The following is a 57,671-nucleotide window of genomic DNA, read 5'->3' as shown; positions in this document are numbered from 1 at the left end:
ACCCGGATTCAAACGGACCCGGGAAAACCAGTGCCAGCCATCGGATTTCTTCCCCCATCTTTGCATTTGACACCCGTCCTAAAAGATCGTATCAACCATGTATTACTACTCCCCTTCTGGGGGATTCTTTCGAAAGGATATATCAATATGTATAAAATCGCGGTGTTACCCGGGGATGGCATTGGACCTGAGGTCATGAAAGAGGCTGTCAAGGTTCTGAATGCGGTTCAGACAAAATTTTCCATCGGGCTTGAATATGAATTTGCAGATGTCGGCGGTGCTGCCATTGATAATTTCGGATATGCACTGCCCGACCATACCCTGAAACTTTGCGAAGCCGGCGATGCGATTTTGTTTGGATCGATCGGGGGCCCGAAGTGGGAAAAACTGCCGGCGGATCAGCAGCCGGAACGGGCCGCGCTTCTTCCCCTCCGAAAGCATTTTGAATTTTTCTGCAACCTGAGGCCTGCTAAAGTTTTCAAATCTCTGGTCGGAGCCAGCCCGCTGCATCCGAATATCGTGGGCGACGGCTTTGAGATGCTGGTGGTTCGCGAGCTGACCGGAGGCATTTATTTCGGGCAGCCCAAGGGACGCTCCGGTTCGGGGCCGGAGGAAACCGCTTTTGACACCATGATCTATACCCGCAGAGAAATTGATCGTATCGCCCGTGCGGCGTTTGATGCAGCCGGAAAACGGAAAAAAAAAGTCACCTCCATCGACAAGGCAAATGTGCTGACCACCATGGTATTCTGGAGAGAGGTGGTCATGGAAGTTGCCGCAGACTATCCGGATATTGAACTTGATCATCTGTATATCGACAATGCCATCATGCAGGTGATGCGTAATCCCCAACGGTTTGACGTATTGCTGGCAGGTAATCTGTTCGGCGATATTCTGTCGGACCAGTGCGGGATGCTGACCGGATCTCTGGGACTTCTGGCTTCAGCCAGCATAAATGAAAGCAAGTTCGGCCTGTATGAACCGGCCGGTGGGTCTGCCCCGGATATTGCCGGAAAAGGCATTGCCAATCCCATTGCCCAGATTTTATCTGCCGCCATGATGCTCCGGTACAGCCTGGATGAGGCTGAAGCGGCCGATGCGATTGAAACCGCCGTAGCCGATATCCTGGAAAACGGCATCCACACTCCGGATATTGCCATTGATAAGCGCAAAACCGTGGGAACCATTGGGATGGGAGATGCAATAGCCGAAAAGATTCTGAGCGCGTGAGGTAGTCAGAGGATAGCGGATAGTTACAGTAAGCAGTAGGCAGTAAGTAGTAGGCAGAGGACAGAGATCAGGGTGTGAGGGGGGATGAAAATCCTTCGTTTTCGAGATGAACCGGGAGGAACAAAGAAAAAAACAGTAGAAGAGGCTTCCAGCCGCTTAAAAAAGCGACAGGATGGCTCTTCTACTTTAGGTCAGAGCATAATTCGGTTTACGAACCGGAAAACCAATAATTGATCACTTTTTACTGCTTGCTCCCTCCGCTGACCGCTTCAAAGCCTGATATAATATCCAGCAGTTCGGAGGTAATGATATTCTGTCGGGTTTCTCTGAATTTTCCCTGGAGGGTTTCTCCCAGTTCACGGATATTTTTTTCCGCAGCCTGCATGGATCTGAGGCGGGCTGCGTTTTCGCTGGCCATGGACTGGGCAAATGCCTTGTAGAGAGAAACGAAAAGGTATTGGCGGAACAGGTGCCGGAAGAGATCTTCGCGGTCTGTGCCCAGAAGCGGGATGCAGTGATCCGGCCATTTTTTCTCCCGGTACTGATCAACCCACTGGCTGTCCAGGGGGAGCAATCTGGAGCTGACCGGTTCGTAGCCCCCTCCTTTGACCAGCTGATTATAGATTACTTCCAGAGTTTCAAAGCCACGACTCTGCCGCCACTGTTCAAATGTCTCGATTACCTGCCGGACCAGCTCGACAATACCGGTCAGGCTGCCCGGGAGGATAAAATGCTCGCCAAAAGGCGCCTGAAGATCCTCCAACCCGGAGCGCACCCTTTCTCCTGATGTCCAGAACGTGATCTCCCGGCCGTTTGTCTGTTCGGTCTGCCGGCGGTCAGCAGCCCGGTTCACAATCACTTCATTGAACTGGCCGCACATCCCCTGATGCGATCCGATCACCAGAAACAGCACCTGCCGGTCATCACCTGCCGGCAGCATGCGAAGCGGCGTCTGAAACAGCGCCTGCCAGCCGATGTCCACCACCTGGCTGTAGTGCTCGAGCGAAACCACCGCCCCTTCATATTGCCGGATATTCACCGCCGCAAGGGATTTCATGGTCCGGACGACGGACAGGAGATCCTTTGTGGTTTTGATTTTCTTTTTCAGGGTTTCGAGTGATAGCATAAAAAAAGGGTTAAAGGGCTAAGGGTTAAGGGTTGGCTACCAGTCTATCAGACCCGGTGAAATTCCAGGGGTTGTCGGCTTACGATTTGCGGACTGAGGGCCGCTATCGCTTGAGGCAAAAGATAAGAAAACAAGCCCCTGTCATCTGTCTTCTGTCATTATTTCTTTCAACATCGTCAGCAGCGTATCCCAGATATCATCATCCGGCATGGCTTTTAAGATATCTTTCTGCAGTTCGGGCCGGGAGCGGACCATTTCTATTATGGCGGATTCGGTTTTTCCTATGGTTTCCAGCGGGATCTCATCTAACATGCCGGTTACCGTGGCCAGCAGAATCACGATCTGCTCGGCTGAGGTCAGGGCGGAAAACTGGTTCTGTTTGAGGATTTCCCGAACCCGTCTTCCGTGCTCCAGGGTCTGCCTGGTGCGCTCATCCAGACGGGTACCAAAACGGGCAAAGGCTTCAAGCTCATGAAACTGGGAATAGGACAGGCGCAGATCGCCGGCCACTTTGCGGTATGCGGGAAACTGTGCCTTGCCCCCGACCCGGGATACGGATTGCCCGACATCGACCGCCGGAAGTTCGCCTTTCTGGAACAGGTCCGGTGATAGATATATCTGACCGTCGGTAATCGAAATCAGGTTGGTGGGAATATAGGCGGACATGTTCTGTGCTTCGGTTTCAATAATGGGCAACGCGGTCAGGGAACCGCCCCCGGATTCAGGTTTCAGATGCGTGGACCGCTCCAGAAGTTTGGAATGGATATAGAAGATATCACCGGGAAATGCCTCACGTCCCGGGGGCCGCCGCAGAAGAAGGGAAAGCTGGCGGTAGGCCAGCGCATGACGGGTGAGATCGTCATACACGATCAGAACATCTCGGCCCCTGGCCATGAAAAACTCCGCGATGGACGTGGCGGCGTAGGGCGCAAGATACTGGAGACCGGGGGCATCATCGCCTTCGACCACCACAACGATGCTGTAATCCATGGCCCCGTGAAATTTGAGGTCATGAATCACTTTGGCAATGCTGGAGCTTCGCTGCCCGATGGCGCAATACACGCACAGGATATTCTTGTCTTTCTGGTTGATGATGGCATCCAGTGCAATGGCGGTTTTTCCGGTCTGGCGGTCTCCGAGAATCAGTTCCCGCTGGCCGCATCCGATGGGAATCAGTGCGTCAATCACCTTGAGTCCGGTCTGGAGCGGTTTTTCAACAGGAGACCGGTTGATGATTTCCGGGGCATCTCTCATCACCGGCCAATGTTCACTGGCATTAACCATGCCCAGTTCATCCAGCGGCCGGCCCAGAGGGTCCACCACCCGTCCGATCAGGGCCTCTCCGACAGGAACATCCAGAATTCTGCCGCTTCGGGTCACCTCATCACCGGCTTTCAGCGAGGCCTGGCTTTCGAGAAGGGCGATTCCGATCAGATCCGGCAAAATATCCAGCACCAGTCCCATGACACCTTTACCCAGCACGACCAGTTCTTCGGATTTTACGTTTCCAAGGCCTGTGACCTGAACGATGCCTTCCGCGATCGACTGTATCCGGCCGACCTCTTCGACCTCAAGCGACGGAGAAAATCCGTCAACTGTCTGCTCGACAGACTGCCCGATATCATCCAGAAGCGACATCAGATCCGAGCGGCTCATGGGGTCGCCCCGCAGGCTGAAGCAAGAGATGCAAGGACTTCTTCTTCCATTTTCCCGAGATACACGGCCAGGTTCCATGACACTTTCCAGTCGCCGGCGATCAGTTCGATTCCGAACCCGATATTGCGGTCAATATCAAACCCGGTGGCATGCGCCTGCGGGAAAAATCCGTTAAGGGTCTGGGTGATCTGCTGCTGCTGTGTCTGATCCATTTCAAAACCCGAGCGTACCGAAATCTGATCCCCGATGCCGGATATGAGGTGTTTATTTTCCTCGATGGCACTACGGATTTTTTCGGTAAACCGTTGGACCGCAAGGCGCTCCAGGTCTTCTCCGGCCAGATCGCACAGCGCTTTTCTGGATATCTTCAGGGTCTGGCAGATCACCTTCTGCTTCAGCTGCTGGATAAAGGCCTGTTTCTCACTTTCAACCGTATCGACCCATGCCTGCCGCTGCTGACTGATCTGCTCCCGGATCTGCCCGACTTCATTTTCCTTCCAGGTAGCCACTTCTTTCTTTGCCTCGTCCAGGATCTGCTCTTTTTCCTCATCCAGTTTTACCCTTTGCCGATCCAGGTCCTGGGATCGCATCAGGGCTTCTTTTCGCGCCTTTTCGGCCGACTGCATCTTCAGCGCCACCTTTTTCTCCCGCTCCTGCATGGCACGGATGATCGGCCCGTACAAAAACCGCTTGAGCAGATAGACCAGAATCAGGAAATTGACAATTTGTGCAAACACTGTGAACCAGTTGATCAGCACCGCCCTACCCTCCTGCCTTGCTCAGAAAATAATTCCAGAACGGATTGGCAAAAATCAGGATCATCGCCACCACAAAACAGTAAATAGCCGTGGACTCGACCATGGCCAGCCCGACAAACAGTGTCCGGGTGATGACCGTGGTCTCATCGGGCTGCTGGGCAATGGAACTTAAGGCCTGAGCCAGCGCCCTCCCTTCCCCGAGCGCCGGGCCAATGGCACCGATTCCGATACACAGGCCGGCAGTAGCTATGGAGATGACCGCCACAAGGCCTAAATTATCCATCTTATCCGTCTCCTTTCGATGCATCTTTTTTATGCGTTGTCTGGACCTCCATCCCGGCGGCAAGATACACCGCTGCGAGGATGGAAAAAATATACGCCTGAACCAGTCCGGTCAGCAGACCGAACAGCTGCATGATAATCGGCAGAAAAAGCGGCGCTACTGACAATAAAATTGCAGCGATCATGCTGCCGCTCATGATATTTCCGAACAGCCGGACTGCCAGTGCCAGGGTCCGGCTGATTTCCCCCATGAGGTTAAAGGGGAGCATAAACGCACTCGGCCGGATATAATTTTTCAGATATTGGGTTAAACTGCTTTGCGAAATACCATACACCGGCACCATGACAAACACGCACAGGGACAGGGCTGCCGTGGTGGACAATGACCCGGTAGGCGTCTGAAACCCGGGCACGACCGAAAGCAGATTGGATATCGCAACAAACAGAAACAGGGTGCCGAGAAACGGCAGCAGTTCGACCGGCTTATGCCGGCTCACTTCCCGGATCTGCCTGACCATCCCAAGAACAATGATCTCCAGCAGGTTCTGCCCCCGTGAAATCGTCACATCCGAAGACAGCTTCCGGGTCACAATCCATGACCCAACCACCAGAAACCCCATCACGATCCAGGTAAATACGATCGTCCCGTTCAGGGCTATGCTTCCGTGCTGCCAGTAAATGATATTGTCGGGGCTTATGTGCATGAGGCCTCGGAATGGTTGAAAAAATGGTTAAGGGTGTACAGTTTAAGGCATACTGGATTCCCGCTTTCGCGGGAATGACGGAAAATGCCGCTCCGGGACTTTTTTTGAATTGGCGAAGCGTTGATTCACGACTGTTTTTGACTCTCGACCCACGACTCTTTCTGCCTCCCGACTGTTTTTGAAATCACAACCCGGGCAACCATCACGCTGATAAATGCAATGCCAAAGGCAATCATATCTTGCCGGAGCACCAGCCACAGGCCTGAGAGCAAGACGATCAGGCGAAGCATGAAGCTGGCTATCCATAAAGTCTTCGGTTTCCTCGATACCGGTAATTTTCGAACGGTCAGCCACAGGCCGCCAAAATAAAATACGCCCAGAAATAGTCCCCAGAAAAGGGCAGCTGCCCGGATATAGAGTTCAACAGGTTGATTCATTAATTCCTGGCAGCCTCTCCGTCGTTTTTTTCATCATTTCAAGTCCTCATCCGATTCCCGGTCACTGAAAATATTCCTTTGTTCACGCTTTATCCAGAACCAGGCATTGATACAGCCGACCACAATACCCACGAACAGCAGCATCAATGTCCACGAATACGGGCTTTTCCATGTCACATCGATCCAGACGCCGACAAAGATCGCGATCAGCGTGGGAATCGCCACTGACCATCCGACCACGCCGAACATGCCCAGACCGAACCAGACATTCCGGTTTTCCTCTTTGCGGGAGCGGATTTTTCGCTGTTCCCGGATGCGCACATCTTCTGAAAAACGCTGTTGCGACGAGGGGTTATCTTTTTCAGACTTTTCCAATTTTCCCAAACTCCATGAACCGTCTGATGAAATCGGCCTCCAGCCGGGCTACCGAACTTCGGGTTTTGCGCTGCTTTTCATCTGCGTCGGAAATCATCCGCTCCACCTGCTGCCTGAGTTCTCCCAGCTCTCCTTTGACCACCCACCCGGCAGCCACCTGGACCTGATCCGCCAGTTTGACCAGAATTCCGCCATCAACCCCCAGAAAGCGCTCTTCATTTGTCGGAGTCAGGCAAGACAAAATCCCCGGAACCAGCGCCGTTACATAATCAATATGACGGGGCAGCAGGCAGAAGCTTCCGGCCGGACTTTCCCCGACCACACTGGTGACCTCCTGGTCGAGAAAAATATCTGCCGGTGTATAGATCTTGAGTCTCAACGGGATTTGACCTCTTTAACCGTACCGATCATATACAGGTCACTTTCGGATGCCTTGGAAAATTCGTCATTTAATATGCGCTCGCACCCGTCGATCGTATCTGCCAGATCCACCATCCTGCCTTCATAACCTGTAAACTGTTTGGTGGTAAAAAACGGCTGGGTCATGAAACGCTCCAGACGCCTGGCCTGTTCGACGGTTTTCCGATCCTCCCGGGACAGTTCTTCAATACCGAGCATGGCAATGATATCCTTGAGTTCCTCATAGGTTGCCAGTGTTTTCCTGACTGCCTGGGCTACCTGATAGTGTTTAACCCCGACGACTTTAGGCGTCAGCATCATGGAACGGGATTCCAGGGGATCGATGGCCGGGTAAAACCCCTCGCCGGCTCTTTTCCGGGAAAGTACAATGGTAGCGGAAAGATGCGAGAAGGTATGAACCGCTGACGGATCGGTCAGGTCATCTGCCGGCACATACACGGCCTGTATGGAGGTAATGGCCGCTTTTTTTGAACTCGAGATTCTTTCTTCAAGTTCGGCAAGCTCCGTGCCCATGGTCGGCTGATACCCGAGACGGGAGGGGAGTCTTCCCAGCAGGCCGGACAGCTCCATGCCGGCCTGGATAAAACGGAAAATATTATCGATCAGGAGCAGAACGTCTTTTCCCTCATCATCTCGGAAATATTCGGCCATGGTCAGCGCCACATGCCCCACACGGAACCGCGCCCCGGGAGATTCATTCATCTGGCCGAACACCATGGCCGTATTTTTCAGCACTCCGGCCTCATCCATTTCACGGTAAAGTTCTTCACCTTCCCGGCAGCGTTCACCGATTCCGCAGAAAATGCTCACCCCTTTATGCTTTCCGACCATGTTATGGATCAATTCTGTAATCAGAACGGTTTTTCCCACCCCCGCTCCGCCGAACAGGCCGGCCTTTCCCCCCTGTTCCAGCGGAATGAGAAGATCGATGGCCTTGATGCCGGTGACAAAAATCTCCTCACTGGTCTCCCGCCGGGCCAGCGCCATGGGTGGCTGATGAATGGATTTGAGGGTAACGTTATCCGGCGCCGGTTTGTTGTCTACCGGCTGGCCGAACACGTTAAACATCCTCCCCAGCAGCTGAGGGCCGATCGGCGCCTGAAGCGGAAGGCCGTCCGTGCGGACCACATCCCCTCTTCCCAGCCCCGCCGATGAGGTCAGGGCAATACCGCGCACGCATTCGGGATCGGGATGATCCACCACTTCAATAATGATGCGGTCCTGCGGCCCGGTCTTCAGGATCGAGTACATGGGGGGAAGGCCTTCGGGAAACACGGCATCCACCACACTGCCGCGCACCGCGCTGATCCGGCCGGTATAGAGGGAAATTGGGTTCATTTTTTTTGATCCAGTCATTTCAACAGGTTCCGGATTCCCGCCTACACGGGAATGACGGATGCGGGTACTTTACGAGACCATCAGAATTAATCCAAAGAGGTGATCTGAATCTTATCCATTAACGTTTCCACATCGCTTCGGTGGCACAGTTCGGTTCCCGGGGTCTGGGCGGTGGCGGTACCGGCGGCGCAGGCGAATTTGAGGCATCGGGCCAGATCCATCCCCCTGAAATGCGCCAGGACAAATCCGGCGACTGCTGAATCTCCGGCACCGACGGTGCTGTCGGCTTCAATCGGAGGTGAAACGGCTTTCAGTCTGACTTTTTCCGTGAACAGGATCATCCCATTTTTGCCACGTGACACCAGAATATACCCTATTCCGTATTGGCGAAGCTGCTCGCAGGCTGCCAGAATTTCAGACTCGGTTTCAACCGGGCGTCCGACCAGCCGGGAAAGTTCATGCTGATTGGGTTTGATACAGGTCGGCTGATATTCGATGGACTCTTTCAGAGCGGCCCCATCGGTATCCAGTACAATAAATGCACCCTTTTTCCGGGCTTCCAGAATCAGCTGCCCATAGAGATTTGAGCTGACTCCCCTGGGAAGACTGCCGCTCATCACCAGATAGGTCATATCGGAAATCTGCCTGAAATTCTGATAAAACAACCCGATTTCCGCGGCGGTTACCTGTGGGCCTGCCGCACTGATGACAAACTGGCGGCTGTTTTGTCGTTCTTTCAGAATAATGTTGATCCGGGTTTCACCGGAAATCCGGGTAAACTGGGTCAGAATACCGGCATTGATCAAAAGCCCCTCCAGGTTCAGCCCGTCGTAACCGCCTACAAACCCCAGCGTGACACTCTGACCGTTCAGCTCCTTGATCACGCGTGAGACATCAATCCCCTTTCCGGCAGCAAAAACGGTTTCGGAAATTGCCCGGACCGTATCGTCCGTGGTAAGCGCCTCTACCACCATGCCCCGATCCAGCGCCGGATTCAATGTTACTGTGTAAATCATAACGGTATAATGGTTAACGGTTAAGGGTATAGGGTGTATGAATTAAGGGCTAAGAGGGATACTGCCAAAACAAGCTCCTTGCTGCTCACCTTCCAAGCTCGGCCTCAAAAAAAACGTACAAAACGGAAAATTTCACCACTGACAGAAAGGATAGGGATGTAACCATTTTTAAAAAAAATCTGATTACCATTCTTTCTCAGCTGTTGTTAACAGGCATTATAACAATTTTTCGAAATTTTTGTCGAGAAAGAAGCGAAAAAATACATTTTTTGGAGCCCCATGAAAATATTTTGTTCAATATCGCATTCAACCCTCTGTTTTAACATATAAAATTTTTGATTCGGCATTTTGTAATTTTAGCTGAAAACAAGTGGTAATCAAAAAAAATGTATGGCTTTTTTTTCGGAAATTTCTGAATTAAGGACTGAGCAATAAACCCCGTAAAACCGACGAGTTTTTGCGACTAATTAGATGGTTGGGCGTTTTGTATATCCCAGATGATAGTGTCAGAACTAAAATCCTGTTCATTGGGTCATATAATGCCATGATGGGCAGGACGAACGAGACGAAAATAAGATTTATTTTCAAGCTCCTTGAAATTAGTTACTTCAAGTAAAATATAAGATAAGCACTCTTAACCCTTCTAAAGCATATAAAATATTCGCTTAAAACATTCCCGTTCAGAGCCCTGGGACGAGAAAAAAATCTGCGTAATCTGCGGATATTTTTTTTAACCATCTCAAAAAATAAAATCCGTGGACAGAAAATTGGACTTATGCTCTCTGACAATCCGTGTCAGAATGTGCTGATTGAGTGCCACGTCCTTTGCGGCAACGAGGGTCCGGATGGAAAATGCGCGAAGGGCATCGGATACGGACAGAGTTCCCTCGGCGGAATCTTTCCTGCCGGTGAACGGAAATGTATCCGGTCCTCTCTGGCACTGGCAGTTGATGTTGAGGCGGCACACCTGATTGACCAAGGGATCGACCAGCGCGGCTATCCGGTTCGGATCGGTCCCGAAAATGCTCAGCTGCTGACCATAATCGGATTTCACCACATAGCTGATGGGCGCTTCAATATCATCAAACTCACATACGGGAATGACCGGACCGAACTGCTCCTCATGATATACCCGCATCCGGTCATTGACCGGAAACAGAATTGCCGGATAGAAAAAACTGTGATACACCGCCCCGCCATTCGGATTGATGACCTCAGCCCCATGCTGTCCGGCATCGGTGATCAGATCCGTGAGGTACTGCGGCTTATCCGGCTCCGGCAGGGGGGTAATAAACACGTTGTCTTTCCATGGCACGCCGACTTCAAGCCGGCTGACAGCCTCTGAAAAACGGCTCAAAAATTCATATCTTACCTTTGAATGAACAAAAAGAATCTTCAGCGCCGTGCAGCGCTGGCCGTTAAATGACAGGCAGCCCATCACGCATTCCCTGACCGTCAGGTCAAGGTCGGCATCCGGGAGGATGATGGCGGCATTTTTGGCTTCAAGCCCCAGCACACACCTGAGCCGATGCGGTTTCGGGTGCTGCCAGCGCAATGCATCGGCCGCACGGCTTGATCCGATCAGCGCCAGCACATTCACACTTCCGGTTGCCATCAGGGCGGGAATGATCTCTCTTCCCCGGCCGTAGAGCACGTTGATGACGCCTTCGGGAAACACCTCCTGAAACGCGGCCAACAGCGGACCGTACAGCAGGGCGCCGTGTTTGGGCGGCTTTAAAATCACGGTATTTCCCATGATCAGTGCCGGAATCAGGGTGGTAAAGGTTTCATTGAGCGGGTAGTTATACGGGCCCATGCAGAGAACCACCCCAAGCGGCGCGCGACGGATCTGGCCGATAATGCCCTGTTCGATCACAAACCGGCTGGAGACGCGATCCAGATCTTTTACGGCATCCACCGTGCCCTGGATATAATCCACGGTCCGGTCGAATTCCTTTTCGGAGTCGGCCCGGGATTTTCCGATTTCCCACATCAGGAGATTGACCACCTGCTGTTTCTGCTCCTTCATGCGGCAGACAAATTCCTGAACGATGCTGATCCGGCCGGCTACCGACATGGTGGGCCAGAGTCCTCTTCCGCTGCTGTATGCCTTGACCGCTGCCGCCAATGCGTCCATCGCCTCGACTTGCGTCACCAGAGGGTAGTATCCGATACATTTACGCTCCACGCCTGCGGCCGTTTTCACGCATACCGGTGATGCCACCGTGTGAATGGGTCCCTTCCAGTAACGCAGCTGGCCGTCAGACAGATAAAAATCCTGGGAGAACGGCTCCCGAAGCGCAAATTGCTCCGGAATCTCTGCCTCATCCGGAAATAGGGATTGAAAATGTTCTGGTGGGTTCATGGTGGGTTACCTGTGATCTGTAAAGGGTTAAGGGTTAAGGGTTAATCTGACTTCTGTCCTCTGTCTGCTGTCCAGTACCATCCGATAGGCGGACACGGGGGGCCGCCCCTACCCTTTCGAGTTGCTATCCTTTTTTTTACCCAGTCCTCAACACTCAGTCCTGCTCACTTAATTCACCGCCATCATGGCCCTGGCATAAAATTTTTCGATATACTCTTTGACCATGCGTCGTGATGAAAACTGCGGGGCGCAGCTTTTGATGGATTCTTTCATGACCCGGACCCATTCGTGGCGTATCCCCTTTTCAGAGACCTTGTAATACATGGGGATGATCCGGTTTTCCAGCAGGTCGTAGAGGGCTTCGGCGTCCGCCTTGTCTCTGTCTTTATCATCACTTTTCGACCCGAAGGACCAGCCGTTTTTGCCGTTGTAGCCTTCCATCCACCACCCGTCACAAATGCTCAGATGCGGTACCCCGTTGAGCGCCGCCTTCATTCCGCTGGTTCCGCTTGCCTCCATCGGGGGGATGGGATTGTTCAGCCACACATCCACGCCATGAACCATATATTGGGCGAACTGCTCGCCGTAATTTTCCACAAATGCAATGCGCCCGCCCATCTCCGGATCACGGGCGGCATTGAATATCCGCTGCAGAATTCGTTTTCCCGGGTCATCGGCCGGATGGGCCTTTCCAGCAAATATGATCTGAATGGGTTTCCAGCGGTCGTTGAGCATTTTTTTCAACCGATTCGTGTCATAAAAAATCAGATCCGCCCGCTTGTACGTGGCAAATCGCCGGCCGAAACCGATGGTAAGCACCGATGGATCCAGAAATGTTCCCCCGGGTACCAGCATGGACGGACTGACATGATCCCTGGCCCAGCGCTGACGGGTCTGATCCCGGATGGCATCGATGAGTTTAATTTTCAGCCAGTAATGAGTCCGCCACAGTTCATCATCCGGTATTTCCTCGATCAGTTCCCAGATATACTGGCTGTCATGATCATCTATCCAGTCCTGACCGAAATATTTATTAAACAGTAAATGCATTTTGGGCTCAATCCATTTGGGCAAATGAACCCCGTTGGTGACATAATCGATGGGAATGGCCTCTTCAGACACCTGAGGCCACATACACTGCCACATCCGACGTGTCACCTGCTGGTGTTTTTTACTGACACAGTTTCTAAAACCCGACATCCTCAATGCAAACGCCGTCATATTAAACCCTGCTGTCGGATTTTCAGGATGGATTCCCAGCTTCATGAACTTATCGTGATCCAGCCCCAGAGAGGGCCAGTAGGAACTGAAATACTTTTCGAGAAGATGAAACGGGAACACGTCATGGCCGGCCGGAACCGGCGTATGGGTCGTAAACACGGTCGTCTGCCGAACATTTTCCGCCGCTTCTTCAAAACTCATGCCTTCGAGAATCCGATCCCTGATCCGTTCCAGAATTGCAAACGCCGGGTGGCCTTCGTTCAGATGAAGAATGGAATGTTTGATTCCCAGCTTTTCGAGCACCTCTGATCCGCCGATCCCGAGAACGATTTCCTGGCGAAGCCGCTGCTCAAGATCACCGGTATAAAGGCGGGATGAAATGCCATGGTTCCAGGGGTCATTGATTTCAATATCCGTATCCATCAGATACAGGCACACCCGGCCCACTGAAATTTTCCATACCGCCACATACACCTCCGGCTGGATCAAAGGCACCTTGACCAAAAGCTGCTTGCCGTTTTCGTCCAGTACCCGATAAATGGAAGCTGCATCCCGGTCCAGAATCTGATCAAAATTCTCCTGCCATCCATCTTCCCGAATCCGCTGATACAGATATCCTTCCGGATACATGAATCCAATGGCCGTCAGGGGCAATCTCAGATCGCTGCTTTCCTTGATAAAATCCCCGGCGAGAAATCCCAGTCCACCGGCATAAAACGGCAGGGAATGATGCAGGCCGTATTCCGCGGAAAAATAGGCGATTCTGTGGGTTTCGATATCCACAGGTTTGTCGCGGATACTGCATTTCTGTTCCAGAATTTCCCTGCGGAATTTATCAATTACCACGTCATAATGACGAAGGTATTCCAGGTCATTTGCAAATATATTCAGTGTTTCTGCCGAAAGCTCGCTGAGCATTTTTACCGGATTGTGCATGTTTTTTTTCCAGGTCTGCCGGTCAATTTTTTTAAACAGCATACGGGCTTCCGGATGCCAGCTCCACCACAGATTCGCAGCGATTTCCCCGAGTCCGCTGAGACGGGGAGGCAGATTGGTAAAAATATTCTGAGTAATATCCATAACCAGTTTCCCTTTCATTAAAAACGCAAAAATCCATCCCTGACGATTCAAGACGCTTGCGACTCAATAGCCTCGACTCTTGTAACTCACGCCTGCTGGGCCTCACGGCTGTTCCGGCTTGCGACCCACGACTGTTTTTAACTCACGACTCACGACTGCTTTTGGCTCACGACTGTTTTAGCTGCCCGGCGACTTTCTCAGTAGCTTTTCTGACACGTTCCGGATCTCCCAGATAATAATGCGTGATCGGAGACAGATGCTGCTGATCCAGTTCATAAACCAGCGGAATGCCGGTGGGAATGTTCAGCCCGGAGATGTCCTGTTCCGAGATATTATCAAGATGTTTGACCAGTGCCCTGATACTGTTGCCGTGGGCGGATATGATGATTCGACGTCCCTTTTTCAAAGCCGGCGCTATGGCCTGGTGCCAGTAAGGAAGCACCCGGTTCAGTGTGTCTTTGAGGGACTCGGTTGCTGGCAGAACCTTGAAATCCAGTCCGGCATATCGCGGATCGAATCCGGGATGCCTTGGGTCCTGAGCATCCAGTGCTCCCGGCGATATATCATAACTTCTTCGCCATGTATGCACCTGCTCCATTCCGTATTTTTCGGCTGTTTCCCTTTTGTTCAGCCCCTGGAGTACGCCATAATGACGTTCATTCAACCGCCATGAAACGTGAACCGGAATCCACATCAGATCCATATCATCCATCACAATCCACAGCGTTCGAATCGCACGCTTTAACACCGAGGTATAGGCTTGATCAAACACATATCCAGCGGTTTTGAGAGCCTCCGCCGCATAATGGGCCTCTTCGATACCAAGATCGGTCAGATCCACATCGGTCCATCCCGTAAATTTATTTTCCAGATTCCAGGTGCTCTGCCCGTGGCGTAAGAATACAAGTTTGATCATTTCAAAAATCCTTCAAGAAAGTGACCGTTTGACAGACAGGACATATGCGTGTTTATGGGAATAAATGGTAAAATAACTGATACCATCATTTTCATCGAGAACGTTCGAGATGTCAATCCGTATTTGGTGTCAGAATGAAGTCAGGCAGCATTGAGACACCCATTTCACATCCATCCGGGTAAGCGCGGCTTTACCCCTGACGGTCATATCACTGATAAAGCGGAACTGATCCCTTCCGTCCACCGGATAGGCTTTCAACCGATAATGCGTCCCCCATGGCTTTTCTGAAACCATCACGACGACCGGCTTTTCCAGCATGGTGTACGGACTGGTCAATGCCACATCATACAATTTCTGTCTGACCTTACCGGCATCATGGGCAGGATGAAGATAAAAATCGGCGATACATTGGAGATCCCTGTGTCCGGAATTGGCATTAAAAATGTTGGTATTCCATATTTTCGTGTGTGGAATGATGACCACGGTATCATCAGGCGTCACCATTTTCAGTGTTCTCAACCCGATGGATTTTACCTCTCCATATGCCCCGTCAATTTTCACCCAGTCGCCGGGGCGGTAAGGCTGTTCATAAATGGTTACAATTCCTGCAATCAGACTGCTGACATAGTCTTTGAAAGCAAAACCGAGTGCCAGCCCTGCGACGCCGAATATCGCCACAAGATTCTGCAAGGTGGGCTTGATCACAATCGGAATGATCAGCCCAACGGCCAGTATCATGACAAGCAGCCTTAAAAACGGCACCGAGGAGAGAATCAGGAGCCGTTTTCGTCCGGGAACTTTCTCCGCAAACCAGGGAATGAGCCGCTCCATAAGAAAAATAATCAGCCAGGCTGAACCGATAATGAACAAAACCGTAAAAATGTTGACCATATTAAATTCAGCAAGCAATTCAAGCAGCGTGGTGTTATTTTCCATAGCGATCCTCACTTATCGAAGCTACGAAATGTCGCCCGTTCCATCCTTTTGGCCTCTGACCGCTTTCCCCTAAATCGAGTCCACCAGGTATCCCTCATTACTCAGAAACCGCCGTACCGCCGGATATCCGATTGCCGTTGCATACCATCGGTTTTTATTCTGATAAATCAATCCTTTTGATCGCAGATACATGATCGCCTGCATCACATCGCTGTCAGACATCGGCAGCAAATTCGCCAGCAGCCGGGCATCGAGCTCCCCGTGAATCATCAGACAGTGAAGCACAAGCAACTCATCATGCGTTACGCCATCTGAAACTGCCGGCAAGGTGAGCTGGGACCATGGGTCCACCCATATGGTTTGTTTAAACAAACTGTCGGTTTCCAGATCGGTCCGTTCTTCATCCGGACCATATCTCAGGCTGTATCGCCAGATATCCCATGCGATGCCGGCAATCCCGCGGCTGTATGCTGCCAGGTGAATCAGAAAATTGCTTGATTCTGTAGGGGAAGCATGATCGGCTGATTCTTCTTGCTGATGCTCCGCTTTAAGGGGGAGAACATAGTTTCCATTATTCGATTGTCTAAAGACGAGGCGATCGCCCCCGGCACCGCAGGCAAGCCTGCAAAACCACTGTTGAAGTTTTTCCTGATCAAATGCTTCAAGGACAAAAGGTACAGGAAAAAGCCTGTCCACACCCAACGCTTTGGACAGGTAAGCCCAGGCCCAGCTGTCGCAGCCGATGAGGCAGGGGCAGGAACAGGATAAAACGCTGTCAATCAGCTGCCGGATCATTGACAGGCCGTTGAAATGGCGAAGAAAAAACCGTTCAAGGCAGGGAATCACCAACAGATTCCCTGAATTATCAATCTGTCCGGAAACATCATATCCCTTGCCGTGTATTAACTGCTCCGGCACCGGCGCTTCGATGATTCGAAAATTGCTTTGCTTTGCCCAGATGACAAGCGCCTGTGTGAGTCCACTGTATGGGACTTTCAAAAAAACCCGGAGGAGAGTTTCGCTCTGCCGGTTCTGAAGCCACTCGTCCAACGACGAATTCAAGGAGGTTGCGCATTCAGTCCAGTCCGGTTCCGGGGCGGCTTTATCTTTAAGGCGGGACGGGGCCGATCTGAGATGCTGTTCCAATTTAAAAGGTTCTTCTTTGACAGGTTTTCGGTGGATTTGTTCCACAAATTTAGAAAACCTGCCTCGCACGGCTTGCGCCGCCGGTTCCGGTGGCTTCTTATACTGATCCAAACGGATAAAGTTCCAGAGCTGAGAAGGCGGATTGTCTGTAATGGGAACCTCCCTCATATCTGAAGAATGGGTTAGCGGATTAGCGCCCTTGCGGGCGGACTGAGGAGCGCTATCGCTTGAGGAGTACTTCGCTTGAGGCAAAAGATAAAAAACAAGAAGCTTTTATCTTATAACATCCTCAAACAAGGGCGCAAAGCTCCCACCCCTCAGGCACTCAGTCCTTTTTTCCGGACTCGCTCATAACTTCGGCCATAGTGCCGGAGTGTAGCCGCAGAGTCCCGCCCGTTCCCGGCGTACGACATTGCGCGAGCCGGGGAAAAGATGCCATGAATGAGCGGGACGGAGTACTCGCCAACGTGGTCGAATTTATGATCGAACCCTGAAGTTAGAGCCAGGTTTTTTTTTTGAAAAACAGAAGCATCACCAGGATAATGGCCGACATTACCAGCCATACCGAGAGATATCCCCACCGCCATTCAAGCTCGGGCATGTATTTAAAATTCATTCCGTAGACTCCGGCCACAAACGTGATGGGGATGAATATGGTGGCGATGATGGTCAGAACCTTCATGACCTCATTCATTTTGTTACTCAAGGTAGAAAGATAGATATCGAGCATTCCGGAAAGAATATCCCGATAGGACTCGATGGTATCGATAATCTGGATCGTATGGTCATAAACATCGCGAAGATAAACATGGGTGGTGTCATCCACCAGATCCGTATCCGCTCTGGCAAGGTTATTGACCATCTCTCTCATGGGCCAGATCTGTTTTCTCATCAATATCATCTCCCGTTTTAATTCATGAATGTTTTCTATTGTACCGGCAGCGGGAGCAAAAATAATCTCTTCTTCCAGGCATTCAATTTTTTCGCCGATCACCTCCAGAATGGTAAAATACTGATCCACAACGGCGTCTATCAGACAATACGCCAGATAATCCGTTCCGGCATTCCGAATCCGGCCCTTTCCTTTTCGAATCCGGTCCCGGACACTGGAAAATACATCCTTTTCAACCTCCTGAAAGGACAGGATATAATCCTTTCCAAAAACCAGGCTCACCTGTTCTGCAATCACCTCGTTTTCTGTTTCGTCAAAATACAGCATCTTGAACACGACATACAGATAGTCATCAAAATCCTCTGTCTTGGGCCTTTGTCCGCTGTTCATCACATCCTCGAGGGTCAGCGGATGGATATGAAACAACTGACCGATGCGGTCGATGATCCGGGCATCATCAATCCCGTTTACATTGATCCATTTTGTGCCAGATTCGGATTGGACCGGCAGATAATCATCAATCCTTTCGAGAACTTTTTCTTCAATCTGGCCTTCGCCATAACGAATCAGAGATATCTGGGCATGTTCGGTTTTTTTTTCGCCGACATGGACAAGTGCTCCCGGTGCAAGCCCTCTTTTTTTCGATATTTTATTAATAATTCTCGTCATGGGCTGTTTCTCCCGGCTTGTGAAATTGGGTTGGTTGACGGGCCCCTTTACCCGACGGGCGGACACGGGGGGCCACCCCTACACCCGCACAAGTTGGTGCTTTTTTTATTCAGTCCTCAGTCCTCTGACTTCTGACTTCTGACTTCTGACCCCTCACCCTTAATCAGTTTCAGCTTCAGCTGCCGTTTATCATCGTTTGCCGCATAAACGGTACTGGATGGGAAAGCAAACTCAATGCCCTCGGCATTGAACTGTTTCAGAATTTCAAGGCAGGTTCGTTGCAGCCATTCCTGATAATCCCACCAGTTCGGGGGATGGTACCATGCGATGACAAAAATATTCAGGCTCCAGTCATTGAACCCGTTAAAATAAACCTTCGGCGGCAACGCCTCGTTCATGCCTTCATGATGATCCAGAAGATTGCGGATAATTTCAACGGCTCTTTCCACTTTCTCCGGCGGGGTGTCATAGGTGATGGTTATGTTGGTCATCCAGCGCAGGTTCGGTCTTTTTCCGATATTTTCTAGCGCGGAGTTCACTATCTTTTCATTGGGGATGGTAACCAGGCTACCGGTCATGTTCCTGATTTTGGTGCTTCGGAAACCGACATATTCCACGGTGCCGTCAAAGCTGTCGATAACGACGCGTTCACCGACCTGAAACGGCTTGTCAAACAGGATCGTCAGAGTACCGAAAAAATTGGCAATGGAATCCTTGGCTGCCAGAGCAACCGCCAGGCCACCAATCCCGAGAGAGGCCAGCAGCGGGCCGATCTGTACCCCGGTCAGGTTTTGAGCAATCAGGATAGCGCCAATCACTATAATAAATACTCTCAGGGTCTTTCCCACAATCGGGATCAGCATCTCATCGACATTGCTGCCGGTCCTGAACGACCACTTTTTCAGCTGGACATCAATAATATTGACCAGTCGGAGTATAAACCAGAAGATGGCTATAATACCGCCTATATCCGCCGCCTTTTGAACCACTGTCAAGAGGATATTGGCACCCTGTCCCGTTTTAAAATGGACAATCAGGGGAGATATTGCACCATAAATACCGTAGACCCATATAAACAGAGAAAGCGGCCCGGCCATCGCATCGAGAATCAGTTTTTTCCACGACACCTGATCTTCTTCCTCAACGATTGCCTTCAGAATTCTTCGTATCATGAAGCGGAAAATACGGTCGATCAGAATCACAATAAATAAAAGGATAAAGCAAACTATCAGGTTCAGTCCCGTAATACCGTAAATTAACTCGGCATTGATCCACTTGCCAAACCGGGATGATGCTTTTGATCCGATCTGTTCTATGCCCCTGCCGATGGTTTCACCGGCTTTATCCAGCTGCTTGCGCTGCCCGGAAATAACCTCATCCAGTGACGGGACCGCAGGTTTTCCCTTTTCCACGGTTACCGCTGTCTGCCCCTGTCCCGGATTCTGAGCCGCAGCAGTAAAGGGCAGATGGATGCAAAATACGATTGCAGTAGCAATGAAAAATGCCGTCAATTTCTTCTTCGATACTCTCATAAGGAGCGCTCTCCTAACTTACTGAAATAGCTGGTGATTGCAGATATTGAGAAAACCGGTCCCTGATTATCCAATATGAAAACTGTAGCCACGGTGTTATACGTTTGTCAAACGGTATCTATTTTTTGTTTAGTGTTGGACAATCGAGACGTTATTGTTTATAACAACCGCATCCGGCAAATCGGATTTAGTTAGTATATGAACAAATCCAATGCATTATTGATTGTACATAATAATTATTCAGATATGAGATCTCAACATACCGGCATGCAAATCTGCCAGTGCGTTTCGTATCAATGAAATAAGGAGTTATACATGGGAGGATTATTCGGGGTTGTTTCAAAAGAAAACTGTATAATGGATCTGTTTTACGGAACGGATTATCATTCCCATCTGGGAACGAAGAGAGGCGGGATAGCGGTATATAATGCCAACGAATTTTCCAGATCGATTCATAATATTGAAAACGATTATTTCAGGTCCAAATTTGAATCCGATCTGCCCGGCCTGAACGGCAATATGGGCATCGGCGTCATCAGTGATTACAAATCGCAGCCCCTGATCATCGGATCCCACCTGGGACCGTTCGCCATTGTCACCGTCGATAAAATCAATAACATCGAAGCGCTGGCCCGTGAACTGAGCAATCGGAAAATGCATTTTTCCGAAATTTCCAAAGGGCAGATCAATCCGACCGAGATGGTGGCCATGCTGATCTGCAGCGAAGATTCATTTGAAAGCGGCATTCAAAAAGCACAGGAATTGATTAAAGGTTCCTGCTCGATCCTGCTGTTGACGAAAGATGGAATGTATGCCGCCAGAGACAGGCTCGGCAGAACGCCGATTATCATCGGAAAAAAGAACGGTTCCTTTGCCGCATCATCAGAGTCCTGCGCGTTTTCCAACCTGGAGTATGATATTGACCGGTTCCTTGGTCCCGGAGAAATCGGTTTTCTTACCGCAGACGGCTATGAACAGAGAAAAAAGCCGGGTGACAAAATGCAGATTTGCTCTTTTCTCTGGGTCTATTACGGCTATCCGGCGTCGATCTATGAAGATATCAATGTTGAAGCGGTAAGATACCGATGCGGCTGTGCGCTGGCAAAAAATGACGATATTGACATTGACTATGTGGCAGGCATACCGGATTCAGGCATAGGCCATGCCATCGGGTACGCCAACGCAAGGCATATCCCCTACATGAGGCCCTTTGTAAAATATACCCCGACATGGCCCAGAAGTTTTATGCCACAGAACCAGAACCGACGGAATCTGGTTGCAAAAATGAAGCTGATCCCGATCAGGCACCTGATCGAGGGCAAAAAGATTCTGTTCTGTGAAGATTCCATTGTCAGGGGCACCCAGCTCAAAGACAACGTCCAGAAATTATACGATCTCGGCGCCCGTGAAGTTCACATGCGCCCGGCCTGCCCTGCCCTGATATACCCATGTAAATTTTTGAATTTTTCCGCTTCGCGCTCCACCCTTGATCTGGCGGGGCGAAAGGTTATTCTGGAACTTGAAGGCCGTGAGGACAACCATCTGAAAGAATACGCAGATCCGGATTCAGAAAAAAACCATGCCATGTCGGCCCGAATCCAGGAAATGCTTAAACTGACGTCGTTGAAATATCAGAGGCTCGATGATTTGATTCAGGCCATAGGCCTCCCGAAGGAAAAACTATGTACCCATTGCTGGGACGGGTCCAGTTATTTCTAAGACTCACGGCTGAAGGCAGTATGACACGCGAAAACGGTTTTAAAATCTGACCGGCTGCCATGTTACGGAAAGGGCCTTTCTTCTACCCGCTTACTTGACGTACTGTTTAATCATGGAAAAAAGTTTTCCCGTATCCGCAAACGTTCCAAAATGGGTATATTCAATCAATCCGTTATTTCTGACGATCATCGTAAACGGGGTTTTTGGCTCACCCAGCATTTTATGATTTTCATACCTGGGATCTTCAATGACAGGATATTGAATATTTGCCTGTTTTTTCAGATAAGCCGTTTCCATGGGCGTTGCTCCGGCTGCGATAGCAAACATTTTCACGGCGGCGCCCAGCTTTTCATTTTGTTGAATCATTTTAAACAGCTTGTTATTCCTTGGAAACTGGATATGACATTGGGGACAATACACCCCGACGACCTCTATGAGCATGATGCTGCTTTTGACCTGGTCGATGGTAAAGGTATCCGCATTGCCAATACCCAGATAAGTACGCTCTTGTTCAGATGCCGGTGATGTAAGTGTCAAATTCGGGAAAACATACCCCTTGGCGGGAATATTTTCTGAAAACGCGGGCGCTGCAAAGGTATTCAGCAAAATAACGCCGATACAAATCAACTGTAAACCAAATGAAATAATATTTTTTAACATGGGCCATCTCTCCGCATCATCAAAATGAAATTCATATTGTGCATCCATCGCAGTCAGTACAACTGTAAACATAAGCAGTTTACCATATTTAATGAAATGGGCAAATCAATAATTTTGTTTAAAAAGGCACCTCAACTATCGGAAGTTATTCATGGTCCAGCGAAATTTGTGAATGGTTTTTAACCGCCGCACGCAAACAGCGTACCTGTTTTTTTTCCATCTTCATTCGGCCAGCTCCCTTCCGATACCTGAATAATCTTCAACTCCCCGTTATTGCAATATTTTTAACCGATTTAAATATGATGAACCCGTAAAAAGTACCCACACCCCCTCGTTCCCGCGACGGCGGGAATTCAGAACGTTTTGAAATGACTGGATTTTTTATTTCAGGTGAATGATAAATGAGGGCTGAATATGACTTTTTTCAAGGCCGTCAAATATAAAATACCAATTTTGACCCGGTAATAACCAGTCAATTTTTTAGCATATTTATATTGATTTTGTCATACGATCACGATAACTTTATCTGTTTAAAAACTGCTCGATTATCGAGCGGATGGTTTTTCAGACAGTCCGCATAATAAATCGGAATCAATTGAAGGGCCCCGGCAAGACTGCGTTGTTTGCCGCGAGCCTAACCAGATGATTCACTAACTGACGAGGAGTACTATGCCAAAACGAGACGACATCAACAAGGTACTTATCATCGGATCAGGTCCTATTATCATCGGTCAGGCCTGTGAATTCGATTATTCCGGCACCCAGGCCTGCAAAGCGCTTCGGTCGCTCGGATATGAAATCGTTCTGGTAAATTCAAATCCTGCCACCATCATGACAGATCCGAGCATAGCCGATGTAACCTATATAGAACCACTGAATGTCAAGTCATTGACCCGGATTATTGAAAAAGAACGTCCGGACGCGCTGCTTCCCAATCTGGGAGGGCAGTCGGCCCTGAATCTGTCTTCGGAACTGGCAAAAACAGGGGTACTCGACCAGTACGGCGTCAAGGTGATCGGGGTAAACATCGACGCCATTGAACGCGGAGAAGATCGAACCGCCTTTAAAAATACCATGGCGCGACTCGGCATTGAAATGCCTGAAAGCACTGCGGTCAACACTGTGGAAGACGCTGAAAAGGTGGCTGATGAGCTCGGATATCCGGTTGTCATCCGCCCGGCCTACACCATGGGCGGTACCGGCGGCGGCCTTGTCTATAATGTCGAAGAGCTCCGGACCATCGCCGCAAGAGGCATAGCCGAAAGCATGGTGCATCAGATTCTGGTCGAAGAATCGGTACTGGGCTGGGAAGAGCTGGAACTGGAAGTGGTTCGTGATGCCAAAAACCAGATGATCACAGTTTGTTTTATTGAAAATGTCGATGCCATGGGGATTCATACCGGAGATTCATTCTGCACCGCCCCGATGCTGACCATCGATGAGGCGCTTCAGAAAAAGCTTCAGAAATATGCCTATGACATTGTCGAAGCCATCGAGGTGATCGGTGGGACCAACGTCCAGTTCGCGCATGACCCCGAAACAGGCCGGGTGGTCATCATTGAAATCAATCCCAGAACGTCCCGGTCATCCGCACTGGCCTCAAAGGCTACGGGATTTCCGATAGCCATGGTATCATCCCTTCTGGCAGGCGGTCTGACCATGGATGAAATTCCGTACTGGCGAGACGGATCACTGGAAAAATATACGCCGTCCGGAGATTATGTGGTCGTAAAATTTGCCCGTTGGGCATTTGAGAAATTCAACGGGGTCAAAGACCATCTCGGTACCCAGATGCGTGCGGTAGGCGAAGTGATGAGTATCGGCAAAACCTATAAGGAAGCGTTTCAGAAAGCGATCCGATCGCTTGAAATCGGCCGAAGCGGACTTGGATTTGCCAAAAATTTTCATAAAAAATCTCTCAGCGAATTAATGGGGATGCTCAATATCCCTTCCAGCGAACGGCAGTTCATCCTTTATGAAGCCCTGAGAAAAGGCGCTGACATTCAGGCGCTTTATAAAAAAATCCATATTAAGCCCTGGTTCCTGCAGCAGATGAAGGAGCTGGTGGAACTGGAAGAAAAAATTATCGCCTTCAAGGGGCAATTTCCTCCGGATGATCTGTTGATTCAGGCAAAAAAAGACGGATTTGCAGACAAGTATCTGTCCCAACTGCTGGGTATCGCGGAAAAAGACATCCGTGAAAAACGCAAATCACTCGGGGTTGAAGAAGCCTGGGAGCCGGTTCCGGTCAGTGGGGTTGAAAACGCGGCCTATTATTATTCCACCTACAATGCCCCTGACAGAGTTGAGGTCAGTGACCGCAAAAAAGTCATGGTGCTTGGAGGCGGCCCCAACCGGATCGGTCAGGGCATAGAATTTGACTACTGCTGCGTGCATGCCGCCCTTGCCATCCGGAACGCCGGTCTGGAATCCATCATGGTCAACTGCAACCCGGAAACCGTCTCCACCGATTATGACACATCAGACAAACTGTATTTTGAGCCACTGACCGTTGAAGATGTGCTCAGCATTTATGAAAAAGAAAAGCCCGACGGGGTCATTGTCCAGTTCGGCGGACAGACACCGCTCAACCTGGCCGCGGAACTGTCAAAGGCCGGGGTCCATATTCTGGGAACGACACCCGAAACCATCGATATGGCTGAAGACCGGGAACAGTTCAACACAATCATGAAAAAACTGGGCATCCCGCAGCCGGATTCCGGAATGGCCAGCACCCTGGAAGAGGCCGTTGCCATTGCCGACCGGATTGAATACCCGGTGCTGGTCAGGCCCTCTTATGTGCTGGGCGGACGGGCCATGGAAATCGTTCACGATGAAGAGATGCTCAAACATTACATGTCTGTCGCTGTGGATGTATCTCCGGATCGGCCCATTCTGATCGACCAGTTTCTGGATAACGCCATCGAGGCTGAGGCCGACGCCATTTCGGATGGAACAGATGCCTTTATCCCGGCGGTCATGGAGCATATCGAACTTGCCGGTATCCATTCAGGAGATTCGGCCTGTGTCATTCCTCCGATCAGCATCCCTTTGAAGCACATTGAAACCATCTGCGATTATACCCGGAAAATTGCTGTTGCAATGAATGTCGTGGGACTGATGAATATTCAGTATGCGATTTACAACGACCGGGTTTATATTCTGGAGGCTAACCCAAGGGCGTCAAGGACCGTACCGCTGGTATCCAAAATCTGCAATATTCCCATGGCGCGCCTGGCCACCCAGATCATGCTCGGAAAAAAGCTCTCCGATCTTAACCTTGAAAACAAGCCAATTCCTCATTTCGGAGTCAAAGAAGCCGTTTTTCCGTTTAATATGTTCCCTGAGGTTGATCCGATCCTCGGACCCGAAATGCGATCTACCGGCGAAGTGCTCGGGATGGCGGATTCATTCGGCCTTGCCTATTACAAATCCCAGGAAGCCACGCAAACCCAGCTGCCCCTGGAAGGATCGGTCCTGTTTACCATTGCCGAACGAGATAAAGACCGAGCCGTTGTTCCGGCTCAGCTTTTCAAGGATCTGGGATTCAGGATACTGGCGACAAAAGGAACCCACAGTTTCCTGACTGAACATGGAATCGAAGCGGAACTGATTCATAAGGTGGGGTATGGACGCCCGGATCTGGTCGATGCCATCAAAAACGGAGATATCAATCTGGTTGTCAATACGCCCAGCGGCAGGCAGAGCAAAACCGACAGTTCCTATATCCGAAAAACCGCAATCAAATACAAAATCCTCTATATCACGACCACCTCGGCAGCTCACGCGGCGGCAAAGGGAATTGCCACCAGACAAAAAGGCCTGGAAACGTTAAAATCCCTGCAACAGTATCACGCCGGGATAAAATAGAGAATTGAGGACTGAGGGCTGAGTAAAAAGGATGAAAAACTCGTTGGTGCAGGGGCGGCTCCCTGTGTGGCCGCCCATCGGGTAAGTAGAAGAGGCTTTCAGGTTCTTGAAAAAGAGCCGGGATGGCTCTTCTGCTTTATTCTGAAGACCTCTGCGCCCTGACGACTCATCAATTTCCCGGCTGCCGATTCCCGACTCATGGCTGAGTGCTTTGGACTACGGATGGGGAATCCGTTTCAACCGGATAACGGATCTTCCCGCATCGAGAAACGGAAGGCTGTAGGTCTGGATATCAACGGAAAAGATATCGTCCGCAAAGGTAATATTTTCACCGGCCGTGATGTCCATTTCCATCTCCATCCCTTTGAGTGCGATTATGGTTCCCTCCCCTGCCAGCATGGGGATTGCCATGGCAACAAAATCATCCAGCCGGGTAAGTGCCCGGCAGACGATCAGATCAAACGCCGGGGCGCTGCCGGGAGCTTTCGCAAGCTCCTCTGCCCGGATGTGACGGGCTTCTATTCCTTTCAGATCAAGGAGGCGGATGATGTGCTTTAAAAAATTCACTTTTTTTCGGGAAGCATCGATCAGCGTAACAGACAGGGACGGGATCATTATTTTAAAAGGTATTCCCGGAAAACCGGCACCGGAGCCGATATCCAGCAACGAGGCTTCAGATGGAAGAAACCGGGTGGGAATGATTGAATCCAGAAAATGTTTAACGGCGATTTCCGTTGGTTCCGTAATCGCCGTTAAATTTTTTTTCCGGTTCCAGGTAATCAGTTCCCGGGCATAAACATCAAATTGCGCTGCCTGAGAGGGGCTGATATCAATATGAAAGTCTTTTGCGCCGTCTGCAATGAGACGTTTCCATGTGTCTGATCCGATTAACATTTACCTGCTTTGCTTCTCCTCCGCGGCGGAAGATCCGGAATCCTCGAAATTCATCGTAATCACAAGCTCACTGCCTGCATTCATAGACATTTTGGCATTGGGGTATCGTTTTTTGAACACATGAATCATGGCAAAGTTTTCCCGCAATACCGTGGCAACAAAACCTTTGTAATCATTTTCCCTGGCGATAATTTCCAGCTTTTCCAACAGATAGGAGCCGATACCCATCCCCTGGTAATCTTCCCGGATAACAAAGGCCGCCTCCGCATAATCATCATTATCCCGGGCATATGAACCCAGGGCGACAATTTCCTTATAACCTTTCGCCTGAACAATACCGATGATCGACATGTTTTTGCGGTAGTCCACGCTGGCCCACTGCTGCTGAACCACCTCGTGAGAAAAAATTTTCATTTTGTAAAAAAACCGGTAATAAACCGTTTTTTCTTCGAGCGAATAAAAGAAATTACGGTATTCCAGCTCATCAGACGGAAACAAAGGACGAAATTCGACCACGGTTCCATCTTTGAGTTCGAAAGTGCTTTTATATCCTTCGATAAAGATCAGATCATCCTGAGACGGCGGAAGCTGATCAGCAAAGATATACCTCCGTTTTTTGGCAAACTCGATCAGGTCTTCACGGAATTTCGGATGCGCCACCTGAGCCAGTTCCATAACCCGCTGATAGATCCCTTTGCCCTGAAGTTCTGCAATTCCGTATTCGGTCACGACAAAATTGATATCACCACGGGTAGTGGCCACACCGGCCCCTTCGCTTAAATGAGATACGATACGTGACACTTCACCGTTTTGCGCCGTGGAAGGAAGGGCGATTATGGAAAATCCGCCTTTTGACATGGCACTGCCGCGGATAAAATCAACCTGATCACCAATACCGCTGTAAAACAGATATCCCATGGAATCGGAACAGACCTGACCGGTCAGATCCACTTCGAGGGCCGAACTGATGGAGATCAGATTATCATTTCGTGCAATCACCGTTGGATCATTTACAAACTCGGATGACCGAAAATAAAACATCGGATTATGATCCAGATACCGGTACAGTTTCTGGGAGCCCATAGCCAGTGAGGCAACCGCTCTGCCGGGAAGCAATGATTTTTTTTTGTTGGTGATCACCTTTTTTTCAAACAGGGGAAGAAATGAATCCGTAATCAGCTGGGTGTGAATCCCGAGATCCTTTTTTTTATCCAGATATTGCAAAATAGCATTGGGAAGATGGCCAAAGCCGATCTGAAGCGTAGCGCCGTCAAAAACCAGCTGGGACACATAGTGACCGATTCTTCGGGCCACTTCGTTTTCCTTGATAGTCGGCAGCACCTCAACAAGCGCTTCCTGATGAAATACAAAATAATCGATATCGTCTACATGGACATATCCTTCTCCGGATGTTCTCGGCACTCTGGGATTGACCTGCGCAATGACCATTTCGGCATTTTCCATACCGGATTGCGTAATATCCACGGAAACCCCCAGACTGCAGTATCCGAAACGGTCCGGAGGGCTGACCTGTATCAACGCCACATCCAGCCCGATGTTCTTTGTGGAAAACAGTCTGGGGATTTGAGACAGGTATACAGGTACATAATCGATCTTTCCCTCAAAAGCCGCTTTCCGCATGGAGTTGCTGATGAAAAACAGTTTTATGTTAAAACGCCTGAGAAAAGACGGATCATCCACAAACTGAGCCAGCGTTGAAGACAGCATCTGAAAAATCATGATATCCTGAAGATTTTTATCCCGAACCATGGCCCTGATCAAATGCTGAGGCTCCCCGCACCCGGTTCCGATAAACACCCGGCTGCCTCTCCGGATCTTCGACACGGCCTTTTCGGCAGACACCACTTTACGAGGGCAATATTCAAGTAAATCCATACGGTTTTTTTCTCCAAACCCGTCAAGGCTGATGGCAAAAAAATAAAGACAGGAATGCTCGGTATTTTCTCTCAGTTACAAAGTGACGGCGAAACGCATCTTACAGGAGCGCCCCCCACTGACCACTGACTTCTGGCAAAACTATTTTTTGAAAAACACATATACTGACAAAATGAACAAAATCAACGCAAAAATTTTTTTAAAATACGCTATCGGAACATATTGAACCAGGTGCGCACCCACCTGTGCTCCGGCAATTCCTCCGAGTCCCAGTAACAGTCCCGCCCGGTAATCCACATTGGCCAGTTTATTGTGTGCAATCAACGCAGATACCGATAGGATCACAATTGCCAGAAAAGACGTCCCCACTGTTTTCTGTGCGGAAAATCCCATATACAGCAGCAGCGGAACCATCAAAAAACCACCGCCAAGCCCTGAAAAAGAGGCACAAAGCCCCACTCCGACCCCGCTGGCGACAAGCACCAGCATGTTTGGATTTATAGCCATCAATCGATCCTTTTTCACATATTCAAATCATATCCTTTGCTTTTAATCCGGCAAGGATGGATCCCAATAACATCTTCAGATAATTCCAGATTCAGACAACACATAATTCACTGTCAATTTACCAATATTGGCAGGGATTGTAAAGGACTGGTGTTACTATTCGGCAATTGAATAGATTATTGCTATCCTTGATGAAAAATTGTATCTTCCGCCGAACAGAGATGGTTTAAAATAAACCTGCAAGTTGTTTCATGTCCTGTCAACATTAACGATCTCCCGGGAGATAGCCGTGAAAAAAAACCGGCTGAAACAAAAAACAGCAATGACAAGGGCGCTGTGGCTGATGTTCTTCAGGCTTGCCGTCGTGTCATTTATCCTCGGCATTTCGGCCTTTACTCAGTTCAAAATGCCCGGGACCCTCGCAGCATCATCCCTCCGTTTGATTTATATCTTAATATCTGTAACATATCTTTTCTCAATTTTGAACCTCTCCCTGTTGAAGACAATCAAAACCGTTTCCATAAATGTGTATTTTCAGAGTACGTTTGACATTCTGCTGGTTACAGCGCTTATCTATGTCACGGGAGGTATAGAAAGTGTTTATTCCACACTGTACCCTCTGATTATTATATATTCCGTGCTGTTTCTGGGAAAAAATGGCGGCATGTTTGTTGCTTCCGCCAGCGGAATACTGTACGGATTATTGGTAGATTTTGAATTTTATGGTGTTATCCACCCGATATACAGTGAAACATACGCGTACAGCACCGAGCCTGGATATGTTTTTTTAAAAATATGCATCCACATTGTCTCCTTTTATGCAGTGGCCCTGCTGGCGAGTTTTGTGGTGGATATGGAAAAAAAAACAAAGACGCTCCTTTTGGAAAAGGAAACCGCCTTTGATCAGCTGGATATACTTCATAAGAGCATCATAGAATCCGTCGGTTCCGGTATCATGACAGTGGATCTGGAGGGCAAAATCAAGTCGTTTAACAGAGCGGCTGAGAAAATTACCGGCATGCTGCCCCGCGATGTCGCAAACAGAGCCGTTAACGATATCTTTCCTGATCTTTCCGAAACGATGCGAACAGAAAAAGATAAAAATCCATCGATGAGACGTTTCGAGATCGCATTATCATCTACAAGTGGACAATCCATACTGGGATTTTCAATATACCCCCTCATTGATCCGAAAGGATACAGTATAGGGAAAATCCTCATATTTCAGGATCTGACCGCTTTTAAAAAAATGGAATCTGAAATTGAAAAAAGCAGGAAACTTGCCTTTATGGGGGAAATATCAGCGGTTCTGGCGCATGAACTCAGAAGCCCGCTGGTATCGATCAGCGGCTCCATTAGACTGTTGATGGAAGACCTCAAGCTTGAAGGGTCGAACAAAAAGCTCATGCAAATCATTCTCAGGGGAAAAGATCAGCTGGAAAACCTCGTCAGAGATTTTCTCCTGCTTGCCAGACCGGATACCCACAATCGGGGCAAAACAGATATCAAGAGCATTATAGACGAAGTCATTGAATCTGCCCGTTTTACCCCCGGCTGGAACGGAACCGTTGAAATCATGAAAAACCTGTGCGATCAGAATGAGATATACGGAAACAGAACTGAGTTACGGCAGGTTTTGTGGAATCTCGTGTTGAATTCACTTCAGGCAATGCCGGATGAAGGGATTCTGGAGATCGAAACGAAACACAATGAGGATGATGACAACCATGAATTTCTCGAAATATCAGTCAAAGACACCGGCTGCGGCATAGAAGAAAAGCATTTGAACAATGTTCGGGACCCTTTCTATACAACAAAGGAAACCGGCACAGGACTGGGACTTGCGATAGCCAGTAGAATAATTGAAAGCCACAACGGCAAGTTCAGTATTGAAAGTGAACCCCACAAGGGGACAAAATGCTCGATGCTCCTGCCAGTTGCACCCCTTGTCAGAAAGGATGATTAGGATGGCCTTAATTCTTGTTGTCGACGATGATCAGGGAATGAGGGACTACCTTGAGATCATGCTCTCCAGAGAGGGGTATGATGTACGGACCGCTCCGGGCGGAAAACAGGCCCTGGCCGTCTGCCAGAAACGCAAGGTCGATCTGGTGATTACCGACCTGAAGATGTCCGGCATGAATGGCGTCGAATTGCTCAAATCCCTGAAAGATATATCACCGGAGACCATGACCATCCTGATCACAGGCTATGCCTCTGGTGAAACCGCCCTGGCGGCGATGGAGGAAGGCGCATATGATTACCTTGAAAAAAATTTCGAGCCGGACGATCTGAAAATCCTTGTCGAAAACGCCCTCCGCAACAAAGGCGCCAGTGAAGAAGACGCCCGATTTATACGAGATGTGAAACGTTCCGACTCCTTCTCAAAGATGATGGGACGGAGTAAAGGAATGCTGAAGGTATACACCCTGATCAAAAAAATGGCGGATACGCTTGCCAATGTGCTTATCCTCGGCGAAAGCGGGACGGGAAAAGAACTGGTTGCCAGGGCCATACATGAAAACAGCGCCCGGAAAAACGGACCCTTTATCGTTATCAATTGCGGGGGCATCCCGGAAAATCTCCTCGAAAGCGAGCTATTCGGTTACATGAGAGGCTCATTCAGCGGCGCGTATGCGGACAAGGCAGGGCTTTTTGAGATGGCGGACAAGGGAACCATTTTTCTCGACGAAATTGGCGAACTTTCCCCTTTCCTCCAGGTCAAGCTGCTGAGGGTGGTTCAGGAAAAGACCTTCATGCGGTTGGGAGGGTCCATGGATATCCATGTGGATGTCAGAATCATTTCCGCTACCAACCGAAATCTGGCAGAACGGGTAAAAACCGGCGCCTTTCGGGAAGACCTGTTTTACCGCCTGAATGTCATACCGGTTAAGGCCCCTCCCCTGCGCGAACGCAAAGAAGACATCCCCCTCCTTGCAGACTTTTTCATCGAAAGATACGCCTGTCAATATGGACGGGAAATAAAAAAAATTTCCCCGTACGCCCTGGCACTGCTCGTGGAGTATCCCTTTCCGGGAAACGTAAGAGAGCTTGAAAATATCATCGAGCGAAGCGTCGCCCTCGAGACGGGCAACATCATTCTGCCGGAAAATCTTGGGATATCTGCATCAGCTGACCCGGCACTGAACTTCGGAGATGATCCCGAAATACCCGACGCGGGAGTGGACCTGAATGAATCGGTTGCAAAATTCGAAAGAAGCCTTCTGGAAAAAGCGCTTGAAAAAGCGGGAGGATCAAAGACAAAGGCCGCAAAACTCCTTAACATCAGCCTGGATTCCCTGCGTTACCGGTTCGACAAGCTGGGAATGACGGAAAAGGAGTGAAATTCACGCACAGCTGGTGAAATTAACCGCTTTTCCTTGCCGGGCGGACACGAATTTTTTACTGAAGAAATATATTTTTTTATCATTATTTCGTCTTATCAATGTGTTACAAAATACCACAAATAAGTCATGCCGTCAAAAATCATATTGGCATATTCATTGCTTATCTCTTTTAATAAAAAGTCGTTTAATCAAAAACAATTATTGCAGACTTTAACATTAACAAGTCAACAAAGGAGAAACAAATTATGATGATGGTATTAAGAAAAGAAGAAGGGCAGAAAGGTTTTACCCTGATCGAATTGATGATCGTTATCGCGATTATCGGTATTCTGGCAGCCATCGCGATCCCGCAGTTTTCAGCTTACAAACAAAGGGGATATGCGGCAACAGTCAAGTCCGATCTGAAGAACGCTTACACGGCAGCACAGAGCTACTATGCGGAAGTGCCTGCCGGCACCATAACTACTGATCTTTTAGGCTCATATGGTTTCTTAAAATCGGCCAACAACAGTGATGCTACAATTGAGGGTGCTGATGCAGGTACCTTTACCACCATCAGTATAGCTTCAGCTGCTGACGCTGCAATTTCGGGGACAATTACCTCTACAGGCGTTATAGCTGGTACGTTTAATCATTAATGGCATGAGGAATTAATGGGGGTCAACCTACACTCTTGACACTTGACGACCTCACTTATTACTACTCTTGTTTTACAAAAAAGGGGGGCTAAATCGCACCCCTTTTTTAGTGATGTAATAGAGATTCTGAAAATATCAAATCAATCATCATTAGCGGAAAATATCATTAAAAGAGGAATTCTTGATGCGGATGGGTTTAAACAGGCTTGAAAGGCAGAAAGGGTTTACCCTGATTGAATTGATGATCGTCATCGCCATTATCGGGATTCTGGCAGCCATTGCAATTCCTCAATTAAAGGAATATAGAAAACATAGCGGCCCGCCCTTGCGGGCTTGAAGAGCGCTTCTCAAGGCACGAAGTGCCGGTCATTATAGGCAATCCTTCCGCCGATAATAGTCATCACCGCTTTCCCCTTCATTTCCCATCCGTCAAACGGACAATTCCGGCTCTTAGACTGAAACGAAGCGGCATCCACCGTGTGACGCAGCTCCGGGTCAATAATGGTGATATCTGCCGGCCCGTCCACATAAATGCCGCTGTTGACACCTATGATGCTGGCCGGATTTTTGGACATTTTTCTGACGAGGTCCGAAAAGCTGAGTATGCCGCTTTCGACCAGCTTCAGGCTCAGCGGCAGCGATGTCTCAAGACCGATAATTCCATTTGGGGCCTTTTTCATATCCGTATCTTTTTCCGTGACCGAATGCGGGGCATGATCTGTGGCAATCACATCGATGGTGCCGTCGGCAAGACCTTCCAATATGGCCAGACGGTCCTTTTCAGAGCGAAGCGGCGGGCTCATCTTTGCGTGGGTCCAATACCGCTCAACCGCTTTTTCGGTAAGGGTAAAATAATGCGGAGCGGTTTCAGCGGTCACCGGTACACCCCGTTTTTTTGCCTCCCGTATGGCTCTTACCGATTCCCGGGTACTGACATGGGCTATGTGAAGCGGCGCACCGGTTAATTCACACAATGCAATATCCCGCATCACCATGATACTTTCGACTGCATTGGGAATGCCGGCAAGCCCTGTCCGCCTGGACACCTCTCCTTCATTGATCACGCCATCCGCCGCCAGCCCCGGGTCCTCGCAGTGGGATATCACCACCATTCCGGACTGGCTGGCGCGTTCCAGCGCCTTTCTCATCAACCCGCTGTCAATAACCGATTTTCCGTCATCTGAAACCGCTACAGCACCTGCCCCTTTCAGGTCGGCATAGTCGCACAGCTGCCTGCCGTCCTGACCGATACTGATGGCGGCGATGGGATAGACTCTGACGCCGCACGCCGTGTCTGCCGTCTGTATCATGTATTCGGTCAACCGGCGGCAATCGTTTACCGGATTTGTGTTCGGCATGGGGCATACCGCCGTAAAGCCCCCACAGGCAGCCGCTCTGCAGCCGGTTTCAATCGTTTCTTTATGCTCATAGCCCGGCTCCCGGAAATGGACATGCATGTCTATCAGTCCGGGGGTTATGATTTTACCGGCGGCATCAACGATCATATCGACTGCCCGGCCTGAAGATTCAGGGGATTCCGGCTCGGAATCATGCGCTACCACAGCCGAAATGATACCATCCTTTATAAAAATATCGCACACGCCATCTATATTGCCGGGATCAATGACCCGACCGCATTTTATCAACATCATCATGTTTTTTTCTCCTGACGTCAAAAGACCGCCCTTCGGGCTGACGGAGCGCTTCGCTCAAGGGTCGCTTCGCTGAAGGAGCGCCCTTCGGGCTTGAGGAGCGGCACTTCGTTCCTCAAGCGAAGCGTCCCTCAAGCGAAGCGATCATTTTAACAGTTTTCCCAGCCGGTTCCACCGGACGCCGAAATTATCCTTGTCCCAGGACCAGTAAATGAGAAAGGCTTTGCCTCTTAACGCCTTCAGATCGACAAAGCCCCAGAATCTGCTGTCATAACTGTGATCCCGGTTGTCTCCCATCACAAATATGGAATGTTCCGGGACGGTAACCGGTCCGAAGTTATCCCTTGGCTGAAACTGTTTCGGGAAAATATGCGGATCGGTATACATGGCCTGTTTCAGATCAAGCGGGCTTCCATCCACATAGACCTGTTTATCGCGTACTTCAACCACATTGCCTTCCACGGCGACCACCCGTTTAACAAAATCCTTTTCCGGTTCCAGAGGAAATCTGAACACAACAATATCCCCCTGCTCGGGTTTGGTAACCGGGATAAGGGTGATATCGGTAAAGGGTATTTTTACCCCGTAGATAAACTTGTTCACCAGAATATGATCACCGATGAGAAGCGTCTGTTTCATGGAGCCGGATGGAATTTTAAAGGCCTGGACCACAAATGCCCGGATAAACAACGCCAGCACCACGGCAATGAGAATGGCTTCAATATTCTCACGGAGCATTCCTTTTTTTTTGACTCCGCTGCCGGATTCATTTTTTGTTTTTGATTTCAATTAATTTCCTTTGTTAAAACGATCAGCATCAAGCCTCAAAATTGGGCATTGAGTAATGCCCGAAGGGTTAAAAAACACCATAAAATAATCGGATTACGATATTTGCCAGAATGCCGGCTGCGACATCATCCAGCACGATCCCGGTTCCTCCGGAAAGGTTTCGGTCGAGATATCCGACCGGCCAGGGTTTTAATATATCAAACAGCCTGAATAATACGAAACCGGCAACCACCGTAAGCGCATTAAAGGGCAAGCCCAACAGAGTGATGGCCATACCGGCTATTTCATCAATTACGATGCATCCGGGGTCTTTTTGATTCAGTAAAAATTCAGCGCGTTCAGAGATCCATATGGAAACGATGGTAAGAAGGACAGCTATACCCACTGCAGCAGGGATGCCCATACACGACATAACATAACAAATCAGCACTCCCGGAAGGGTTCCAAAGGTTCCCGGCGCAAAAGGGATTTTGCCGATATAACCTCCGGTAGCAAAAAAAACTACCCATTTATCTTTATAATTCATCTTAATTTTCTATAATGTGTCATATATCTTTGTCAAGGAGTAGAAAAGCCATCCTGACTCTTTTTTATGAGGCAGGGTGCCGATTTTTCTATCTTTTGCTCCGAACTATGGCAATCAAGCCTTTGAGCTTTATGCTTCTTTTCCACTGTGAATTCTGATAATTTCCATCACAAGTTCCGCTGACCGGACCATATCATCGAGTTTAACAGATTCACGAACGGTATGGACATCAGTCATGCCGGTTCCCAGCACACCCATTACAATGCCCTTTTGTGTAAAAATATTGGCATCGGTGCCTCCGCCGGTGGTTTTTGTCCGGATTGATCTTTGCAGATTTTGACCTGCTTTACGGGCCAGTTCAACCACCGGATGATCATCGGGAATATGTTGTACAGGAAACTCCGATTCAATTTCAAACTCAACCGCAGGCAGCGCCATGCCCGGAAATCGTTTTTTTTCCTCTTCAACCACTTTTGTCACCGTTGAAACGATCTCTTGAGTAATGGCATCCAATTTTTCCTGATTGTGGCTTCGAGCCTCACCCTCAACAGTCACCAGATTCGGGACGATATTAGAAGCGATGCCACCATGAACCACGCCGATATTGCAGGTCGTCTCGCTATCAATCCGACCCAGCCTGGGTATGGCCGCTATGGCCCGACTGGCGACGACAATGGCGTTGATTCCGTTCTCCGGTGATGAGCCTGCATGGGCATCCTTGCCATGGATTTTAAAATCAATTCGATTTGCGGCCGGCGCTCGGGTCACAACCGCCTCAGTGTCAGCCGCATCCAGTGAATATCCGAACGTCGAATTCAGAAGATGGGTATCCAGATGTTTGGCACCTGAAAGGCCGATTTCTTCGCATACCGTAAAAACCAGTTCAATCGGCCCATGTGGCAGGTCGCGCTCACGGATCGTTCTCATAACCTCGATTAATATGGCAATGGCGCTTTTATCATCCCCACCGAGGATGGTTGTCCCGTCACTGGTAAATACCCCGTCGTTGAATAAAACCTTTACGCCTCTTCCGGGATCTACCGTATCCATATGCGCATTGAACATCATCGCCGGAACCGGTCGATTGCCTTTAAATTTTACGATAAGATTGCCGGTATTGCTGCCGGTCTCAGCCATCGAATCATCCACCAGGGTTTCAGCCCCCATGGCGTCAAACAGGTTCTGAATTTTAATCCGAATATCTTTTTCCTGAGTTGAAACGCTGTCAATCTCAGCCAGGCTTTTAAATGTGTCCGCCAGACGATCGCTGTTTATCATTTCTCATCTCCGGGTTATCTGTTATCTGTTATCTGTTATCTGTTATCTGTTATCTGTTATCTGTTATCTGATCTCTGATCTCTGATCTCTGATCTCTGATCTCTGTTATCTGACTTCTGACTTCTGACTTCTGTACTCAGTCCTCTTCCGTCCGCCAACAATTTTATTGACAATATGCTCAAAGCATATAATATAAAAGAATTATTCGGAAGTGCGCAGCTCACTGGTGGGGCTCCCGGACTTCAAATCCGGTGTGGGGCGCTAACACCGTCCCGGGTGGGTTCGATTCCCATGCACTTCCGCCACATTTTACAAAATTCAAATTTCGTTCAACTCTATCCATAGTTAATGATCCTGTAACAAGTCATATTCAACTCTTATTTATCACTCCGATAAAAATAAAACCATAGTCTTTTCAACAGATTCTGGATTCCCGCGGGAATGACGGATGGGGGTTTAGCCTGCTATCGCTTGAGAAGCACTTCGTTTGAGGCAAAAAACATTATCCGCGGATTACACAGATTTTCTCAGATTTAACAAAAGATAGATTGCGGTGTTTTAATAATCTGTGGAAAAAATATCTACTTTCCGAGGTACCCCTCATCCACGGGCAACCCTTTTTTCTTTGCCGAAGCCACCGCCAGTTCGTCGCATTTTTCATTCAGAGGATTTCCGGCATGGCCTTTTACCCAGACGAAGGTGACGTCCAGCCCTGAAACAAGATCCAGCAGCTTTTCCCAGAGATCCGGATTGATGGCGGGTTTTTTGTCGGATTTAATCCAGTTGTTTTTCTTCCAATTTTTTGCCCACCCCTTGTTGATGCCGTTGACCACATAGCTTGAATCACTGTAAAGCACCACCGGAAGATCCCGCCGCTCGAGTTCCTGAAGCGCCACGATACAAGCGGTCAGCTCCATCCGGTTGTTGGTGGTTAACCGGAACCCGCCGGTCAACTCCTTTCGCCGGTCACCGTACAGTTGAACGACGCCGTAGCCTCCCGGCCCGGGATTATTGATGCTCCCGCCATCGGTATACAGGGTAATCCGGCCGTCTTCGGGCGTTGTATCCGGCGGCGTTCCGCTCATGATTTTTTTGCCGGCCGCCCGACGGTAAACCGGATTTTTCATCCAGTCCTGCGCTTCACCGAGTGTAAAAAAGCCCTTATAAACGGCTCCGTTAAATCCTTCGATCTGGGATTTGGCCTCGGGCCAGTTATCGTAAATCCCGGGGATACGCCCTTTGGCAACCCCGTAAAATTTTTTTTTTGGCACTTTGCGTTATTCCTTTCTTTTATTGAACCGATACTATTCAATAATCAGTGTAATTGCAACTTGAAGGATGAAAAAAATAAGGACTGTTTCGACAGGATTGGTTGGCCAGCGAAACGGTCCTTATGCAGTTACACATGCAGATTTTTTAAATATAAGGGGAGATTTATAAGAAAAAAATTTCTCCCAGATTCTTTAATTCTACATACCTTGAGATTGTCCGGTATTAATATCAACCGTTCCGGAGCCGGTGCCGGAGAACGACCCGGAATCCGTACCGAGATAGATTTCGGCGGCATTTCCGCTGAAGGAAACAGCGGGTGTTAATGTCTCACATTTTAATCCAGTAAACTCCTGTATCAAAACATGCATTTTTTTACAATATTAATACGGCTCACGACTCACGGCCGGCCCTCTGAAAAATTCATATGCGAACAGATACAGGCCGGCAAGCACAAACGACAGCTCTCTCAGGATATACCAGCTGTAATTGACCGATTCTGATTGCGGGTTTGTCGAAAAACAACCGCAGCTGATATCCAGGCCCCTGGCCATATTAAAGACCAGAGAAGCAAAAAACGAGATTAACACCATATTGCTGATCAAAACAGCGCCCGGCAGCCATATGCCGCTGATCAGTAAAATTGCCAGAATCAGCTCCAGCCAGGGCAATCCGATGGCCGTTAAATTGATCAGCATATCCGGAAGAATCCGGTAATTGTAGACAATTTCTGCAAACACCTGCGGATGAAGCATTTTATCATATGAGGCAGCCAGAAAAATACATCCTAAAAACAGGCGAAACGCCACGGATATGATCTTTGAAATCGTCCATTGGGATTGAATGGCTCGTGGCATGGTTTCCTCCGTATCAGGTTGGTGTCAATCGGTTGCTGTTACACGACATTTCACATAGAATATCCCCGCTTCCGCATGCGTCAGTTTCAAACTGAAACACCGGATGATCGATTCCAAACCGATTCAGCAGCATGGCCCGAATCTTTCCGGAAAGAAGCTGAGTGTTACTGACCTGCTGATCCTCCACCACCACATGGCAGGAAAAGGCAATACTGGCTGAACTGATAGCCCACAGATGCATATAGTGCACATTCCTTACCTCGGAAAACTGCAACAGGGCCTCTTTGACTTCCTCAAGCTCAAGTCCTCTGGGAACCGCATTCATTAAAATATGAACGACCTCGGCCAGGATGGTCCAGCAGTTTTTCAAAATATAGACCACAATGGCAAATGACAGCACCGGGTCGAGCCAGTACCAGGGCTTGAAAATCAGAACCATTCCATTGATCATCACCACCACGGATGTAAAAAAGTCACCCATCATGTGAAGAAACGCACCCCGGATATTCAGGCTGTGATGCGAATCCCGGTAAAGCAGCCAGGCAGAGAGACCGTTTCCCAGAACGCCGATTCCGGCCACCCATACGACCAGCTCTCCGGATATCGGCTGTGGGTGAAGGAGCCGGTTGGCTGCCTCATAAACGATAAAAATCATAGCCCCGGCCAGAAGCAAGGCGTTGATCATGGCCGCAATAATCTCTACCCGGCGGTACCCGAAGGTTTGCGTTACCGTTGCCCTGCGCTTTCCGATTTTAAAGGCAATATAGGCGATGAGTATGGCTGTAAAATCGCTCAGGTTATGAACCGCATCAGAAATAAGGGCCATACTTCCGGCATAAATGCCGCCGACAATCTGTGCGGCCGGTATGAGCAGGTTAAGCCCGAGCGTTATCAGAAGACTGGTTCCGGTCGTTTTTTCCACATCCATATGATGATGGTGATGATACGCACCTGAATTCTGTTCGTGTTGCTGACCGCTATCCTGACAGTGACAATCATCAGAATGATTACTGTGGTTCATTACAAAATCCTTTTTTTCCGCAAATACCCATTCTCATGCAGTGGCGATAGCCCGGGAGCATCGCCACAGAAAAACTTTATTGATTCATGGTGTTACTCGACCGGAAGGCTGTTTTGCTGCCAGAGGCTCCACCCGTTTATCAACACCCGTACATCCGTAAAGCCTGCCTCTGTCAGAAACAGTGCCAGATCTTTGCCGAGACTGCAGGTATCACCATCACAATAAGTGATAATAGTCGGATTGTCGAACAGCACTTCCATCACATCCGCAAGCCCCTGTTCAGCATCCTGCCAGGGAAGACTCAGTGCCCCGCGGATATGGCCCCTATCGTAGTCCGCACGGGACCGCGCATCAACACATACCGCAGAGCCGCTGTTGAAGAGCACTTCAGCCTCTTCAACGGATATGCTCAGCCCCGGGTGAGCATTCGACAGCTGCTGCTCCGGGGACCAGGTGCCAAATAGCGCAAGTCCGTCACTTCTGAAAAAATTCACGATAAGACCAACGACACATGACAATATTATGATGCCCACGCTCTGCAGTAAGGTATGACTCAGTCTGTGTCTGATATTTACTTTCATGCTTGTTTATCCTGTTCGCCCGGGGCCAGAGGCCAGAGACCAGAGGCCAGAGGTCAGCTAATCGGTTTTGGATACGCCCCTGCCTGTGTCCATTTTATTTATGGGGGGACAACTGTCTGATAACCGGAGCCGGTTTTATTCACTATGCAGCCAGAAAGGGTTTCAGAACAAAATACATTCCCAATACAAAAACAAATACGCCGGCACCCCTTCGGCACCACTGTCCGGCGCCCTGCCATGCGCTGTTTTCCAGAATATTTCGGATGGCTGCCATAAAACTGCCGGCAAGCACGATGGGCAGGCAGTGCCCCATGGCAAAGAGCAGAATCATCATCAGCCCGGTTGACATGCTTTCCTGAATGGTAATCAGCGCAAGAATGGGGGCAATAAAGCCAAAGGTACAGGAACCGGACAGGATTCCATAAGCCAGTCCCAGCACAAAGGCCCCGGATCTGCCTTTAATATTAAGTCTGGCCGGCAGTCCACCCCACATCGAACATCTGGCTGCCCCCAGCATCCCAAAGGAAACCCAGATCAGAACCAGCCCCACAGGAATCTGCCAATACGTGCCAACATCTCCCAGCATTCGCCCCAGCAGGGCACATACCAGGCCGATGACTGCAATCGTGATAAACAGACCCAGCGTGAATACCACGGAATAAACCCCGGCCTGGGCCGGTTTCAGCAGCTGCTTCTGGCCGCCGACATAGGCGATGATCAGTGGAATGGACGCCATATGACAGGGGCTGAACAGAACACTGATCAGCCCCCACAAAAAACAGCCCAGCGCGGCAACGGCACTGCCGGCAGACATCCATTCGTTGACGGTAAGAAACACGGTATCAAGCATGGTCTCGAAACCCTCGGATTAACGACATTTAAAAGGACAACGGCGTCCGGATTCATTCCCGCACAGGATACTATCGGACACCCATTTTTTCAAACTGATTCACGATGTCCTTTTCACTGAAAAAGCCAAGATGACGGAACACTTCCTCCCCCTTTGCATCATAAAAGACCTGAGTGGGAATGGCCCGGATTTCGAACCGTTTGATCTGTTCCTCATACATGCGGACATCAATAAATATGACAGCGGCTTTTCCCTGGAAGTCTTTTTTTACTTTTTCAAGCACCGGCTCCATCATCTTACAGGGAATACAGGTTTTGGCACCCAGATCCACCATAGTAACCATGCCCTTGACCGGAACGTCCTTAAAGCTCTCCGCCGATGCCGGAGCCGCTGCTGCCATCACGCCCATTACGGCACCCGCCACCAGAATTTTCCACAACGAGTTCAACTTATGCATACTCACCTCAATGGTGAAACGATCCGGAATTGAGCCGGACCGTTTCGTTATTATAACGGCTGTCATGCGATTGGAAAAGTTTTATCAATTGACGGCCTTGAAAAAAACCACTCCACCGCATTCAGCGTCTTTGCTCATATGATCATATTGAACAGATACCCGACCAGCAGAATCCCGCCGCCAACCACACCGACAAACACCTGAATCATTCGCGGTTTGAGTACCTTCCGTAAAATGATCATCTCAGGCAGCGACAGTGCAATAACCGACATCATGAAGGCAAGAACCGTCCCAAGCGCGGCGCCCTTACCCAGGAGCGCCTCCACAACGGGAATAATACCGGCAGCGTTGGAATACATCGGCACCCCGACGATTGTCGCAAGCGGAACCGACCACCAGTCTCCCTTGCCCATGATAGAGGCCATCAATCCCTCGGGAACAAATCCATGGATGCCTGCCCCGACGGCAATTCCGATAATCACATATTTCCAGACACGGCCAATAATGTCTTTGACCGCATCCCAGCCGTAGACAAACCGGTCATGCCATGTCAGTGTCTCATCCTGTCCGGAAGCAGCGCCGGCCCGGATCTGCATCACCCAGTCCTCGATATGCTTTTCCATATGAAGGCGGCCGATGACCCATCCGGAGATAATCGCTATGAGCAGTCCGGTTACCAGATACAGGGCAGCCACTTTCCATCCGAGCAGCCCGTACAGCAGAGCCAGAGCGATTTCATTGACCATGGGCGCTGAAATCAGAAACGAGAAGGTAACGCCCAGCGGCACCCCGGCGGTCACAAAACCGATAAACAGGGGAACGGCCGAACACGAGCAAAACGGCGTCACAATCCCCAGCAACGCGGCAAGAACATTTCCGAACAGCTCACTTTTTCCGGATAGCATATCCCGTGTACGCTCCGGTGTGAAAAAACTCCGGATAATACCGACACCGTAAACAACTATCAGCAGGAGCATCATCACCTTGGGCGTATCATACAGAAAAAACTCAACCGATGAGCCCAGGGACGTTCCCGCGGGTATCCGAAACAGGGAGTACGTTAACAGCGCAGCCAGCCAGCGGAGTTTGCCGTAAACGAGCCACCACAGGACTACCCCCGCAACAGCCGCCAGCACATACATCCAGGCGGGCCGCCTGAGCTGTTTTTCATGAACACGATTTTCTTCCGCACATGCCGTACCGGTCAGATCGTCTAATGGTTCCATATTCCATCTCCAAAGCCTGATACACCAGGGCAGGTTATTTTGTAAGCCATTTTTTTATTTCTTCTTTTTTAGGCACCTTGCCAGAGCATTTCACTTCACCGTCAACGACCACCGCCGGCGTGGCAAATACGCCGTAACCGGCGATTTCCATCAAATCCGTAACCTTCTGTACATCGGCAGCAATTCCGGTTTCACTGATAACTTCCTTCACAAGCGCTTCAGCCTTTTTGCATTTTGCACAACCCGGTCCCAATACTTTAATTTCCATCTTTTTTATCCTTTCCCTTCCACTGTTTTTCCTTTATCACAATAAGCGCGTCGACCGTATCAGTCAGCAGCGTTACATTTACATATTTCTATATATAAATATAGAATTGACAAAAAAAATTATCGTCCGCAAATCTCTTCCCGATGAATGAAAGGCAGTTTATCAACTGCCTCGGAAAGGTCCTGATCATCTTCAAGCCAGTGCTTCAGATTTCCCAGCAGACTGGCAGCGTAGGGGCTCGACCGGCCATCCGACAGATAATAATTGACCCACAGCCCGTCTTTTTCCGAACGTACCAGGCCGGCATCCTCAAGGATCTTCAGATGCTTGGATACTGTAGGCTGTGCAAGGTCCAGTGCCTTCCGGATTTCGCATACGCACAGCATTTTATGCTGCAGGAGCTTGAGTATTTTTACCCTGCCGGGGTCTGACAGTGCTTTCATCACCCTGATAAACGTTTTCATTGCACCCTCCATATTCTATATTTGGAATATATAGGCGATCCCATCCGTTGTCAAGGACTTTATCACCCCATTATTTAGATAAACTTACAAAAAGTCCCCGACCTTTTTCCCTTCCAGCCCCTTACATCCCTTCCAGCGTTTCCATCAACGCTTCCATAACCTCTGTTGCTCTTCCCTTGAGGAACACGTCCGAAATTGCATGGGTGTAAGCGGATGCCTCGGTATTGATTTCGATTATCCTGGCGCCGTTTTCCTTTGCCATGTATGGAATGTAGCAGGCCGGGGTAACTTTCCCGCTGGTTCCAATCAATAAAAACACATCGGATTTTTCGGCTTCAAGTGCTGACATCGAACTTGCCGGCTCGGGAATCCCTTCTCCAAAAAAGACGAAGTCCGGTTTTAATATTCCGCCGCAGGATATGCAGCACGGAGGCAGTTTGATCAGATCCACCTCCGACACATGATATTTTTTTCCGCATTCCATACAGACCAGAAACCGGGCCGTCCCATGATATTCATACACGGTGGAATTGCCGGCTTCCTGATGGAGGTTGTCGATATTCTGGGTAATGACCACATCCAGAAGAGACATGGCCTCCAGCTCATGCAATGCATAATGGGCCGCGTTGGGTTTTGCCTGCCCGAAAAAATCATAAAAAATTTCTTTGATCCGGCCCCAGCACTCATCCGGAAACGTTAAAAAATAATTGATATCGAGAAATTTGGGATCATACCTGTTCCACAAACCGCTCTTCCCGCGAAATGTGGGAATACCGCTTTCAACGGAGATCCCTGCCCCGGTAAACGCCGTAACCCGTTTTGCCGACCTGAGAATATCTGCCGCTCGTTGATACATAATGCCCCCTAGGTTTGTTCGAATGCGCTGGTGAAGCACCTCACCGGAATTACCTTGTTCCATGAATTCAGAATCATTTTCAACAGCACAGGAACGCCATTCAAAATCTCATCAATTATGGTTAGCACACCTCGACGGCCAGATAAACCCCAACGTTGCAAGATCTGTTGCCAGAAGATGGTCCGGTTATGCACTTTCACTGGCATTTTTTATATTTTTCCGCTATAAATTTAACTGTACGATCTCTTCATATGAAACAGCAAACCGGACAGTTCTGAACGGCACACTGCTTTTTCTACCGCCTTAAACAAAGGTAATATTTTATATTATAATACCAGAAATTATTTACAGGAGGAACTTATGAGTTCGGTCTTAATCATTGGCGCCGGTGGCGCCGGAAATGTGGTGACTAAAAAATGCGCGCAAGCAGAAGAAGTATTTACCCGGATATGTCTTGCCAGCCGAACCCTTGAAAAATGCGAGCGTATTAGAAAACAGATTAAACGGCCTATTGAGACCGCCCAGGTCGATGCGGACGACGTTTCTCAGGTCGTGGCCCTGATCAATCAATTCAAACCGGATATCGTAATCAATATCGCCCTGCCCTATCAGGACCTTTCCATCATGGATGCCTGTCTGGAAACCGGGGTTCACTATCTGGATACCGCCAACTACGAGCCACCGGAGGAAGCCAAGTTCTGCTATCAATGGCAATGGGAATATCATGACCGATTCAGGGAAAAGGGCATTATGGCGCTGCTGGGCAGCGGGTTTGACCCCGGGGTTACCAGTGTATTCTGCGCTCATGCTCAGAAGCATCACTTTGATCAAATAAACACCATCGACATCCTCGACTGCAATGCCGGCTCCCACGGGCATCCTTTTGCGACGAATTTCAATCCGGAAATCAACATCCGCGAAATCACCCAGAGGGGAAAATATTTTGAAAAAGGCCAATGGATCGAAATTGATCCCATGTCCCTGCATCTGCCCTTTGATTACCCGCAAATCGGTTATCGGGAAAGTTACCTGCTGTATCACGAGGAGATGGAATCCCTTTGCAAAAACATTCCGGGAGTCAAACGGATCCGATTCTGGATGACATTCGGCGAACAGTACCTGACATACCTGCGGGTGCTTCAGGACGTGGGCATGACCCGGATCGACCCGGTGGATTACGAGGGACATCCGGTTATACCGCTGAAGTTTCTCAAAGAAGTGCTCCCGGTTCCGAGTTCCCTTGGCCTTAATTATACGGGCAAGACCAATATCGGTTGCCTGATCAACGGTATCAAGGACGGAAAGAAAAAGCAGTATTACGTGTATAATGTATGCGATCACGCACTGTGCTATAAAGAAGTCGGGGCCCAGGCCGTTTCCTATACCACCGGGGTACCGGCCATGATCGGCGCAAAAATGATTGTTACAAACACCTGGCAGGGCAAAGGCGTATTCAATATTGAAGAATTCGATCCGGACCCCTTTATGAAAGATCTGAATCAGTACGGACTGCCCTGGAACGAACAGGAGCTGGATCCTGAAACAAACTTTTTCACTGGTTTATCACACGCTTTTAACCGGATCGACTAAAGGCTCCGGCAGACACTGCACCGTCTTGCTTGCCTTTTTGACCGTCTGCAAGGCGTATCACAGAGCGTACATACTTGTCGTATGTGCGCTTTGATACCCATAGAAGACGAAAAAGATAAGCGAGTTTGCAAAATCCGGAAATCCGGCGCAACCCAGGCATAATTAATTTTTCCCAGGGCACGAATGGCCAAAACTCATGCAGAAAACTGAAAATATTGATCTCAAAAGAGTACCGACTCCCTGTTATCTGGTAGATGAAGTTGCACTTGAAAACAATCTGAAGATTCTGTCCCATGTTCAACAATCAGCCGGCTGCAAAATCCTGATGGCGCTGAAAGGCTTTGCCATGTGGCATTTTGCGCCGATGATCGGCAAATACCTGAGCGGAACCAGCGCCAGTTCGGTGGATGAGGCCCGGCTCTCCCATGAAAAATTTTCAGGCGAGGTGCACGTCTGCGCCCCGGGCTACAGCGATGCACATTTTGAACAAATCGTTCACTATGCCGACCATATTGTATTTAATTCCTTTTCCCAGTGGAAACGTCTGAAACCGATGGTCAAAAAAGCACCCGGGCATATCGAATGCGGTATCCGTATCAATCCGGAATATTCCGAGGTGGCAGTTCCCATCTACAACCCCTGCTACCGGCAGTCCCGGCTGGGGGTCACCCTGCCTCAGTTTCAGGAGCAGGACCTTGATGGCATATCCGGGCTCCACTTTCATTGTTTGTGCGAGCAGGATGCCGGGGTCCTGCAACGGACCCTGTCGGCAGCCGAAAAGCGGTTTGCCCCCTGGTTTTCCCGGATGAAATGGATCAATTTCGGTGGCGGCCATCACATCACCCGTCCGGATTACGATGTTCAGGCCCTCTGCGAACTGATTACCGGCTTCAAGCGCCGGTACGGGACAGAGGTTTATCTCGAACCCGGGGAGGCCATTGCGCTGAATACGGGCGTGCTGGTATCTTCTGTACTGGATATCGTTGAAAATGACATCTCCATTGCCATTCTGGACACGTCGGCAGCCACCCATATGCCCGACGTGCTGGAAATGCCCTACCGGCCTGAGATCGCAGGCGCCGATGAACCCGGCCGCCTCGCATATACCTACCGGCTCGGCGGCCCGAGCTGCCTGGCCGGAGACATTATCGGGGATTACTCGTTTTCAGAGCCGCTCACCGTGGGTTCGAAACTGATTTTCCTGGATATGGCCCACTATACCATGGTGAAAAACAACACCTTTAACGGCATCCGCCTGCCGTCCATCGGGGTGTTCAACCCGGAAACGGGCGATGTCACCATTATCCGGGAATTTGGTTATGAAGACTATAAAAACCGCCTGTCATAAACCGATTCAATCCTGATGATTTCGGGATCTCGCAAGTCCGATTACCTTGCCCGTCTTCAAGGTGTATAAAAAATATGGCTCAATCACAACTTCGGCCATAGTTTTGAAGTGTGGCCGATGAGCATCAGAAATTATCCATTGGGACAATCAGGATTGTTTCCCCTATGGACAATCAGGCTTATAAGGTATATTTATATTTTCGATTTATTTTTTTTTAAACTCAAGTCTGTTTGTCAAGCTACCTGATATTTTGAGACTTATTGCAAAGCCCCCAGGGGAAAAAAGAAGAATTCACCCAACTGATTGATTCCGTAACAACAAACAAAACGGATTTTTTCCGTGAATCCGGACATTTCACACATCTGGTTCAAAAAATATTGCCAGGGATGACCCGGGCACAACCATATAACAGTCGTATAAAACTGAACATCTGGAGCGCCGGTTGCGCCAGTGGGGAAGAGCCCTATACCCTGTCAATGATCCTTTCGGATTTTATCAGTTCAAATCCGGGTATAGACTTCTCAATCCTCGCCACTGATATATCCACCAGGGTATTGTCCGATGCCATAAATGCAACTTACCCCGAAGAGGCGGTAAAACCGATTCCGATAAAATTCAAGCGGAAATATCTGATGAAGGGTACCGGGAGCAAAGCAGGATATTACCGCATTGTTCCGGAAATCAGAAAATACATCTCCTTTCGCTGGCTGAATTTTCTGGACAATGATTTTGGCATCAACAATCCGATGGATATTATATTCTGCCGGAATGTGATCATTTATTTCGATCGAAAAACGCAGCAAGGGTTGATCAACAAATTCTACAATCAATTAAAGCCGGGCGGATATCTGTTTCTCGGACATTCTGAAACCCTGAATGGAATTGATTCTCGCTTTGATTCGGTTGCCCCGACCATTTACCAGAAAATGTAATTCACCATCGTTGCACAACCCGTAATGATGAAGGATGGAAAAACCGTTATTTCCGTTTTACAAATTTGTTAACATAGAAAAAAATGAGAAAAAATTACAAATATAGAACAGGGACAAAAAAAATCTTTGAAGAGTCACGGACAAAAATCTGCGACGCCGTAAAAGCAGCTTCCAGTGCCCATCTGAAAAACATCCGACCCATACGTAAGGTCCGGAAAGCTTGCGATGTCGACTCTGATGATACGAATTTTGCAACGATACTTCACCGGCAATCTGTACCCGACTTATGATATATATCCTCGATATTTTTGGCACATTTGTTTTCGCGATTTCCGGAGCCTTCAGGGCCGTCAAATATGAGCTGGACATCCTGGGCGTTCTGGTGCTGGCAATTGCAACCGGTGTGGGAGGCGGGCTGATCCGAGATGTCATCATCGGATCCACTCCCCCGGCCGCCTTTCAGGATGAAACCTATCTGCTCATCTGTATCCTGGGCGGTCTGATTGTGTTCATATCCGCACCGAAAATCGCGAAACAATGGGATCTGGTCATGGTCGCCGATGCCGTTGGCTTAGGGGCCTTTGCCGCAATAGGGGCCGCCAGAGGGGCTATCCACGGACTGGGTCCCATGGGAATCATGATGATGGGTGCCATTACGGCTACCGGCGGCGGAGTGATCCGGGATATGCTCGTCAGCGAAATCCCAGCGGTCATCCGTACCGATTTTTATGCCACTGCCGCCCTGGCCGGAGGGGGCTGCTTTTTTATCATGAAATCTCTCGAATTCGGGGAACCGGTTCAATTATTTTCTGCCATCGTCATCACAACAGGTCTCCGGGTTGTCGCCATGATATTCAAACTTAATCTTCCCAAAGTCCGAAGCCTGCCTGAATCGCCTTCCGTCATTGCCCGGAATCGGAAAACCAGAAGAAAAAAATAACCTTATACACCGGCTGTCTCCTGTGTTAACATACTTGGAATTATTCATACCCCATGGCATGATGTTCATAACATCCATGATGGGTTTTCAATTCAATTTAACTTGTCACATCGATAAAATCTGCTATGTTTATTCCGACCACAGTTCCGGAAATGCGCCGTCTGGGATGGGACGCGCTTGATATCATCCTGGTGACCGGCGACAGCTACATTGACAGCCCGCATGTGGGGGTGTCGGTTATCGGCAAAGTACTGCTGAAGGCAGGCTACCGGGTGGGCATCATTGCACAGCCCCAAATGGATTCGAATACCGATATCGGCAGACTCGGTGAGCCCCGTTTATTCTGGGGAATTTCCGGCGGCTGTGTCGATTCCATGGTGTCCAATTACACGGCGCTGAAAAAATGGAGAAAATCAGATGATTTCACGCCGGGCGGAGTCAATAACCGACGCCCCGACCGTGCCGTCATCGCATATTCGAACCTGATCCGGCGCTGTTTCAAGTCCACCTGCCCCATTGTCCTTGGCGGAATTGAGGCCAGCTTAAGACGCATCGCCCATTATGATTTCTGGTCAGACAGCATCCGCCGGTCCATCCTGTTCGACGCAAAAGCCGATGTGCTGGTCTATGGAATGGCCGAACGCAGCATCGTTGAGCTGGCTGAGCACCTGAAACTGAAAAAGGACATCCGTGATATCCGGGGTCTGTGTTATATCTCAAAAGAAAAACGGTCCGGGTATCTCGAATTATCTTCTTATACCGCGGTAGCCGCTGATAAAAAGGCCTTTACGGACATGTTTCATGCGTTTTACCAAAACGGTGATCCAGTAACTGCAACCGGTTTATGCCAGCAACAGGATACCCGGTACCTGATACAGAATCCGCCGCAGCCTTACCCGGCTCAACACGAGCTCGATGAAATCTACGATCTGGAGTTTGAAAGAAATCATCACCCCTTCTATCAGAAAATGGGAGATGTCAGAGCCCTTGAGACCATCCGGTTTTCCATCAGCACCCACCGGGGCTGCTACGGCGAATGCAATTTCTGCGCGATCGCCGTGCATGAAGGCCGCACGATCCGATGGCGAAGCGAAGACTCCATCGCCCGGGAAGCTCAGCGCCTGTCTCAGCACCCGGATTTTAAAGGCATCATTCAGGATGCAGGCGGCCCTACCGCAAACATGTATGGCTTTGAATGCCCCAAAAAACTGAAACATGGCAGCTGCCGGCAGAAACGCTGCCTGTTCCCGGAGATCTGTCCGCAGCTGCCGGTCGACCACCGCCCTCAGATCCGGCTGCTCAAGCGCCTCCGTCAGATAAGCGGCATCAAAAAGGTATTTGTATCCTCCGGCATCCGCTATGACCTGATTCTGGCCGATACCGCCAGCGGCGAAAAGTATCTGAAGCAGATCATCGATCACCACGTATCCGGCCAGATGAAAGTGGCCCCGGAACACAGCGAAGACCCTGTTCTGAAGGCCATGGGAAAACCCGGCACCGCGTCGCTGGTCAAATTTAAAGACCTGTTCTATCATCTGACCCGTGCCGCCGGCAAAAAGCAGTTTCTGACCTACTACCTGATTGCCGCACATCCCGGATGCCGGGAGCAGGATATGAAAAAGCTCAACGCATTCGCTGTCCACACGCTTAAAATTCATCCCGAACAGATCCAGATTTTCACCCCCACGCCGTCCACCTATTCAAGCCTGATGTATTACACGGAGCGTGACCCGTTTACCGGCGCTCCCGTGTATGTGGAAAAAAACCCCCGCCGGAAGGAACAGCAGAAACGCATCATGTTCGAAAATAAAGGGGCACGGGAACGATGACGGTCTCTGCCACTGCCCTTCTTTCCTGTTGATATGCCTGATAAGTCTTGACGCCGTATTTACAGCTGTCGTATCCTTTTAGCAGATGCATTCCAAAATCATTTCATCCGGCCACCCCGCCGGTCCGATTTATATGACACCACAGACCGTTACCCTATGCGCAAAATTTTCAAGGAGGATTCTGCCATGATTTCAAAGGATCGACGTCAAGTCTACAAAGGGGAGCGGCGCGTTGTCCCTCCCTGCAAGCCGATCGGAATTGATATGGAAACAGTGGAAGCCAAATTCAGTCATCTGGAGCATGATGTAAAACTCATATTTTTTACCCGTGAAGCCTCGATCACTCTTTGCCAGCAGGCCAGGAGCCTGTTTAAATGCGTGGCAGCGGTTACCGCTAAAATTGGTTATGAAGAGTATAATTTCGCCATAAATAAGGAAAAAGCCCTGGAATACGGAATTTTTGGAATACCGGCGCTGGTCATGATAGGGGAAAAGGACTACGGGATCCGTTATTATGGATGCCCGACCGGGTTGGAGGTCGCCAATTTTCTGGAAAATATTGTATTTGTCTCCCGGGGCAGATCAGGCCTGCCGCAGGAGATTATCGATAAAATTCAATCCCTTGACCATGACACTCACCTGAAAGTGTTTTTATCCGACGTATGTCCCTATTCACTTGTGATAGCCAAACTGGCCCTGAGACTGGCAATCGCATGTGACAGGCTCAGTGTGGATATCATTGATGCCACAGAGTTCATGGAAATCGCAGAGGAGTATAACGTCCGCGGGATACCGATGACCGTGGTGAATGAAACAAAATCTTTTTACGGCGCACTGGCTGCGGAAGAATATGTCAATAAAATTCTGGAATACAGCGCGGAAGCATTGTTGAAGGATTAAGGGAGAAAAACGGCTTTTTTCAAGGCCATCAAATTTCAAGTTGAAAAACCTGTTAATAACGATATAGTAAGCAAGCGTTCTTGAACAGGCCCTTATTCCAGGTTGTCAGTTTTGTTTCCAACCCTTCACCGGCAACCTTTCTGATACCCATTTTAAAAAGACGGATTTCCATGAAAGTTAAAAATATACTCGATTCAACTGCCATATCGTTCAGCTTTGAATTTTTCCCTCCAAAGACAGAGCCCGGATGGGGAAAACTGTTTCAAACCATTTCCAATCTGATACCGCTCAAGCCCTCCTATGTCAGCGTTACCTATGGCGCAGGGGGATCAACCCGGGAACGAACTCATAACCTGGTCATCCGCATCCATGAAGAAACGGATTTAACCGTGGTCTCACACCTGACCTGTACGGGGTCCACAAAAAGCGAAATCCGTTCCATCCTCGATACGTATTCCGAACATGGGATCAAAAACATTCTGGCCTTGAAGGGAGACCCGCCGGAAGGGGGGATTGCCGTTCCTGCCGCTGATGGATTTGGCCATGCGGCTGATCTGGTATCCTTTATCAAGGCGCATTATCCGAACATGGGAATTGGTGTGGCCGGATTTCCCGAGGGGCATCCCGCCACGCCGAACCGCCTGAAAGAAATCGAATATCTCAAGGCAAAAATTGATGCCGGCGCTGACTATATTGTCACGCAACTGTTTTTTGATAACCGGGACTTTTACGATTTCTGCGAACGATGTGAACTGGCGGGAATTCATGTTCCCATTATTGCCGGCATCATGCCGATTTTATCCCGAAGGGGAATGGCCAGAATGGCGGAGCTTGCCGCCGGCACCCGTTTTCCAGCCCCATTTTTAAAGGCGCTGTCACGGGCTCAAACCGATGATTATGTGGAAAAAGTCGGTATTCACTGGGCAACGGAACAGGTCCGTGATCTCATCGACAACAATGTACGGGGAATCCATTTTTATACGCTTAACACCGCCAGAGCCACGCTGAAGATTTATGAAGCGCTCGGGGTCAGGGACTCTGAACAACTGGCAAGCTGAACCGGACGGACCAGTCAGGCGGGTACCTGAAGGGTGGGCAACCGGAAAAGCACCCTCTGAACGTTATATCTGTTTATATGGAATGCCTATCAGATTATGTTTGACAATTACTTCCGTCATTGCTAATGATAAACAAATTTAAAACAGGTTTGAATATGAAAACAGATACAGCCATTATCAACATAATTAGCATTATCAGCATTTTCGTGGCCGGCATCATTATCGGCTGCGAAAATGGGGTATGATAATGGCGTAACATCAAACAGATAAAATTCAAAATCCGTTATCAGCCTCAAGGGCCGGTAACGGATTTTTTTTTATTCAACCACCACATTCATAAGAAAAGGAGAATTGAATCATGCCGGAAGAAATTTTACAGATCGCAATGAGGGTCCGCGAATTACGTGAAATAGCCGGTCTGTCCATTGCAAGCCTGGCCGAGGAGTTTGATATACCCGTGGAACGGTATAAAGCGTATGAGTCCGGCACAGCCGATATACCCGTCAGCTTTTTACATAAAATCTCAGGCAAATTCAATATCGATATAACGACCCTGTTAACAGGAAAAAATCCCAAGCTTCATATTTATTCTCTGGTCCGTAAAAATCAGGGCCTCAGTGTTGAACGCAGGGAACAGTACAAATACCAGAGTCTGGGGTACAATTTCATCCGTAGAAAGGCTGATCCGTTTCTGGTTACCGTTGAGCCCAAAGCCGAAGATTCCCCTATCCATTTCAATGCCCACCCCGGGCAGGAATTTCAATATATGATCCAGGGACAAATGAAAATTGTGATCGATAAGCACGAATTGATCCTGAATGAAGGCGATTCACTGTTTTTTGACGCAACTTATCGCCATGGCATGAAGGCATTGGGAAATTCACCGGCTCATTTTTTGGCCATCATTCTATAGACCCGCGCCAAAACCATAATGAGGGAACATATGATCAAACAATATTTATCAAAAACAGATTTCAAATCCTATGAAGATTTTTACCAGAATTTCAGCATAAATATTCCTGATAATTTTAACTTTGCATATGATGTGGTAGACCGGATCGCTGAACAGCACCCGGAAAAACGCGCCATTGTCTGGTGCAACGACAGGGGGGAAGAAAAACAAATTACGTTTGAGGCATTGAGAATCCATGTCAACAAAACCGCCAATGCCTTTCAATCGCTTGGCATCCGCAAAGGCGATCCGGTCATGCTCGTTCTCAAACGCCGGTATGAATTCTGGTACTGCCTGCTGGCGCTTCACAAACTCGGCGCTATCGGAATTCCCGCTACGCACCTGCTGACCGCAAAGGATATCTCCTACCGAAGCAATGCCGCGGATATCAAAATGATCGTTACGGTCAATGAAGATACCATTTGCCGGGAGATCGAGGCAGCGGAATCCAAATCCCCTGCACTGAAACTCAAAGCCGTTATCGGTAAAAACCGTAAGGGGTGGATCAATTTCAGCAGCCAGATGGAAACCGCCCCCGACGAATTTGCGCGGCCCACAGGCGATCAGGCGACCCAGAACCAGGATATATCGCTGCTTTACTTTACCTCCGGAACCACCGGCATGCCTAAAATGGTTCAACACAATTTCACCTACCCCCTGGGCCACATCGTTACGGCTGGATACTGGCAGAATGTTCAGAAAGACGGGCTGCATCTGACCGTCGCCGATACGGGCTGGGCAAAAGCCGTCTGGGGAAAAATATATGGCCAGTGGCTCTGCGGGAGTGCGGTATTTGTCTATGATTTCTGTAAATTCAAGCCCGCAAAACTCCTTGAAGTCATCGACAGATACGGGGTCACCACGTTTTGTGCGCCACCGACCATATACCGTTTTTTTATCAAGGAAGATCTGTCCCGGTTTAAATTCGAAAAACTCAGTTATTGCGTCATTGCCGGAGAACCTTTAAATCCTGAGGTCTATCACCAATGGCTGAAAGCCACCGGAATCAGGATGATGGAGGGCTATGGCCAGACCGAGCTGACGGTAGCCATAGGCAATTTTCCCTGGATGACCCCGAAACCCGGGTCCATGGGCAAACCCTCACCGGGGTATGAGATTGACCTTGTCGATGACAACGGAGAATCGTGCCCCGTGGGCGAGGAGGGGCAGATTGTGGTCCATACCCGCCGGCACGGGCCCGTGGGAATGTTTGACGGCTATTACCGCGACCGGGAATTGACCCGAAAGGTCTGGCATGATGATATCTATTATACCGGCGATAACGCATGGCGAGATGAAGACGGTTATTTCTGGTTTATAGGCCGTGCCGATGATGTCATTAAAAGCTCGGGATACCGCATCGGTCCTTTTGAAGTTGAAAGCGCGCTTCTGGAACATCCCGCAGTACTTGAATGCGCCATCACGGCAGTTCCGGATCCGATACGGGGACAGATTGTCAAAGCGACCGTGGTGCTGACCAAAGCCTATCATCCGTGTGATGAACTTATCCACGAGCTCCAGGAACATGTCAAACGGGTAACGGCCCCATATAAATATCCCCGGACTATCGAATTTGTTGATGAACTTCCCAAAACCATCAGCGGTAAAATCCGTCGGGTTGAAATCAGGGGAAAAGACAGCCTGGTGTAATCGACGAGATACCCCTTCCGATGGAGCGGCGGGACTGACACGACCATTCAGCCCCGCCGCTCCGGTTCAGGCATCCCCCGGATCGTGCTGGAGAAGCCGGCAATGGGCGGAACGAAGCCCGCGACAATATGGCCGACGTTACGATCGAGTCCAAAATTATCATCCCTCAATGCCGGAGCCGGTTTTTATCATGACCGGATCCGAATCCATCCATGCCGGAAACTTGTTCCGATAATCCCGAAGCTTTTCATATGACAATGCCGCCGTGTGGATGCACTCACTGTATGAGTGCTGAAAAACAGTTTCACCGAAATAGTCCATGATGCATGAATCGCCACTGTGAGCCAGACCTTTGCCATCAACCCCCACCCGGTTTACGCCGATGACATAGCACTGATTTTCAATGGCTCTTGCCGTCAGCAGCGTGTTCCAGTGAAACGAGCGTTTTCCCGGCCAGTTTGCGACAAATACTGCAATATCATATGCGTTTTCAATGTTTCTGATCCAGCACGGAAATCTCAGGTCGTAGCAGATAAACGGACGGATTTTCCAGCCCGACAGATCAACGGTAAGGTGGCGGCTGCCGGCGCTGTAATAATCGTGTTCTCTGCCCATGCGAAACAGATGCCGTTTGTCGTATGTCAGAAATGTGCCGTCCGGCCTGGCCCAGATCAACCGGTTCAGATACGAACCGTTTTCCTTCAACATGACACTTCCGGCAATATCCGCACCGGTCCTGCGGGACATA

Annotated in this window: 50 protein-coding genes, 1 tRNA gene and 2 pseudogenes (1 of these 53 only partly in view); 17 read left to right on the top strand and 36 right to left on the bottom strand. The window is 49.3% G+C overall.

Features of this window, described 5'->3' with window-relative positions:
* The first annotated feature begins 147 nt into the window (after positions 1-147).
* Positions 148-1,230 carry a 3-isopropylmalate dehydrogenase gene (gene leuB / locus PHQ97_03685; protein ID MDD4391835.1) on the top strand — a complete coding sequence of 361 codons (1,083 nt, stop codon included), beginning with the start codon at positions 148-150 and terminating at the stop codon, positions 1,228-1,230.
* Positions 1,231-1,471: 241 nt separating this feature from the next.
* Here the strand turns inward: leuB and PHQ97_03680 are convergent, their stop codons facing one another.
* The 17 genes from PHQ97_03680 to PHQ97_03600 form a co-directional block, all read right to left on the bottom strand.
* Complete coding sequence (locus PHQ97_03680; GenBank protein ID MDD4391834.1) at positions 1,472-2,356, bottom strand: F0F1 ATP synthase subunit gamma; 885 nt, start codon at positions 2,354-2,356, stop codon at positions 1,472-1,474.
* A 141-nt stretch (positions 2,357-2,497) separates the two neighbouring features.
* Positions 2,498-4,012 (bottom strand): alternate F1F0 ATPase, F1 subunit alpha, encoded by a 1,515-nt coding sequence (locus PHQ97_03675; GenBank protein ID MDD4391833.1) that lies wholly within the window; start codon positions 4,010-4,012, stop codon positions 2,498-2,500.
* Positions 4,009-4,770 carry a hypothetical protein gene (locus PHQ97_03670; GenBank protein ID MDD4391832.1) on the bottom strand — a complete coding sequence of 254 codons (762 nt, stop codon included), beginning with the start codon at positions 4,768-4,770 and terminating at the stop codon, positions 4,009-4,011. The genes PHQ97_03675 and PHQ97_03670 overlap by 4 nt, the downstream gene beginning before the upstream one ends.
* A gap of 4 nt (positions 4,771-4,774) precedes the next feature.
* Positions 4,775-5,053: a F0F1 ATP synthase subunit C gene (locus PHQ97_03665; protein ID MDD4391831.1), complete on the bottom strand. Its 279-nt coding sequence runs from the start codon at positions 5,051-5,053 to the stop codon at positions 4,775-4,777.
* A gap of 1 nt (position 5,054) precedes the next feature.
* Positions 5,055-5,756, bottom strand: coding sequence for a F0F1 ATP synthase subunit A (locus PHQ97_03660; GenBank protein MDD4391830.1), 702 nt, complete (start codon positions 5,754-5,756; stop codon positions 5,055-5,057).
* A 125-nt stretch (positions 5,757-5,881) separates the two neighbouring features.
* Positions 5,882-6,193 (bottom strand): ATP synthase subunit I, encoded by a 312-nt coding sequence (locus PHQ97_03655; GenBank protein MDD4391829.1) that lies wholly within the window; start codon positions 6,191-6,193, stop codon positions 5,882-5,884.
* A 33-nt stretch (positions 6,194-6,226) separates the two neighbouring features.
* On the bottom strand, positions 6,227-6,568 hold the full coding sequence (locus tag PHQ97_03650; GenBank protein ID MDD4391828.1) for an AtpZ/AtpI family protein: 342 nt from the start codon (positions 6,566-6,568) through the stop codon (positions 6,227-6,229).
* Complete coding sequence (locus PHQ97_03645) at positions 6,555-6,947, bottom strand: F0F1 ATP synthase subunit epsilon (GenBank protein MDD4391827.1); 393 nt, start codon at positions 6,945-6,947, stop codon at positions 6,555-6,557. The genes PHQ97_03650 and PHQ97_03645 overlap by 14 nt, the downstream gene beginning before the upstream one ends.
* Complete coding sequence (gene atpD / locus PHQ97_03640; protein ID MDD4391826.1) at positions 6,944-8,326, bottom strand: F0F1 ATP synthase subunit beta; 1,383 nt, start codon at positions 8,324-8,326, stop codon at positions 6,944-6,946. The genes PHQ97_03645 and atpD overlap by 4 nt, the downstream gene beginning before the upstream one ends.
* Positions 8,327-8,412: 86 nt before the next feature.
* Positions 8,413-9,342, bottom strand: a complete 930-nt coding sequence (gene pfkB / locus PHQ97_03635; protein ID MDD4391825.1) for a 1-phosphofructokinase — start codon at positions 9,340-9,342, stop codon at positions 8,413-8,415.
* Between the two features lie 739 nt (positions 9,343-10,081).
* Positions 10,082-11,707: an NADP-dependent glyceraldehyde-3-phosphate dehydrogenase gene (locus PHQ97_03630; GenBank protein MDD4391824.1), complete on the bottom strand. Its 1,626-nt coding sequence runs from the start codon at positions 11,705-11,707 to the stop codon at positions 10,082-10,084.
* A 168-nt stretch (positions 11,708-11,875) separates the two neighbouring features.
* The gene (gene glgP / locus PHQ97_03625; GenBank protein ID MDD4391823.1) at positions 11,876-14,008 is read right to left on the bottom strand and encodes an alpha-glucan family phosphorylase; all 2,133 of its coding nucleotides are present in this window, start codon (positions 14,006-14,008) and stop codon (positions 11,876-11,878) included.
* Between the two features lie 166 nt (positions 14,009-14,174).
* Entirely contained in the window at positions 14,175-14,924 is a 750-nt protein-coding gene (gene gpmA / locus PHQ97_03620) for a 2,3-diphosphoglycerate-dependent phosphoglycerate mutase (GenBank protein ID MDD4391822.1), read from the bottom strand.
* A 129-nt stretch (positions 14,925-15,053) separates the two neighbouring features.
* A complete protein-coding gene (locus PHQ97_03615) occupies positions 15,054-15,860 on the bottom strand; it encodes a mechanosensitive ion channel (protein ID MDD4391821.1) in 807 nt (268 codons plus the stop codon).
* Between the two features lie 69 nt (positions 15,861-15,929).
* Complete coding sequence (locus PHQ97_03610) at positions 15,930-17,051, bottom strand: hypothetical protein (protein ID MDD4391820.1); 1,122 nt, start codon at positions 17,049-17,051, stop codon at positions 15,930-15,932.
* A 451-nt stretch (positions 17,052-17,502) separates the two neighbouring features.
* A complete protein-coding gene (corA, locus tag PHQ97_03605; GenBank protein MDD4391819.1) occupies positions 17,503-18,567 on the bottom strand; it encodes a magnesium/cobalt transporter CorA in 1,065 nt (354 codons plus the stop codon).
* Between the two features lie 116 nt (positions 18,568-18,683).
* Complete coding sequence (locus tag PHQ97_03600) at positions 18,684-20,099, bottom strand: mechanosensitive ion channel family protein (protein MDD4391818.1); 1,416 nt, start codon at positions 20,097-20,099, stop codon at positions 18,684-18,686.
* 315 nt (positions 20,100-20,414) lie between these two features.
* Here PHQ97_03600 and PHQ97_03595 point away from each other — a divergent pair, with 315 nt between their 5' ends.
* Positions 20,415-21,818, top strand: a complete 1,404-nt coding sequence (locus PHQ97_03595) for an amidophosphoribosyltransferase (GenBank protein ID MDD4391817.1) — start codon at positions 20,415-20,417, stop codon at positions 21,816-21,818.
* A gap of 90 nt (positions 21,819-21,908) precedes the next feature.
* Here the strand turns inward: PHQ97_03595 and PHQ97_03590 are convergent, their stop codons facing one another.
* Positions 21,909-22,478, bottom strand: a complete 570-nt coding sequence (locus tag PHQ97_03590; protein ID MDD4391816.1) for a hypothetical protein — start codon at positions 22,476-22,478, stop codon at positions 21,909-21,911.
* Between the two features lie 669 nt (positions 22,479-23,147).
* On the opposite strand from PHQ97_03590, the gene carB reads away from it, so the two are divergent.
* On the top strand, positions 23,148-26,348 hold the full coding sequence (gene carB / locus PHQ97_03585; protein MDD4391815.1) for a carbamoyl-phosphate synthase large subunit: 3,201 nt from the start codon (positions 23,148-23,150) through the stop codon (positions 26,346-26,348).
* Positions 26,349-26,564: 216 nt separating this feature from the next.
* Here the strand turns inward: carB and rsmG are convergent, their stop codons facing one another.
* The 3 genes from rsmG to PHQ97_03570 all read right to left on the bottom strand — a co-directional run bounded on the left by rsmG (position 26,565) and on the right by PHQ97_03570 (position 29,645).
* Positions 26,565-27,242 carry a 16S rRNA (guanine(527)-N(7))-methyltransferase RsmG gene (gene rsmG / locus PHQ97_03580; protein ID MDD4391814.1) on the bottom strand — a complete coding sequence of 226 codons (678 nt, stop codon included), beginning with the start codon at positions 27,240-27,242 and terminating at the stop codon, positions 26,565-26,567.
* Positions 27,243-29,138 (bottom strand): GNAT family N-acetyltransferase, encoded by a 1,896-nt coding sequence (locus tag PHQ97_03575; protein ID MDD4391813.1) that lies wholly within the window; start codon positions 29,136-29,138, stop codon positions 27,243-27,245.
* Positions 29,139-29,279: 141 nt separating this feature from the next.
* Positions 29,280-29,645, bottom strand: coding sequence for a sulfite exporter TauE/SafE family protein (locus tag PHQ97_03570; protein MDD4391812.1), 366 nt, complete (start codon positions 29,643-29,645; stop codon positions 29,280-29,282).
* 289 nt (positions 29,646-29,934) lie between these two features.
* Between PHQ97_03570 and PHQ97_03565 the strand changes: the two genes are divergently transcribed.
* From PHQ97_03565 to PHQ97_03550, 4 genes and pseudogenes are all read left to right on the top strand, one after another.
* Positions 29,935-31,611: an ATP-binding protein gene (locus PHQ97_03565; protein MDD4391811.1), complete on the top strand. Its 1,677-nt coding sequence runs from the start codon at positions 29,935-29,937 to the stop codon at positions 31,609-31,611.
* Position 31,612: 1 nt separating this feature from the next.
* Positions 31,613-32,989, top strand: coding sequence for a sigma-54 dependent transcriptional regulator (locus tag PHQ97_03560; protein ID MDD4391810.1), 1,377 nt, complete (start codon positions 31,613-31,615; stop codon positions 32,987-32,989).
* Positions 32,990-33,243: 254 nt separating this feature from the next.
* Positions 33,244-33,348: pseudogene (locus PHQ97_03555) on the top strand (prepilin-type N-terminal cleavage/methylation domain-containing protein).
* A gap of 472 nt (positions 33,349-33,820) precedes the next feature.
* Positions 33,821-33,934 (top strand): annotated as a pseudogene (locus PHQ97_03550) (prepilin-type N-terminal cleavage/methylation domain-containing protein).
* Positions 33,935-33,977: 43 nt separating this feature from the next.
* On the opposite strand, the gene PHQ97_03545 reads toward PHQ97_03550, so the two are convergent.
* From PHQ97_03545 to PHQ97_03530, 4 genes are all read right to left on the bottom strand, one after another.
* Entirely contained in the window at positions 33,978-35,285 is a 1,308-nt protein-coding gene (locus tag PHQ97_03545) for a dihydroorotase (GenBank protein ID MDD4391809.1), read from the bottom strand.
* A 141-nt stretch (positions 35,286-35,426) separates the two neighbouring features.
* Entirely contained in the window at positions 35,427-36,020 is a 594-nt protein-coding gene (gene lepB, locus PHQ97_03540; protein MDD4391808.1) for a signal peptidase I, read from the bottom strand.
* A 118-nt stretch (positions 36,021-36,138) separates the two neighbouring features.
* The gene (locus PHQ97_03535; protein MDD4391807.1) at positions 36,139-36,597 is read right to left on the bottom strand and encodes a phosphatidylglycerophosphatase A; all 459 of its coding nucleotides are present in this window, start codon (positions 36,595-36,597) and stop codon (positions 36,139-36,141) included.
* A gap of 129 nt (positions 36,598-36,726) precedes the next feature.
* On the bottom strand, positions 36,727-37,875 hold the full coding sequence (locus PHQ97_03530; protein ID MDD4391806.1) for a M20/M25/M40 family metallo-hydrolase: 1,149 nt from the start codon (positions 37,873-37,875) through the stop codon (positions 36,727-36,729).
* 207 nt (positions 37,876-38,082) lie between these two features.
* Between PHQ97_03530 and PHQ97_03525 the strand changes: the two genes are divergently transcribed.
* Positions 38,083-38,180, top strand: a tRNA-Sec gene (locus PHQ97_03525).
* A gap of 276 nt (positions 38,181-38,456) precedes the next feature.
* Here PHQ97_03525 and rnhA read toward each other — a convergent pair.
* From rnhA to PHQ97_03475, 10 genes are all read right to left on the bottom strand, one after another.
* Positions 38,457-39,146 carry a ribonuclease HI gene (rnhA, locus tag PHQ97_03520; protein MDD4391805.1) on the bottom strand — a complete coding sequence of 230 codons (690 nt, stop codon included), beginning with the start codon at positions 39,144-39,146 and terminating at the stop codon, positions 38,457-38,459.
* Positions 39,147-39,527: 381 nt separating this feature from the next.
* On the bottom strand, positions 39,528-40,001 hold the full coding sequence (locus PHQ97_03515; GenBank protein MDD4391804.1) for a DoxX family protein: 474 nt from the start codon (positions 39,999-40,001) through the stop codon (positions 39,528-39,530).
* Between the two features lie 13 nt (positions 40,002-40,014).
* The gene (locus PHQ97_03510; protein ID MDD4391803.1) at positions 40,015-41,022 is read right to left on the bottom strand and encodes a cation diffusion facilitator family transporter; all 1,008 of its coding nucleotides are present in this window, start codon (positions 41,020-41,022) and stop codon (positions 40,015-40,017) included.
* A gap of 92 nt (positions 41,023-41,114) precedes the next feature.
* Positions 41,115-41,603 carry a rhodanese-like domain-containing protein gene (locus PHQ97_03505; protein MDD4391802.1) on the bottom strand — a complete coding sequence of 163 codons (489 nt, stop codon included), beginning with the start codon at positions 41,601-41,603 and terminating at the stop codon, positions 41,115-41,117.
* Between the two features lie 142 nt (positions 41,604-41,745).
* Complete coding sequence (locus PHQ97_03500) at positions 41,746-42,453, bottom strand: cytochrome c biogenesis protein CcdA (protein MDD4391801.1); 708 nt, start codon at positions 42,451-42,453, stop codon at positions 41,746-41,748.
* A 70-nt stretch (positions 42,454-42,523) separates the two neighbouring features.
* Complete coding sequence (locus tag PHQ97_03495; GenBank protein MDD4391800.1) at positions 42,524-42,910, bottom strand: thioredoxin family protein; 387 nt, start codon at positions 42,908-42,910, stop codon at positions 42,524-42,526.
* 134 nt (positions 42,911-43,044) lie between these two features.
* Positions 43,045-44,052: a permease gene (locus PHQ97_03490; protein MDD4391799.1), complete on the bottom strand. Its 1,008-nt coding sequence runs from the start codon at positions 44,050-44,052 to the stop codon at positions 43,045-43,047.
* Between the two features lie 118 nt (positions 44,053-44,170).
* On the bottom strand, positions 44,171-44,404 hold the full coding sequence (locus PHQ97_03485; protein ID MDD4391798.1) for a thioredoxin family protein: 234 nt from the start codon (positions 44,402-44,404) through the stop codon (positions 44,171-44,173).
* 119 nt (positions 44,405-44,523) lie between these two features.
* Positions 44,524-44,868: a metalloregulator ArsR/SmtB family transcription factor gene (locus tag PHQ97_03480; GenBank protein MDD4391797.1), complete on the bottom strand. Its 345-nt coding sequence runs from the start codon at positions 44,866-44,868 to the stop codon at positions 44,524-44,526.
* Positions 44,869-44,989: 121 nt separating this feature from the next.
* Complete coding sequence (locus tag PHQ97_03475; GenBank protein MDD4391796.1) at positions 44,990-45,724, bottom strand: NAD-dependent deacylase; 735 nt, start codon at positions 45,722-45,724, stop codon at positions 44,990-44,992.
* A gap of 360 nt (positions 45,725-46,084) precedes the next feature.
* Between PHQ97_03475 and PHQ97_03470 the strand changes: the two genes are divergently transcribed.
* The 9 genes from PHQ97_03470 (at position 46,085) to PHQ97_03430 (ending at position 56,923) form a co-directional block, all read left to right on the top strand.
* A complete protein-coding gene (locus PHQ97_03470; GenBank protein MDD4391795.1) occupies positions 46,085-47,314 on the top strand; it encodes a saccharopine dehydrogenase family protein in 1,230 nt (409 codons plus the stop codon).
* 196 nt (positions 47,315-47,510) lie between these two features.
* Positions 47,511-48,662, top strand: coding sequence for a carboxynorspermidine decarboxylase (gene nspC, locus PHQ97_03465; protein ID MDD4391794.1), 1,152 nt, complete (start codon positions 47,511-47,513; stop codon positions 48,660-48,662).
* A 260-nt stretch (positions 48,663-48,922) separates the two neighbouring features.
* Positions 48,923-49,594, top strand: a complete 672-nt coding sequence (locus tag PHQ97_03460) for a chemotaxis protein CheR (protein ID MDD4391793.1) — start codon at positions 48,923-48,925, stop codon at positions 49,592-49,594.
* A 286-nt stretch (positions 49,595-49,880) separates the two neighbouring features.
* Positions 49,881-50,534, top strand: a complete 654-nt coding sequence (locus tag PHQ97_03455) for a trimeric intracellular cation channel family protein (protein ID MDD4391792.1) — start codon at positions 49,881-49,883, stop codon at positions 50,532-50,534.
* A 125-nt stretch (positions 50,535-50,659) separates the two neighbouring features.
* Positions 50,660-52,363: a YgiQ family radical SAM protein gene (locus PHQ97_03450; protein ID MDD4391791.1), complete on the top strand. Its 1,704-nt coding sequence runs from the start codon at positions 50,660-50,662 to the stop codon at positions 52,361-52,363.
* 186 nt (positions 52,364-52,549) lie between these two features.
* Positions 52,550-53,263, top strand: coding sequence for a thioredoxin family protein (locus PHQ97_03445; GenBank protein ID MDD4391790.1), 714 nt, complete (start codon positions 52,550-52,552; stop codon positions 53,261-53,263).
* Between the two features lie 170 nt (positions 53,264-53,433).
* Positions 53,434-54,321, top strand: coding sequence for a methylenetetrahydrofolate reductase [NAD(P)H] (metF, locus tag PHQ97_03440; GenBank protein MDD4391789.1), 888 nt, complete (start codon positions 53,434-53,436; stop codon positions 54,319-54,321).
* Positions 54,322-54,679: 358 nt separating this feature from the next.
* A complete protein-coding gene (locus PHQ97_03435) occupies positions 54,680-55,234 on the top strand; it encodes an XRE family transcriptional regulator (GenBank protein ID MDD4391788.1) in 555 nt (184 codons plus the stop codon).
* A gap of 30 nt (positions 55,235-55,264) precedes the next feature.
* Complete coding sequence (locus PHQ97_03430; GenBank protein ID MDD4391787.1) at positions 55,265-56,923, top strand: AMP-binding protein; 1,659 nt, start codon at positions 55,265-55,267, stop codon at positions 56,921-56,923.
* Between the two features lie 159 nt (positions 56,924-57,082).
* On the opposite strand, the gene PHQ97_03425 is transcribed toward PHQ97_03430, so the two are convergent.
* Positions 57,083-57,671, bottom strand: partial view of an amidohydrolase gene (locus PHQ97_03425; protein MDD4391786.1) — the 3' portion only. 209 nt of this gene lie beyond the right edge of the window; 589 of the gene's 798 nt are visible here — the last part of the coding sequence; its start codon lies off the right edge, out of view — the gene reads right to left on this strand; it ends in the stop codon at positions 57,083-57,085.

It is taken from the genome of Desulfobacterales bacterium (assembly GCA_028704555.1).
In the GTDB taxonomy this organism is placed as follows: domain Bacteria; phylum Desulfobacterota; class Desulfobacteria; order Desulfobacterales; family JAQWFD01; genus JAQWFD01.
This window is presented reverse-complemented; position numbering and strand designations above follow the sequence as displayed.

Coding starts and splice junctions, on each gene's coding strand:
- lepB (MDD4391808.1), bottom strand. CDS start 36,020: ATGCTCCGTGAGAATATTGAAGCCATTCTCATTGCCGTGGTGCTGGCG.
- PHQ97_03600 (MDD4391818.1), bottom strand. CDS start 20,099: ATGAGAGTATCGAAGAAGAAATTGACGGCATTTTTCATTGCTACTGCA.
- PHQ97_03470 (MDD4391795.1), top strand. CDS start 46,085: ATGAGTTCGGTCTTAATCATTGGCGCCGGTGGCGCCGGAAATGTGGTG.
- PHQ97_03490 (MDD4391799.1), bottom strand. CDS start 44,052: ATGTATGTGCTGGCGGCTGTTGCGGGGGTAGTCCTGTGGTGGCTCGTT.
- corA (MDD4391819.1), bottom strand. CDS start 18,567: ATGACGAGAATTATTAATAAAATATCGAAAAAAAGAGGGCTTGCACCG.
- PHQ97_03545 (MDD4391809.1), bottom strand. CDS start 35,285: ATGATGATGTTGATAAAATGCGGTCGGGTCATTGATCCCGGCAATATA.
- PHQ97_03560 (MDD4391810.1), top strand. CDS start 31,613: ATGGCCTTAATTCTTGTTGTCGACGATGATCAGGGAATGAGGGACTAC.
- PHQ97_03660 (MDD4391830.1), bottom strand. CDS start 5,756: ATGCACATAAGCCCCGACAATATCATTTACTGGCAGCACGGAAGCATA.
- PHQ97_03505 (MDD4391802.1), bottom strand. CDS start 41,603: ATGAAAGTAAATATCAGACACAGACTGAGTCATACCTTACTGCAGAGC.
- PHQ97_03475 (MDD4391796.1), bottom strand. CDS start 45,724: ATGTATCAACGAGCGGCAGATATTCTCAGGTCGGCAAAACGGGTTACG.
- pfkB (MDD4391825.1), bottom strand. CDS start 9,342: ATGATTTACACAGTAACATTGAATCCGGCGCTGGATCGGGGCATGGTG.
- PHQ97_03575 (MDD4391813.1), bottom strand. CDS start 29,138: ATGGATTTACTTGAATATTGCCCTCGTAAAGTGGTGTCTGCCGAAAAG.
- PHQ97_03435 (MDD4391788.1), top strand. CDS start 54,680: ATGCCGGAAGAAATTTTACAGATCGCAATGAGGGTCCGCGAATTACGT.
- PHQ97_03530 (MDD4391806.1), bottom strand. CDS start 37,875: ATGATAAACAGCGATCGTCTGGCGGACACATTTAAAAGCCTGGCTGAG.
- PHQ97_03495 (MDD4391800.1), bottom strand. CDS start 42,910: ATGCATAAGTTGAACTCGTTGTGGAAAATTCTGGTGGCGGGTGCCGTA.
- PHQ97_03595 (MDD4391817.1), top strand. CDS start 20,415: ATGGGAGGATTATTCGGGGTTGTTTCAAAAGAAAACTGTATAATGGAT.
- PHQ97_03445 (MDD4391790.1), top strand. CDS start 52,550: ATGATTTCAAAGGATCGACGTCAAGTCTACAAAGGGGAGCGGCGCGTT.
- PHQ97_03655 (MDD4391829.1), bottom strand. CDS start 6,193: ATGAATCAACCTGTTGAACTCTATATCCGGGCAGCTGCCCTTTTCTGG.
- PHQ97_03535 (MDD4391807.1), bottom strand. CDS start 36,597: ATGAATTATAAAGATAAATGGGTAGTTTTTTTTGCTACCGGAGGTTAT.
- PHQ97_03430 (MDD4391787.1), top strand. CDS start 55,265: ATGATCAAACAATATTTATCAAAAACAGATTTCAAATCCTATGAAGAT.
- gpmA (MDD4391822.1), bottom strand. CDS start 14,924: ATGATCAAACTTGTATTCTTACGCCACGGGCAGAGCACCTGGAATCTG.
- PHQ97_03615 (MDD4391821.1), bottom strand. CDS start 15,860: ATGGAAAATAACACCACGCTGCTTGAATTGCTTGCTGAATTTAATATG.
- PHQ97_03480 (MDD4391797.1), bottom strand. CDS start 44,868: ATGAAAACGTTTATCAGGGTGATGAAAGCACTGTCAGACCCCGGCAGG.
- PHQ97_03510 (MDD4391803.1), bottom strand. CDS start 41,022: ATGAACCACAGTAATCATTCTGATGATTGTCACTGTCAGGATAGCGGT.
- carB (MDD4391815.1), top strand. CDS start 23,148: ATGCCAAAACGAGACGACATCAACAAGGTACTTATCATCGGATCAGGT.
- PHQ97_03500 (MDD4391801.1), bottom strand. CDS start 42,453: ATGCTTGATACCGTGTTTCTTACCGTCAACGAATGGATGTCTGCCGGC.
- leuB (MDD4391835.1), top strand. CDS start 148: ATGTATAAAATCGCGGTGTTACCCGGGGATGGCATTGGACCTGAGGTC.
- PHQ97_03630 (MDD4391824.1), bottom strand. CDS start 11,707: ATGAACCCACCAGAACATTTTCAATCCCTATTTCCGGATGAGGCAGAG.
- PHQ97_03675 (MDD4391833.1), bottom strand. CDS start 4,012: ATGAGCCGCTCGGATCTGATGTCGCTTCTGGATGATATCGGGCAGTCT.
- PHQ97_03680 (MDD4391834.1), bottom strand. CDS start 2,356: ATGCTATCACTCGAAACCCTGAAAAAGAAAATCAAAACCACAAAGGAT.
- PHQ97_03570 (MDD4391812.1), bottom strand. CDS start 29,645: ATGGCTATAAATCCAAACATGCTGGTGCTTGTCGCCAGCGGGGTCGGA.
- PHQ97_03485 (MDD4391798.1), bottom strand. CDS start 44,404: ATGGAAATTAAAGTATTGGGACCGGGTTGTGCAAAATGCAAAAAGGCT.
- PHQ97_03455 (MDD4391792.1), top strand. CDS start 49,881: ATGATATATATCCTCGATATTTTTGGCACATTTGTTTTCGCGATTTCC.
- PHQ97_03590 (MDD4391816.1), bottom strand. CDS start 22,478: ATGTTAAAAAATATTATTTCATTTGGTTTACAGTTGATTTGTATCGGC.
- rsmG (MDD4391814.1), bottom strand. CDS start 27,242: ATGTTAATCGGATCAGACACATGGAAACGTCTCATTGCAGACGGCGCA.
- atpD (MDD4391826.1), bottom strand. CDS start 8,326: ATGAACCCAATTTCCCTCTATACCGGCCGGATCAGCGCGGTGCGCGGC.
- PHQ97_03450 (MDD4391791.1), top strand. CDS start 50,660: ATGTTTATTCCGACCACAGTTCCGGAAATGCGCCGTCTGGGATGGGAC.
- glgP (MDD4391823.1), bottom strand. CDS start 14,008: ATGGATATTACTCAGAATATTTTTACCAATCTGCCTCCCCGTCTCAGC.
- PHQ97_03665 (MDD4391831.1), bottom strand. CDS start 5,053: ATGGATAATTTAGGCCTTGTGGCGGTCATCTCCATAGCTACTGCCGGC.
- nspC (MDD4391794.1), top strand. CDS start 47,511: ATGCAGAAAACTGAAAATATTGATCTCAAAAGAGTACCGACTCCCTGT.
- PHQ97_03515 (MDD4391804.1), bottom strand. CDS start 40,001: ATGCCACGAGCCATTCAATCCCAATGGACGATTTCAAAGATCATATCC.
- metF (MDD4391789.1), top strand. CDS start 53,434: ATGAAAGTTAAAAATATACTCGATTCAACTGCCATATCGTTCAGCTTT.